Below are 57671 nucleotides of genomic sequence, written 5' to 3'. Positions count from 1 at the left end.
ATTGGCCTTGGTGGCAGCCTCCGGCTTGCGGTGGCTGCCATGGTGCTCGCTGGAGGCGGAAGCGTGGGTGGTCTTCAGGGAATCATCGCCGCCGGTATCCCAGCGCACGGCCTGGAAGCCACCAGTATTGAAGGCGGAGGCACCAGAAGTCTTGCCGGAGGTACGCTGCGCGCGGGTCTTTTCGCTAATGATGTCATTAAGCGGGTTGGACTCGGCGTGCGCCGCGGACGGCTGGTTACCCAAGCGGCCGGCGATGGCATCGGTGGACGGGGCGCCGGAAGAGGACTGGGTGAAGTCCACATTGCCCTCCTCAGAGCCAGGGCGAGCAGCGGCCGCAGTCTGGGCCTCGAGCTGCATGATGCGGCGCGCCTCGGCGTGCAGAGCGGCCGGTTCATAGGTGAAGTTCTGGCCGGAAAGATCCTCGATCTGCTTGCGGATGGAAGCCAGCTCGGTGCGGATTTCATCCAGCAGTTCCTGATCCGGCAGCGGCTGGCCATCGGCTGTGCGGGCTTGCTTGAGCTCGGCGCGGTGAGCGCGCTCCTGCAGCTCCAGCTTGGTTACGGACTCCTCAGCCTGGCGGCGATAGCGCATGACCAAGAAGAAGCCGAGCACGGCGGCCCACAGGGCAGCAATGAGGGCAATCTTGAGCGCGGCGGCAGAGCCGGAAATCAGCATGACGATGCTGGCCACCACGGCCAGCACCACGAGGACGATAAGGCCGATCTGGCCCAAGTCCGGCTTGGTCGTCTTGGCGGAAGTATTGCTAGAAGAAGAGCGAGGCTCAGTCATGCTCACTAATGTACCGTTTGAACCCCATCTGGTGGGGGCGGGGTCTCGCAGTGTCGCTCTAGCCGTAGGCCAGCGGCGGCCATCGCGAGGCCGCCGAGCGCGGAGGCAATGACCCCCACGAGGTCATCGGAAGCCGCCGCGAGCGTACTGGCGTTGGGTATGACGTAGACGGCAATGCCGGCATAGATGCCGCCCACGATGGAACCCGTCCATGCCGAGGCCTTTCCTACCAGCATGAACTGCGTGATGGTCATGGGGTTGAGCTGCGAATTATCCAGGCCAATGCCATGCTCATCCTCGGTGGCTTGGTCCACTTTCCAGGTCAGCACCAGGCAGATAACGGCCATAAGCCATAGCGTGGCCGAGACCGTTACCGGGATTTGCAGCATGGAGCCATAAAAGCGCGTGGTGAGGATGGCCGCCGCGGCGGCAAAGAAGACCCCGGTGCCGATGAGGGCACCCAGCGAGGTCCGTGTCATAGCTCCTCCATCATGCCCAGCCGGCGAATCTCGGCGCGCTCTTTCGGGTCGAGTGCTGCTACCCGCTTGGCGACGCCCTCCCCACTCAACCTAGCACCACCATCGGCCGCCAACCACGGAATCAGCACGAAGGCACGCTCGTGGGCATAAGGATGCGGGACGATAAGCTCTGGGTCGTCGGAGGTATAGCCCTCGATATCAATGATGTCTACATCCAGCGTGCGCGGGCCCCAGTGGCGCACGCGGACACGCTCGGCGGCCTCTTCAAGCTTCTGCCCGCGGCGCAGGAGTTCCTTCGGAGTCTCCTCGACGTCCACGATGAGCACCGCGTTGAGGAATTCGTCTTGGTCCGTCACGCCCCACGGCGGGGTGGCATAGACGGGCGAAGCGGCAACGATCTCGCTGGCAAACTCGTCGAATACCGTGCGCAAAAGCTCCACGCGGTCATCCATATTGGAGCCGATGGAGAGCACCGCGCGCATTAGAGGGTCCTCGCGTGCTTGCGGGAGCGGCGGGCGACCACGGCGACGTCGGCAAAAGTGCGTGGAATCGGCGCCTGCGGCTTGTGCAGGGTGACCTCCACAGCATGCAGGCCTTCGAAGGTCTCCATGATGGTATCGGCCACCTCGCTGGCGACGGTCTCGATAAGGTCGCGGGCGGGGCCTTCGATGATTGTTGCGGCGACGTCGGCAAGCTCGGCGTAATTGATGGTCTTGGTCAGATCATCGGTGGCGGCGGCCTCGGCGAACTCGGACCAACAGGTAATGTCCACGATGAAGGGCTGACCGGTGCGCTTTTCTTCTTCGAAAACGCCATGGTAGCCAAAGCATTCTAGGCCGGTGAGCTCGATGCGGTCTGCCATGTTTTACTCCTCAGGGTTGCGCGGTAGGGCGGTGGATTTCATGGTGCCATTGCCATCGGCGCCATTGCTATAGCTGCCGGTCGCCCTGGCGCCGCCCGCGTAACCGTTGCCGGCGTTCCAAGCCGCGGCCACATCGACGGCGTCGCGCGAGACGGCGACCTCGTGCACGCGCACGCCCCACGCGCCCATCTGGGCGGAAATGGCGGTTACGGCCGCAGTTGCGGGATCGGCCAGCAGCGGGCTGGATTCCACGCCACGGTCCTCCCGGATAGCGGCAAGGAAGCGCTTGCGCGAGGCTCCCACCAGCATGGGGAATTCGGCGTCGAGAAACTCCGGCAGGGCCTTGAGCAGCGCCCAGTTATCCTGCGGGGTTTTGGCAAAGCCCAAGCCCGGATCGAGCACGATATTATCGCGGCGCACGCCGGCGGCCAGCGCATTATTCGCCAGGCGCTCGAGGGTCTCATGCACATCGCGCACCACATCGCCGCCGTGGTCGGCGCTACCGGCCGCGGAGCCAAAGGCGCCTTCCTGCAGCGTGCGCCAGTGCATCAGGCACACGGGCACGCCGGCCTCGGCCATCGCGCGATACATCTCCGGATCAGCCAGGCCACCGGAGACGTCATTGATCATGTCCACACCGGCCGCTGCCGCCGAGCGGGCCACCGAGGCCCGCATCGTATCCACGGAAGTGCGGATGCCCAGCTCGCTCAGCGCCTTAATGACGGGAACCACGCGGCGCTTTTCCACATCCGCTTCTACCCGCACCGCACCCGGCCGGGTGGACTCACCACCGACGTCAATCATGTCCGCGCCCTGCGCCACGAGTTCGCGGGCGTGGTTGATGGCGGCATCGACGTCCAACCACTTACCGCCATCGGAGAAGGAATCCTCCGTGACGTTGACGATGCCCATCACCAGCGTGCGTTGGGCAATGGTCAGATCCGATACCGAGGTTGCCTGCTGCATGGCGTGCTCCTTCTCGCTTTCGTGGTAACCGGGGGACTTAGCTGCGAATCAGGCTGAGCACCTCCGCGCGGGAGGCGGCATTATTTTTGAAGCCGCCGCGCACCGCGGAGGTGGTCGTCGTCGCCCCCGGCTTGCGGATGCCGCGCATGGCCATGCACAAGTGCTCGCACTCAATGACCACGATGACGGACTGCGCACCGAGGACCTCCACCAAGGCGTCCGCTACCTGCTGGGTAAGGCGCTCTTGGACTTGGGGGCGCTTAGCGTACATATCCGCCAAGCGGGCGAGCTTACTCAAACCGGTGACGTGGCCGTCTTTGCCCGGGATGTAGCCAATATGCGCCACGCCGTAGAACGGCACCAAGTGGTGCTCGCAGGTGGAATAGATGGGGATATCGCGCACCAGAACTAATTCTTGGTGGTCCTCGGCGAAGGTTTTGTGCAGGACCTCGGTGGGGTCCTCGTGCAGGCCGGCGAAGACCTCGCGGTAGGCGCGGGCCACGCGGGCCGGGGTTTCGCGCAAGCCCTCGCGGTCAGGGTCCTCCCCTACCGCAAGGAGCAGCTCACGCACCGCTGCCTCCGCTCGGTCTTGGTCGAAGGCGGCGCGAGCGGGAATGTGATTATCAGGCATTAGTTATCTTCTTGCTTATCGTCCTCGCGCGCATAGGGGTTCTTGCGGCGATCCTTCTCGTCCCAGCCAGGGGTAAACCACTGACGGGTCTCGGCATCAGCCTCCGCGCCGGCGTCCGGCTTGTGGTGCTTGCCACCGCCGGTAGCGGGGCGTGCGGCAGGACGGGCGGTTGGCTCGGAAGCCGGAGCAGACTGAGCGTCGCGAGCCTGCTGGGCAGGCTGGTCCGGCGCGGAGTCCTCGGAATCCTTTGCGGCTGCGGGTCCGTTGCCCAGCTCGCGGGCGGTGTCCGGGTCGACGTAATCTCCGGCGTGCTGGCCAAAGTTGAAGCCCACCTCACCCTTCGGCTCTTCGCCGGCGAGGCGGCGCTCGCGGGCGGCCCGGGAGGCATCGAGAAGCGTCATGCGCTTAGGCAGCTCCTCGCCGCGCTCCTTCGCCAGCTCAACCGGGGTCTTCACTGGGGCGTAGCCAATCTGGCGTGGGAAACGATCGTCCTCACCTGGGAAGACATCGAAGGCCTCGCGCGGTTCGATGCCGTCGAATATGCGCTCCAGGTCAGGGCGGCGCAGGGTTTCCTTCTCCAGCAGGGCCGCGGCCAGCTTGTCCAGGTAGTGACGGTTATTGCGCAAGATGTCATAGGCCTGCTCGTGCGCGCGCTCGAGCAGGTAGCGCATCTGCTCATCAATCTTGGAGGCAACCTCATCGGAGTAATCGATGGAGCCACCGCCACCCATCTGGCTGAAGGGATCGCCCTGCTCCTTGCCGTACTTCACGGTGCCCAGGTCCGGGGAGAAGCCATACTCGGTGAGCATGGAACGAGCGATCTTAGTGGCGTTTTCAATATCGGAAGACGCACCAGTGGTCGGCGCTCCGAAGACCAGCTCTTCGGCAGCGCGGCCACCCATGGCAAAGACCAAGCGGGAGAAGAGCTCGTCGCGGGTGTACATGCCCTTGTCGTCTTCCTGGGAGGTCATGGCGTGGCCGCCGGTACGGCCGCGGGCCAGGATGGTGACCTTGTACACGCGCTCAATATCCTTGAGTGCCCACGCAGAAAGCGTGTGTCCGCCCTCGTGATAAGCGGTCACCTTCTTCTCGTGCTCGGAGATGATCTTGCCCTGGCGGCGCGGGCCGCCCACGACGCGGTCGGTGGCCTCTTCCAAGGCATCATAGGTAATGACGTTGCCGCCGATGCGGGCGGTAAGCAAAGCGGCCTCGTTGAGTACATTGGCCAGATCCGCACCGGACATGCCGGCGGTGCGCTTGGCCAGCTGCGCTACGTCAACCTCTTCTGCCAGCGGCTTATTCTTTGCATGCACGCGCAGGATCTCCTCGCGGCCGGCAAGATCCGGGTTGGTGACCGGAATCTGGCGGTCGAAGCGGCCCGGGCGCAGCAGCGCCGGATCGAGGATATCCGGGCGGTTGGTGGCGGCGATGAGGATAACGCCTTCGCGGTCACCAAAGCCGTCCATCTCTACCAGGAGCTGGTTGAGGGTCTGCTCGCGCTCATCGTGGCCGCCGCCGGTACCGGAACCGCGCTGGCGGCCCACGGCGTCAATCTCGTCGACGAAGATAATGCAGGGGCTATTTTCCTTCGCCTGCTTGAACAAGTCGCGCACACGGGAGGCACCCACACCAACGAACATCTCCACAAAGTCAGAACCGGAGATGGAATAGAACGGCACGCCGGCCTCGCCAGCCACGGCGCGGGCAAGCAAGGTCTTACCGGTACCCGGAGGGCCGTAGAGCAGCACGCCGCGCGGGATCTTGGCGCCTAGGTCGTGGTAGCGGGTGGGGTCTTCCAGGAAGTCCTTGATCTCCTGCAGCTCGTCCACGGCCTCATCCGCGCCGGCCACGTCCTCAAAGGTATTGGTCGGCATATCCTTGGTCAGTTCCTTGGCCTTGGAACCGCCGATGCCAAACATGCCACCAGCGCCCTGCTGCATGCGGGACATGAGCCAGAAGAGCACGCCAAAGAGGATGATCATCGGCAGCAGCATGCTGAGCATGGAGCCCAAGAAGGATTCCTGCGTGACATTGGTCTGGTATTTCTCAGCGCCGGAATCCTTGACGGCGTTAAAGACCTGCTCGGAGGCGCGGGCCGGGTACTTGGCCACGATTTCCTGCACGCCGTCGCGCTCGTCTACCGTGATTTCATCCTTGAGCTTGATGCGCAGGCGCTGCTCGCGGTCATCGATTTCCACCTCATTGACGTTTTTGTCTTTGAGCTGGGTCAGCGCAACGGAGGTATCCGCTTGCACGTAGCCGCGGGCATCGTTGCTAAAGAAGGTAAAGGCGTACAGCGCGATAAGGATGAGGGCCGCAATCCCGCCGTAGCGAAGAATCTTATTGTTTTTCATTACTGCGCGATTTTAGTTGGTGGTATAGACATCGGGGTGGAGGGTGCCCACGTAGGGGAGATCGCGGTAGCGTTCCGCATAGTCCAAGCCATAGCCGATGACGAATTCATTCGGGATATCAAAGCCCACATCCAGCAGATCAATATCAGCCTTGACTACTTCCGGCTTGCGCAGCAGGGTGACCACATTCAGCGAAGCAGGGCTGCGGCCTTCCAGGTTGCGGATGAGCCACGACAGGGTGAGGCCGGAATCGATGATGTCTTCCACGATGAGCACGTTGCGCCCCGCAATATCGCGGTCCAAATCCTTCAAAATGCGCACCACGCCGGAAGAGGAGGTGGAGGCGCCGTAGGAGGATACGGCCATAAACTCCAGCTCGGAGGGGATGGATAGCTTGCGCGCAAAGTCCGTGAGGAAGAATGCGGCGCCCTTGAGCACGCAGACCAACAGCAGGTCGTGCTCAGAGTCGGCATACTTTTCCGAGACCAGATCCGCGAGTTCTTGGACGCGGTTTTGCAGTTCCTCTTCTCCAATGAGGATTGCTTCTACATCGTCACCGTAGCGGTTTGCGGGAACGGCGAAGTCTTTCTTGTCGTGCACGTGTGCGCTCCTTTAATGACCAGACAATAGTGCCAGTTTGCCACCTATACGGGCTACTTCCAACCTCTGCCCCACCTGCCCCGTCGATCGCACGGCCACCGGGCCCTGCCCGTGCCAGTGGGTGCACAGCTTGCCGACGTCCCCCACTGCCCTCCTTGTTACCTCTACCCCCTCGCTGACCAGCCACGCCGCGATAGCCCGCCGGCGCCGCGGCTCCGCCATCGCCGCCAGCTCAGCGCAGTCCGTGGTGGGTAGGGTGCGCAGGGCGGCGTCGTCAAGCGCGGCGTCGCTTGCCGCTTGCGCCAGCGCTGGCACCGCATCCCCACCGATGATGCGGCTCAACTGCGGAATGACCTCGCGGCGCAGCGCCACGCGGCGGAAATGGGTGTCCGCGTTCTGTGGGTCCTGCCACGTCGAAAGGCCCAACTCCGCGCAAGCGCCTTCGGTATCGGCGCGGCGCACGTTCAGCAGCGGCCGCACCACGCGGGCGCCTTCCACCTCGCTGCGCTCGTTCATGCCGGTCACCCGCCCGCGCAGCGCGCCGAGCAGCAGCGTTTCCGCCTGGTCATCGGCCGTATGCGCCACGGCCACCTCTAAACCTTCGTCTGCGCACGCGGCGGCCAGTGCTCGATACCGCGCCGCCCGCGCGGCCGCCTCCATCGACTCCGCCCCCGCCGCAGCGCCCGCACCCGCCTCAACGCTAAGCACCTGCGCCCGCGCGCCTAGCTTTCGCGCCTGCTCGGCCGCGCGCTCGGCCTGCGCCCGCGATCCATCCTGCAACCCGTGGTCCACACACAGCGCGAGCACGTCGTGCCCTTCCGCCACGAGCGCCGCCATGAGAGCCAGCGAATCCGCGCCCCCGGAAAGCCCCACCGCCACTGCGTGGTCAAGATCGGCGGTGCGCACGCCGCGCCGACACGCCAGAAAGTGCGGCGAAACCCGCGGCCAAAAGGGCTTATTAGAACTCATGCAGTGCAGAAGCCAATGCGTCTTGAGCCTTGCGGGCGGCCAAGATATCACCGTCATTCACAAGGAAGGCAAAGGCATACACGCGCCCGGAATTACCCTGCGCGGTGCCGGCCAAGGCCGAGACCCCAGTCAGCGTGCCTGTCTTGGCGCGCACATAGCCCTTGGCCGCGGAATCGCCGTAGCGTTCGTACAGCTTGCCATCGCCGCCGGCCACCGGCAGGTAGGACACCAGCGGGCGCAGACGCGGATCCTTGACCGCGCCATTGATGAGCTGCGTCAACAACCCGGCGGTGAGTCGATTGTCTACCGAGAGCCCGGAATTATCCTTAATATCGACGCCCTCGACGTCGAATCCTTGCTCCCGCAGCACCTCGAGCGTGGCCTGCGTATCGCCTTCAAAGCTGGCTTCTTTGCCACGGGCCATCGCCAGCTCACGCGCAATGGCCTCGGCCATGACGTTATCCGAGTGGCGCACCATTTCTCGGGCGCGGTCCGCTAGCGGCGGCGAATCCACGCTCGCCACCTCCTGCGCGTTCTCCGCCACAGAGCCCATGCCTACCTTGCCCGCGCCGAGGCGATCGCCTAGCTGCTTAGCGACGTCCAAAGCAGGCTCATGACTCCTCGGCACGTCCCCCGTCGTCGCGCCCAGGCGACCGCCGTAGAGCATGGCCGGTTCCATCGGCGCGACGAAGCCGCCGTCCACGTCCTCCGGATCCCAACCCGGGGCCTGCGCCTCGCCGGACCACACAGAAGTATCGATGTAGACACCATCGACCTGCTCGACGTTCTTCGAAATCTGCTCGGCCAAATCATCGAGCTGTTCGTGCGTCATCCACACATCGCCCGCGGCCTTGATGACCACGTTCCTTTCGTTCGACCCACGGTAGACCTTGGTGGTGATTCTCTCATTCTCATCCAGCGCCAACGTCGCCGCCGCAGTGGTGAGGACCTTCGTGGACGAGGCCGGGGTAAGCCGCTTATCCGCGTCGCGCTGCCACACTACGTCGCCGGTTTCGGTATCGATCACCTCGCCGCCGAAAGTGGCAAGGTCCTTATTCTTAGCGAGCTCATCCAGCTTCGCCCTCAGCGCATCCAGGTTCGCCTCGCCCGGCTCTGCTGCGCTCAACGGCTCCTTAGGAGCCTGCACCGCCTGTGCTTCTCCGTGCGAGAGATCGCCGTATTCGCGCTGGAGGGTAACGCCCAGCGCAGCCGTACCTCCGACCGCTGCCGCTACCACGAGCGCGGTCGCTGACCACCAAACATGCTTTGCTTTCATTGCCTTTAACCCTAGCGCGAATCCGCAACGCGCTAGACTATGGGCAGTAATTGATACCCAATCCCCCATGGAGGACATCGCTGTGAGCGTTGAAGTAACCATTGAAATCCCGAAGGGCTCCCGCAACAAGTACGAGGTTGACCACGAGTCCGGCAAGGTCTACCTCGACCGTTACCTGTTCACCCCGATGGCTTACCCGGCTGACTACGGCTTCATCGACCACACCCTGGGCGAGGACGGCGACCCGCTCGACGCCCTGGTCATCCTGCCGGAGCCAGTCTTCCCGGGCGTAGTCGTTGAGGCCCGCATCGTCGGCGTCTTCAAGATGACCGACGAGGCCGGCCGCGATGACAAGCTGCTCGCCGTCATCGATGACCCGCGCTGGGAGCGCTACCAGGACATCGACGATGTGGAGCAGCACATCAAGGACGAAATCGAGCACTTCTTCGTCCACTACAAGGACCTGGAGCCGAACAAGGAAGTCACCGGCTCCGGCTGGGGCGACAAGGCCGAAGCAGAGAAGATCCTCGACGAGGCAAAGGCTCGCTTCAAGTAAGCGTTCTGCGCGCGGGCCCCGCGGGTCTGAGCCCGCGGGCTCCCCTTAGGGCGTTTCGATCAAATAGCACTGCGAAAGCGGCTTTTTTCAAGGCCGTATTTGATCGAAACGCCCCCTTTTTGTCTTTTTCACACCAGCAAGGCCCTCCCCGCGACACAATCCCGTCCCCGCAGTACAATTCGATCACATAGTAGGCCGAAACCACCGGCCTCGGGGGCCTAAATGATCGAAATGAACGCCTAGGGGTGGGCGCATGAGAATCTTCACCACGCGCACGGCCGCGCGCCGCGCTATCGACAACCAAGCCGTGAAAATCTGCCACGGACTCTATACCGAAGGCAAGCCCTCGCCGCGCGAACTCGCGGAAATCGTCTCCCGCCGCTGGCCCGATTCGGCGCTCGACGGCTACTCCTGCGCCCACCACTACCTCGGCCACGCCTTAACCTTCCCACTGCATTTCCTACGCGCGGGAACGATGGCCTCCAGCCCCTACTTCCGCAGCCGCCGCGCCCGTCCGAAGGCGCTGGGCCAGCTCAATGGCATTAACGTGTGCAATCCACTGCAGGCCACAGAAATAATGGCGGGGGAAGACGCCGTCGCGTTCCTCGAAGCCTACTTTGCCGGCCGGTACGGCGCTTCTCAGATGGAGGGCCACATGCTCGACTTCCAGCGCTTTCCGCAGCACACCCGGCGCGTACTGGAAAACACCATCCTCGGCGCTGATAGCGTGCCGGAGCGCAACCTCACCCGCGCGCTTCGGCCCCATGTCACCGTGCACAACAACAGACACATTGGACCTTACCGCTGGGACTTACTCTTGAAGGAGCACAAGCTGGCCATCGAGGTCGACGGTTACGCCTACCACCAAGGCGAGAACCGGCAACGATTCGAAATTGACCGCCAGAAGCTTAACGACGCCGTCCAAAGAGGCTACAAACCCCTCCACTTCACCGCCGCCACAATCGAGCACCACCTCGACATAGCTGTTGGCCAAATCCTCGCGATAGTCCACGGTAAAGGCGACACTGTGCAGCCACCGTGGCAGTGGCACCACTACTGGCGGTTCCAGCATTAGCACAAGGCCACCGGTCGGCCGATCCACAAGCGCGCTAGTAACTAAGGTGAATGGCATGAAGAACGTTCAACCAACTGAAGTACCAGAAGGCGCTCAGCTCATTGATGTCCGCGAGAATGACGAGTGGGCGGTGGAGCGCGCAAAGGGCGCGACCCATATCCCAATGAGCGAGATTACGGGTCGCATCCAGGAAATCGATCCGGACAAGGATATCTACGTCATTTGCCACGCGGGCGGTCGCAGCATGCAGGTCTGCCAGTATCTGGAGCATGCGCTGGGCTGGGACACCATCAATGTGGAGGGCGGCACGGATAATTGGAAGGCTTCCGGGCTTCCCATCGAAACGGATTAATTGGCCTTAACCAATCTTTTGGGATTATGATGATGGTATGGCTTCCACGAATAATTCTGTAATCCCAACTGCCCTACTCGAATCCCCGTCGTTCCAGTTGGAGCGCCTCCGCCGCCGCACCCGCGATGGCGTCGAGGCCGCCCTGCAGACCAAGCAGACGACGCTGCGCGAGTACTGGGTCCTTACCTGCCTGGTGGACGCGGATGCCGCGTCGCAGTCCTACCTCTCCGAGACCCTGGCCATTGATGCTTCTGACATGGTGCGTCTTATCGACGCCCTCGAGGACCGCGGCTGGGCCAAGCGCGAGCGCGACCCGAAGGATCGCCGCCGCCAGATCGTCGCGTCTACCAAGAAGGGCGCAAAGGTCCACAAGGACTTGGCGGAGCTTGTTTCCGCCGCCGAGGACGAGGCTTTGGATGAGTCCACCAATAAGCAGCTCAAGCACCTGCGCAAGTTGGCCAAATCCATCATTGCCGCGGACGAAGAAGAGGCATAAATGGCAGGACCCGAATCACGTGTCCCGCAGCAGTACCTTCTAGGTAGCGCGGCTCCGCGGCCGCGCACGCTGTGGGACATCATCACGGCCACCGCGGAAATGCATCCAGACGCCGCCGCGCTTGACGACGGCGAGATCATCACCTACTCCGAACTCATCCACGAGGTCGAACTGTGGGCCACCGAGCTGCACGCCAATGGTGTGCGCCGGGGCGATCGCATCGGCATTCGGATGACCTCCGGCAAGCGCGAGCTCTACCTCGCCATTTTGGCGACCCTGGCGGCGGGCGCGGCCTACGTGCCTGTCGACGCCGATGATCCAGACGAGCGCGCCGAGATGGTCTTCGGCGAGGCCGATATCGATGGCGTTTTTACTGATGAAGGCTTCCGCTTCCTGCGCGATTCCGCGCGCCCGGACGCCCCGGCCGAGGAGTCCAATGCCCCGCTCCCAGAAGACACCGCGTGGATCATCTTCACCTCCGGTTCTACCGGCAAACCGAAGGGCGTGGCCGTGAGCCACCGTTCCGCGGCCGCCTTCGTGGATGCCGAGGCCAGCCTCTTTTTGGTAAACCACCCGCACGGGCCACTCGGCCCGGAGGATCGTGTGCTCGCCGGGCTGTCCGTCGCCTTCGATGCCTCCTGCGAGGAAATGTGGCTGGCCTGGGGCCACGGTGGCTGCTTGGTCCCGGCGCCGCGATCCCTGGTGCGCTCCGGCATGGATTTGGGCCCTTGGCTCATCCGCCGCGATATCACCGTCGTGTCCACCGTGCCTACCCTGGCGGGCCTGTGGCCGGCCGAGGCGCTGGATAATATCCGCCTGCTTATCGTCGGCGGCGAGGCCTGCTCGCAGGAACTGGTAGACCGCCTGGCCACCGAGGACCGCGAGATGTGGAATACCTACGGCCCCACCGAGGCCACCGTCGTCGCCTGTGCGCAGCAAATGCTGCCCGGACGGCCGGTGTCCATTGGCTTGCCGTTGAATGGGTGGGACCTGGTGGTCGTCGATAAGCAGGGCATGCCTGTGGAAATGGGCGGCGTCGGCGAGCTGGTGATTGGCGGCGTGGGACTGGCGTCCTACCTGGATCCGGCCAAGGACGCGGAAAAGTACGCGCCGCTGGAGTCGATGGGCTGGCAGCGTGCGTATCGCACCGGTGACCACGTGCGCCTGGAGGAAGACGGACTGTACTTCGTCGGCCGCGTAGATGACCAGGTGAAGATTGGTGGGCGCCGCATTGAGCTCGGCGAGGTCGAAGCGAACGTCGCAGCGCTGGATAACGTCTATAACTCGGCCGTGGCCGTGCAAAAGACCCCGGGCGGCGAGTCCGTCCTGGTGGGCTATGTTTCCCTCGAGGATGAGGCCAAGGGCTTCGATCACGAGGCCGCGCACGCCCGCCTGGCCGATACCATGCCGGCCGCGCTCGTCCCGCGCATCTGTGTGATGGAAGAGCTGCCGGTGCGTACCTCCGGCAAGGTGGATAAGAAGGCCCTGCCATGGCCACTGCCTGGAGTGGGCGTGGAATCGACCACGCTGACCGAGACTGAGAAGTGGCTCGCGGAACTGTGGGTAGAAACACTCGGCGTATCCGTGGAGGACGAGAACGCCGATTTCTTCTCTCTCGGCGGCACCTCATTGGCGGCCGCAACCCTCGTGGGGCATATCAGGGAGCGCTACCCCAACGTGGCGGTGCGCGACCTCTACGACCACCCGCGCTTGGGTTCGCTGGCCGAGCTCATCGCCGGTGCCGAACCGCGCCCCGCGGCTGCTGACGTCCCCATGCGCGAGGTCACCAAGGTCGGCTTCGGCACCCGCCTCGCCCAGACACTGATTCAGATCCCCGTCATGACGCTGGCCGCCTCCAGCTGGCTGGCCTGGCTCATGTTGGGTTCCACCGTGGCGGCATCGTTGGGCTTCGAGTGGGCCGCGGCCTATCCGTGGTGGCTGGTCATTGCCATGCTCATCGTCTTTGTCACCCCAATCGGCCGCATCCCCATCGGCGGCTACGGCGCGCGTCTTATTACGGCCGGCATCAAGTCGGGCGATTACCCGCGCGGCGGTTCGACGCACCTGCGCATCTGGGCGGCCGAGCGCTGGGCTAATGCCTCCGGCGCGAGCTCCCTGGCCGGTGCCACACGCGTGAATAACTACGCCCGCGCGCTCGGCGTCAAGGTCAAGCGCGGCGTGGATCTGCACTCCCTGCCGCCGGTGACCGGCCTGCTCACGCTGGGCAAGCACGCCGCCATCGAGCCCGAAGTGGACCTTTCCGGTTATTGGCTGGACGGCGATATCCTGCATGTGGGCGCCATCGACGTCAAGGAAGGCGCTCGCGTGGGCGCGCGCTCCACGCTGCTGCTTGGCACCGTGGTGGGCAAGTATGCCCACGTGGAGGCCGGTTCCACCGTCACTGGCCGCAAGAAGATCAAGGACGGCCAGCGCTGGTCGGGCTCACCTGCCAAGAAGGTGGGCCGCTCCAAGCATCGCTTCCCGTCCCATACGCCAAAGCGCCGGCCGTGGTGGGTGGCTATCTATGACGCCACTTCCGTCCTCCTCGCCATCCAGCCGGTTGTTGCGCTGGCGATAGGCGCGGCCATCGTCTTGGCCCTTGTGCATTCCACAGGCGGCGATAGCTTCGTCGGTGCGGTTTTCTTCGCGCCCGTCGGCGCACTGGCGGCCTTTGCCACCTATATGCTGCAGACCTGGCTGGGCGTACGCATTCTCTCGCTCGGCATTAGGCCGGGCGTGGCACCCGTGCGCTCGGTCACGGGCTGGCGCCTGTGGGCCATCGAGCGCCTCATGGACGAGGCTCGCACCAAGCTCTTTCCGCTCTATGCCTCCCAGCTGACTCCAGCATGGCTGCGCTCGCTCGGCGCGGAGATTGGCACCAACGTGGAAATCTCCACCGCGGTCATGATCCCCAAGCTCACCGAGGTCAAAGAGGGTGCCTTCCTGGCCGATGACACCATGATCGGCGGCTACGAGCTCGGCGGCGGTTGGATGCGCACCGGCGAGACCAAGGTGGGCAAGCGCTCCTTCGTGGGCAACTCCGGCATCACCGCACCCGGCCGCAAGCTATCCAAGAACTCGCTGGTTGCCGTTCTTTCTTCTACCCCGAAGAAGACGAAGGCCGGCGCCAACTGGTGGGGTGCGCCACCAGAGCGCATGCGCCGCGTGACCGTGGAGGTGGACTCCCCCGCTAACTCGGGTGAGGCGCTGACCTATAACCCGGGCTTTGCCGTCAAGGCCGCCCGCGGCGTGGTGGAAACCATGCGCCTTTTGGCACCGATGTTTTCCGCCATGCTGCTCGCCGCGACCCTTAGCATGTACTACACGCTTCTCGACGCCCTCGGCTTCCCCCTCACCTGGCTCCTCTCCGGCCTCGTGCTCATGGGCATGGGTGCCGTAGCCATGGCCATTACCGTCGCGGTGAAGTGGATTTGCGTGGGCAAGCACCGCGCGGCTGACCACCCGCTGTGGTCCGCTTTTGTCTGGCTCAATGAGCTGCAGGATACCTTCGTGGAGGTCGTCGCCGCGCCGTGGTTCTTCCAGCACACCTACGGCTCCGGCGAGATCAACCTGGGGCTGCGCGCCCTCGGCGTGGAAATCGGCCGCGGTGCGTGGATCGATTCCTACTGGTTCCCGGAAACGGACCTCATCCGCGTCGGTGCGGCCGCCACCGTGGGCCCCGGCACGGTGGTGCAAACCCACCTTTTCCAGGACCGCGTGATGAGCCTGGATACCGTCACCGTCGAAGCCGGATCTACACTGGCCTCCCATTCGGTGGCGCTGCCTGCCTCACTGATTGGCAAGGCCTCCACCGTAGGCCCCGGCTCGCTGGTTATGCGCGGCGACCGCGTTCCCACCAACGCCGTATGGCAGGGCAACCCCATCGAGCCGTGGAAGCGATAGGCCACCGGCAGGCACCTTCGCCCTACCGCGCGAAGTCCTGATACTTAATCATTTCGCCGGACTTGAAGTCCCAGGCCTCCACTCGGACGCGGTCAGCAAAGACCTTGACCCGCAGTCCGGTGGAGGCTTCTTCCTTTTCTTTGACGATTTTCTCGTCATTATCGCCATCCGGCAGGTACTCATTGAGGATGGCACCGGTATTGACTACCGGGAAGCCGGTGCGGCCGGCCTCGCCCGTGCCGTCGTAGCGGCGGGTTCCCCACCAGTTATTCTGGCGCAGCGAAGAGTGACTGTGGCTGCTAAACCACACGATGTTGTTGTACTTATTGACCACGTTGGATAGCGCTTCAAGGTCTTCGAAATCATTCTGGTACCACGCCGAATGGGACATCGATACCGTCTGTGGCAGCAGCGGATGGCTAAAGACCAGCGCCGGCGTGCCCTTAGCATCCCAATAGGCCAGGCGCTCATCTAACCAATCGAGCTGCTCTTTGCTGATGCGCTGGAACGGCTCCTTGCCGTGGCGCAGGATATCGGAATAGAACTCGGTATTCACCGAAATCAGTGGCACCCCGTCAACTACCTCTTCCTTCCACGGCTTATCCTGGCCGGAGTATTTGAGGAAGCGCTCGAGGTAGGTCTTAGATCCTTCCTTGCCATACATTTCGTGGTTGCCGATGGTCCATAATTCCTTGCCCGAATCGTGCGGCACCTCGCTGTGCGCGGCCAGGAAATCATCCCACTGCTGCTGCGAGCCATTGTCTACCAGGTCGCCGTTGAGCACCAGCGCCCCGGCCTTGTCCTCCATGCCATTCAACTGGCGGACGGCGTCTTTGTAGTCTTGGGGGTCGCCTTGGACGTCGGAAAGCACGTCCACGGTAGCCTGCGGCGAGCCTTTGAGCTCACCCAGCGGCTTGACGACGCCCACGTTGTCCACCGCCCACCACCAGTCATCATTGCCATTGTTGTAGCTGAAGCTGACCTGCATGGTCTTCGCGCCGACCGGCACGTCCACGCCGATGGACTCGTGCTTGGAGAATACGTCTTTGTCATAGGCTGCGATTTCCTGTGCTTCCCCACCATCGAAGGCGACCTTCACCGTCGCGTTCTGTCCTTCCTTGCCCTGGCGGTAATGCTGATCGAATTCCACATTCACTCGGTCCTGCCCCGCCACCGAGATGGCCGGGCTCTTCAGTCCGGCGGTCATAGAATCGCCCTCGGCCAAACGCTGCTGCTTGTTGTCAATGATGGCGAAGGTGTCATGCGCCTGGGTGAAGTAGTGGCGCATATCGGTTCCGGCCGCCCAGGTCCAATGCCGCATATCGCCAAAGGTCCAGCCCTTCCAGCGGGCCTCGCCCGAGTCCACGCCCTGCACGTCGGTCTTCCACCCCTCCGGCGCGTGGTGGGTAAACCATGCCGGGGTATCCACCCCGTCGAAGCTTTCCTGCCACAGCACCCGCGATTCTGTGCCTTCCCCCGGCTGCACATCGTCTCCCGCCGAGGACCCCTCGGACGAGCCCTGGGAGGACCCCCAGGAAGAGCTCGATGAGGAACTCAGCGAGGAGCCCAACGACGAACCCAAAGAAGAACTAAAGGAGGAACCAGAAAGCGAGGACTGGGCCGCCGCAACGGGCGCGCCCACCATTCCGGTGAGCGCCAGGACAGATGAGAAAGCACAGAGTTTATTTTTCATAATTCAATTTCTATCCGTCCTGGGCAACGACGCGGTTACATATACGTAAACTCTTGGCAAGCACTACATGCCTGCCAAGAGTCCTCACTTTGAGGTCCGCGTGAATTTAGGCGTGGCGGTCGAGCCAGTCCACGACGGTATCGAGAGCCTGATCGGCAGCAGGCTCATTAAAGACCTCATGCTTCTGCCCCTCCCAAGTCACATACTCCACATCCTTGGAGGAAATGGAGTTGTACCAATCCTGGGAGAAGTACGGCGGAACGATGCCGTCCTTGGTGCCGTGCATGATGAGCGTCGGTGCGGTGAAGAGGTCCGCATTGACGGCGTCGTAGTTCGCAATCGCCGCCAACTGCAGGGCAGTTCCAGCGCTGGTCTTCTGCGCAATGAGCGGGCTAGAGGCATACTCGTCCTTCACCGCTTGGTTAGTGGAGATGCCATCCGTAAATGGATTAGACAGCTGAATGTCCTTGCTCCACTCCGGCGATTGTGCGCCAATTTCGGTGCGGTGCGGAATCAGGTTCTGCGCATAGTGCGCATTAAAGCTGGTGAGTTGGGCCAGCGGCAAGCGCTCAAAGATGGTGGGATCCAGCTTCTTCTGGGTCTCCGAAATATCATCCGGGGTGATATTCTTTCCGGCCACGTTCTTGCCAGAGAGGTTCAGCGGCGCGCCGCCGCCGTTGGTGATGATGCCATCCACCTTGCCCGGCTCACGGATGCCATAGGCCTCCACGGTCAGCGAGCCCATCGAGTGGCCCAGCAGGAAGGTCTTTACTCCCTGGTTTTCCTCCTTGGCCATGTCCACCACATGATCAAAATCATCCAGAATGTACTGGAAATTATCGCTGTGCCCCAGAGGAACGCTGCCGCCAGCGGACTTGCCGTGCCCACGGTGGTCTACGCGGTAGACGTTGTAACCTGCATCGAGCAAGCGCTTAGCGACGTAATCGTAACGCCCCGAGTGCTCAGATACACCGTGCGCCAAAACCACCGCACCGCGTGGGTTGGCCACCTTCTGCTTGCGGTAGTAGATCTTGACGCCCTCGCCATGAGCGCTGTCGAAGTAGCCTTCCTCATCGGATACCTGTTTTTCCGAGACAGTTGGGCGCCCCAATACATCTGGTTTCTGGTCTGCCGCGGGCGCAGGCGCCGGAACTTCCTGGGCGATTGCCCCTGCCGTGAGCGTGCCAGATACCGCAACTGGTGCCGCCAGTACTGCTGCCGCTGTCAGGCAAGCGGTTAAATGCTTCTTCATCATCACCGTCTCCTCTTGGTGTTGTAGCTCATAATCATTTCCCAGATGAGATTGAGATAACAGTGATGCTAAATATTCTAAGACGGAGACCACAAATAGTTTTCGACAATGCTACCTACGTTTCCGTAACATAACCGCACGGAAATAGCCCTTTAAAACCCCAAATTTCCGCGAAACTATTCCTCCCCATTTACCCCCTTTTGGTACCCCTAAAACAAAAAGCGGGAAACCCGGACTTACCGAGTTTCCCGCCTAATGTGCGGCTAATTTAGCTCAAGCCTAGTCACCAATCTGGTCGCGACCACGCTTGACGATGTTCTCATCGACCTCGCCCACCAGCTCGTGGTCCTTGTTCGTGTACTCGAACTTGGATAGGACATAGCGCATGGCGTTAATACGGGCACGCTTTTTGTCGTTGGACTTAATGGTGATCCACGGCGACTCTTCCGTATCCGTGTAGCGGAACTGCTCTTCCTTCGCACGGGTGTAGTCATCCCACTTATCTAGCGAAGCCAAGTCCATCGGGGATAGCTTCCACTGGCGCACCGGGTCGATCTGGCGAATGGCGAAGCGGGTGCGCTGCTCCTTACGGGTAACCGAGAACCACAACTTGGTCAGGGAGATACCCGAGCCCAGAATCATATTCTCCAGCATCGGAACCTCGCGGAGGAACTCCGCGTGCTGGCTTTCGGTACAAAAGCCCATCACGCGCTCCACACCGGAGCGGTTGTACCAAGAGCGGTCAAAAAAGACGATTTCGCCACCGGCTGGGAAGTGTTCAATATAGCGCTGGAAATACCACGAGGTGGACTCACGCGGCGACGGCTTCTCCAATGCCACGGTGCGAGCACCACGCGGGTTCAGGTGCTCATTAAAGCGCTTGATGGTGCCACCCTTGCCGGCCGCATCGCGACCCTCAAAGATAATGATGTGGCGCTGGCCAGTTTCCTTGGTCCAGTTCTGCCACTTCAGCAACTCAATCTGCAGCGCGCGCTTAACGGACTCGTACTCATCGCGAGTCATACGTTCATCGTAGGGGTAATTTTCACGCCAAGTCTGAACCGGGGAACCATCAGGCATGATCAGCGAAGGATCATCCTCGTCGGTTCCATCGACGACGTAGCCGTCAGTTTTTGCCAGGTCAATCTCGGGAAGGTCGTCGTCTTTAATATCAGCCATGCATTAAGTGTAACCCGAATGTGGGCATCTAGCGCGCTAAATTTTCGCAGTTACCCCTGCCCCAAATGAACAACAAAACAGCAAGAAGGCCTACCGAAACGGTAGGCCTTCTTGCTTCAGTGAGCGTTAAAGCTCAGAACTGAAGGATGTTCTTATGCGAACATGCCGATCAGCTTGGAAGCACCCTTAGCTACTTCAACCAGCGGGGAGGCAACCTTGAAGAGCTCGTCGAAGACGTACTTAATCGGCTCGAAGATGCCCTCGGAGGAAGCAGCGAACTGGGAAATGAAGTCAGACATTTTGTCTCCTTAAGACTTGTTTAGGAAATGAAATTACTTGGAGGAAAGGAAATCAGCGTAGGAAGAGAGGTTCTCGTTGATGCCCTTGATCGGTGCCATCTCGCCACCCAGGAACAGGTGACCGAAGTCCTGCAGGCCGCCAAGAACCTTTGCCCAGCCTTCCCAGGTGTTAACGAAGTTGTCCAGGTGAGTCTGTACGAGGGAGAGATCCATGTTTGAACTCCTAAAATAGATCCGAAGCTTTTCGCCGCGGAGGGGTTTGCAGTTTGCAGACACCCTCAGTGGGCGTCACAAGTAATATTTTGGCACAAGTTCAATCTAAAGCAAGTCAAGTTTGCATAGGTGTCTTCACATCTAGGCCGATTTGATAAGAAAAGAGCTATATCCTATAGGGGGTATTGGAAATTTCTTACCCAATGGCACAATCCCCTGAACTGCATTTTTTCGTTGACAGATCGTTAATTGGGTTAAATAAAATTTAACCCCGTAACGCTTCGGGGTGTAGCGAACGATAGTTATGCCCGTAAACTAGCCTTCTCAAGCGAGAAAATTTTTCTAATCCAGTCCGTTAAAATTACCCCTATACGGGGTCAGTGGGGCGCATGGTTCGCGTGTTAAGTCCCGTGGCGCTGAATTGTAAGCCTGTATGGCCAATGAATCGGGCATTGTGAGTTGAACATGTGCACCGATTAGAAAACCACAGTGACAAGCAGATTCAGCGATTGGCTCGCGAATTAGTGGTGCGCTCATATCGTATCTGCGCAGCAAAGTGGTGCAGACACGCCGAAGCGCCCCGTCTCATGCGCTCTAAAGCACAGAAGCGGGGCGCTCAAAAGGGGCTAGAAGGCCGCTAGGAGCCTTGCCCGAGCCCGTCTCCTAGACCTATCGGGGATTGTACTTAGAAGCCCATGCCACCCATGGCATCAGCATCCGGCATGCCATTGTTGGCACCAGCCGGCTCAGGCTTGTCGGCGACGACAGCCTCGGTGGTCAGGAACAGAGCTGCAATGGAAGCAGCGTTCTGCAGAGCGGAGCGGGTGACCTTAACCGGGTCATTGATGCCAGCCTCCATGAGGTTGACGTACTCACCGGTAGCAGCGTTCAGGCCCTCGCCTGCCGGCAGGGAGGCAACCTTGTCTGCCACAACGCCCGGCTCCAGGCCCGCGTTGTGTGCAATCTGCTTCAGCGGTGCAGACAGGGCCTCGCGGACGATCTTGACGCCGGTAGCTTCGTCGCCCTTAAGGTCATCCAGGGAATCCAGAACGGAAGCGGCCTGCAGCAGTGCTACGCCGCCGCCGGCAACGATGCCCTCTTCCACGGCAGCCTTTGCGTTGCGAACTGCGTCCTCGATGCGGTGCTTGCGCTCCTTGAGCTCAACCTCGGTAGCGGCACCGACCTTGAGGACAGCAACGCCGCCGGAGAGCTTAGCCAGGCGCTCCTGCAGCTTCTCGCGGTCGTAATCGGAGTCAGAGCTTTCGATCTCGGCACGGATCTGCTTGATGCGGCCGTCGATCTGCTCCTGGGAACCAGCACCCTGAACGATGGTGGTCTCGTCCTTGGTGACGACAACCTTGCGCGCCTGGCCCAGGTACTCGAGCTCGGCGGTCTCGAGGGAGAGGCCGACCTCCTCGGAGATGACCTGGCCGCCGGTGAGGATGGCCATGTCCTGCAGGGTGGCCTTGCGGCGGTCGCCGAAGCCCGGGGCCTTAACCGCAACGGACTTGAAGGTGCCGCGGATCTTGTTCACCACGAGGGTGGACAGGGCCTCGCCCTCAACGTCCTCAGCGATGATGAGCAGCGGCTTGCCGGACTGCATAACCTTCTCCAGCAGCGGAACCAGGTCCTTGATGTTGGAGATCTTGGAGGAGACCAGCAGGATGTACGGATCCTCCAGGACTGCCTCCTGACGCTCCATATCGGTAGCGAAGTAGCCGGAGATGTAGCCCTTATCAAAGCGCATACCCTCAGTTACCTCGAGGTCAACACCGAAGGTATTGGACTCTTCCACGGTGATAACGGAGTCCTTGTTTACGGAGCCGTTGCCCACGGTGTACATAGCCTCGGCGATCTTCTCGCCGATGGCCGGGTCAGCAGCGGAAATGCCAGCGGTGGTAGCGATCTGCTCCTGGGTTTCTACTTCCTTGGCGGAAGACAGCAGGGAGTCCACAACCTTCTTGGTTGCGGTCTCGATGCCGCGCTTGATGCCCATTGGGTTGGAACCTGCGGCTACGTTGCGCAGACCCTCGCGTACGAGAGCCTGTGCCAGCACGGTTGCGGTGGTGGTGCCGTCGCCTGCGACGTCGTCAGTCTTCTTGGCAACTTCCTTGACCAGCTCGGCGCCGATCTTCTCGTAAGCATCCTCGAGCTCGATTTCGCGAGCGATGGAAACACCGTCATTGGTAATGGTCGGGGCGCCCCAGGACTTTTCCAGGACGACGTTGCGGCCCTTGGGGCCGAGGGTGACCTTGACGGCGTCGGCAAGCGTGTTTAGGCCGCGCTCGAGGCCGCGGCGGGCCTCTTCATCAAAAGCGATAATCTTTGCCATTGTGTTTGTGCTCCTTGGTTTATTGAGGACGACACTCACGTCTTTCTCGCTGCGGACGCCCGCGACGGCATGGCTGGTGAGTGTGAACCAACCTCAACCACAACGATGTAGATTTATCTAGCACTCATACTGTGCGAGTGCTAACGACCATTCTGGCACTCTCCCACCGCGACTGCAAGAAAAAATGGCGCCCCCGCGAAGGGACGCCATTATATAAGGAATGGATCAGGAACTAGGAGCTCTTCACCGTGCGCTTGGTCCAGCGGTAGATGAACGTCAGCGCGACAATAAAGAGAATCACGCCGACGATGGTGGCAGCCGTGCCGCCCTCGAAGATTTCCAGCGGGCTATCGCCACCGGCAGCGGCGATGATGCCGGCGTTGACCACGCCGAACAGGGACTCACCCACGATGAGACCGGTGGCCAGGAGGGTACCCATACGCTTGGCAAACTCCGGGTGGGATTGCTTCGCAGCCCACTTGTCATAGAAGGTGCCCAAGATGGCACCGATGGGGATGACGATGGTCAGGGCGGCTGGTAGGTACATGCCCATGCCGGCGGCCAGTGGGGACAGCGAGTACTTATCGGTGAACTTGCGCAGGAGCTCGTCAATGATAATAAGGACAGCGCCAATGGCCATCCCGATAAAGATGAGGTTCCAATCCAACGAGCTATCGAAGATGCCGGAAGCAACGGAGGACATCAGGGCGGCCTGCGGGGCGGCCAAGGCGTCTTCGCCGGCGCCTTCCATACCTTGGAAGCCGAAGCCATTGAGCATGACCTGCAGAATCGGCGGGATAACGAGGGAGCCGAAGACCACGCCGATGATGAGCGCTACCTGCTGCTTCCACGGAGTAGCGCCGACGAGCTGACCGGTCTTGAGGTCCTGCAGGTTGTCGTTAGAAATGGTGGCAATACCAAAGACGATGGCCGCGGTGAAGAGCGTGTAGGCCACCAAAGACAAAGGATCCGCAGTGGTGCCGCGGGTGACGGCCGCAATGAGCAGCGAGGCAGCGAGCACGGCGATAATGCCGATGGAGGAAATTGGCGAGTTAGACGCACCAATCAGGCCGGCCATGTAGCCGCACACGGAGGCGATAATCAGGCCTACCAACAGGGTAAAGAGGACGGAGACGGTAATGAGCACGGCCATGTGGTCGTGAATATCAGTACCGCGCACAAAGTCCCACAACAGCAACGCGATAGGCACCATGAACGCCACGATGGTGGTGGCGACATAGGGGAAGGGAATATCGCGCTCGGTGACGTCCACGGCGGAACCGGACTTGCGCGCACGCGAGGAGGCCAGGGACTGCCGGATGCCCACAGCAATGGGAGCGGCGATCTTCAGCAGGGTCCAAATGGCGGCAATGGCCATGGTGCCCACGCCGATGAAGCGGATGTCATCGGAAAAGGTGGTATCGACGACGTCGGCAAGCGCGGTGGCGCCCGTAATATCGCCGGTGGTGAAAATGGGCAGCAAAATGAAGTAGGAAATCACTACGCCAACCAGCATGGCAATGCCTACCGGCAGGCCCACCAAGTGGCCCACGCCGATAAGCGCGGTGGACAGGCTGGTGCCCAGGGTGGTCGCGCCGGCGCCGAGCTTGAAATAAGCGGTGACCTCGGAGGCGGCGGCCTTCATTGCGGCCAGCAGCGCCATGACGGCCGAGGTAATGCCGCCGGCGACGATGACGCGCAAACCCTTGGCATTTTCTTCGTGGCTGGTGCCGGAAGCACTTTCATCGCCCACCTTGAGGACCTCGGCCGCGGCCACGCCCTCCGGGTAGGGCAGATCGGAGCCGGTGACCAAAGCGCGGCGCAGCGGGATGGAATACATCACGCCCAGCACGCCGCCGATGATGCACACGCCGGCCGTCTGCAGGAAGCCAAAGCCCTGCCAGTACCCCACCATCACCAGGCCCGGGAGGACGAAGATGATGGCGGACAGGGTGCCCGCAGCAGAGGCAATGGTCTGCACAATGTTGTTTTCTTTAATGTTGTGGCCCTTGAACCGGCGCAGCACCGCCATGGAAATCACGGCGGCCGGGATGGAGGTAGCAAAGGTCAAGCCCACCTTCAGGCCTAAGTACACATTGGCAGCGGTGAAGATGAGGGTAATCAGGCCACCGATAATGATGCCGCGCAGAGTCAGCTCGGGCAGGGAGGCCTTGGAACCTGCGGCGGATGATGCGTTCGCCATGCCAGGTCCTTTCTATTCTCGGCTATGAAAGTTTCTCGTTTCACCCTGCGTAGCAAACCGCGGCCTGCCACGTCCGTTTCTGTCTGTTTGGCGCCGGTTCCTTCCCGGAATAGGGTCCGAACGGACAGAATCCGCACAGGGTGGAATGAAAAAATTTTAGTTCACCACCCCAGCGTTTTCCTATTCCGGTTGCTCTATAGCTTGGGGCGGGCGGGTACCGTAGAGAACATGACTGCACTTAATGAAAGCATTCGCAACGATCGCGAGACCATTTTCCGCCAGCTCAGCGAGCTCGTGGCCTTTAACTCCGTCCATGACGAGGAAGGCCTGGAGGACCAGACCAAGGGCGCAAGCCAGTGGGTTAAGTCCGCACTGGAAGAGGCCGGAGTGAGCGTGGAAACCATCACCACGGCCGATGGCTCCACCGCCATCTTGGGTGAGTGCAAGGGCGATGAAGGCGCCAAGACGGTGCTGCTCTACTCCCACTATGACGTGGTGCCGGCCGGCAACCGCGAGGCTTGGGAATCCGATCCGTTCACCCTTACCGAGCGCGAGGCTGCCGATGGCTCCACCCGCTGGTATGGCCGCGGCGCCGCCGATTGCAAGGGCAATGTGGCCATGCACCTGGCCGCCCTGCGCGCGGTGGACAATAACGGCGGCACCAAGGTGAACCTGAAGTACCTCATCGAGGGCTCCGAGGAGCGCGGCGGCGAGGGTTTGTCCCAGCTCATCAAGGACCGCCCGGAGCTTTTTGCTTCCGACGCCATCCTCATCGCCGATGCGGGCAACGCCGCTGTGGGCCAGCCGACCTTGACCACGTCCCTGCGCGGCGGCGCGCAGATTGGCGTGCAGGTCGATACCTTGGCCTCCGCCGTGCACTCCGGCCAGTTTGGCGGCGCGGCACCGGATGCCGCCAAGGCGCTGATGCGCGCCATTGACTCCCTGTCCGATGAGTACGGCCGCACCGTTATCGACGGCGTGGATACCACCGCCGAGTGGTCCGGCCAGGAGTACCCGGCCGAAGCCTTCCGCGCCGATGCGCAGCTGCTGGAGGGCACCAAGATCATGGGCGAAGACGACCCGGCCGGTGCCACCCCAGTGGCCAATATGGTCTGGTCCCGCCCGGCCATTACCGTGACCGGCTTTACCTCCACCCCTGTGTCTGAGGCTGTCAACGCCGTGCCCGCCACTGCTTCCGCCCAGCTCAACTTGCGCGTTCCGGCCGGTGCCGATGCCGCCGCGATTGCCGACGCCGTCTGCGATCACCTGCGTTCCCACACCCCTTGGGGCGCACAGGTCAAGGCCGAGGTGCTGGAATCCAACGCTGGCTTTGCCACCGATCCGGAAAAGCCAGCCGCTGCCCTGCTGGGCGAGTGCCTGTCTGAGGCTTATGGCAAGGAAACGGCCGCACAGGGCATGGGCGGCTCCATTCCGCTGACCACGGAGCTGCAGGAGGCTCACCCCAACGCGGAGATCGCTCTCTACGGCGTGGAGGAGCCAAAGTGCACGATCCACTCCGCCAATGAGTCCGTCGACCCCACCGAGATCGAGAACATCGCCGCCGCGGAAGCACTCTTCTTGCAGCGCTATTCCTAAGGCTTGCGCCCCCCTAGCCCAGCCTGGGCCCTTTCTACCGCCGCGGCACTGCGGCGTACCCTGCTCCTTGGGGAGCGGGGTTTCTTTATGCCGCAAAACAGCAGCATATAATACAGTGCCAAAAATAATTCTTTCCAAGCCGTAGAAAAGCCGGTAAAATGGCAAAACGTTGGCCCCGCGCTCGGCCATGTTGCTTGCACTATGCCACCGCGGCATACTCAGCGGCGTGCGGCTCGTGAATGCTCTCGTCTCTCATTAGTTGTGATGCTCGTGGTATTCGCGGCAGCGGGGCAAGAGAACGTGACACAACCAAAAGGAGCGCAGTAACCAACGTGCTAATACTCCTGGGTACTCTCATCGCCGCCACCCTGGTAGCACCGCTGCTCATCATGCGAATGGGTCGCCCGGCATTTGGAATTTTGGCCTTAGTCCCCGGCGCAGGCTTTGTGTGGACGCTCATGCACTTTCTGCGCGGCACCTTCGCAGACGGTGGCGCAGTTAAGCACACTGTGGAATGGATGCCGTCCGCGAACTTAAGTTTTGACCTCCGCTTAGACGGACTAGGCGCGCTATTTAGCCTCATCATCTTGGGCATGGGCGCGTTGGTATTGGTCTACTGCTGGGGCTATTTCGACGGCACGCGGCGCCGCTTGGCCATGTTCGCGGCGCAAATGGTGGGCTTTGCCACCGCCATGTTTGGTCTAGTGGCCGCGGACAATTTCCTACTTATGTACGTGTTCTGGGAGATTACCTCCCTGCTGTCTTACCTCTTGGTTAGCTACTATGCGGAACGAGCCTCCTCCCGCCGCGCGGCACAGCAGGCACTGATGGTCACCGCTCTGGGCGGGCTAACCATGCTCATGGGCATTATCTTGCTCGGACGGCAAACTGGGGCGTGGACCTTTAGTGATATCTCCGCCTATGAGAACTTTGCACAGACGCCCTATGTCACGGTGGCCATCGTGCTCATCTTGGCGGGCGCACTGACAAAGTCTGCAATTGCACCGGCGCACTTTTGGCTCCCCGGCGCGATGGCGGCACCGACTCCAGTCTCCGCTTATCTCCACTCCGCCGCGATGGTTAAGGCCGGCATCTACCTAATCGGGCGCCTGGCGCCCTCAATGTATGAGGTGGCCACCTGGCACGTGGTGGTTATCTCCCTAGGCGTATTTACCATGCTGCTCGGCGGCTGGATGGCGCTCAAGCAGCGCGATCTGAAGCTGATTTTGGCTTATGGCACCGTCTCCCAGCTAGGGTTTATCACCTCCATCATGGCCGTAGGCTCGCGGGAAGCCATGCAGGCCGGTCTCGCGCTGACCTTTGCACACTCGCTATTTAAGGCGGCGCTTTTTATGGTCGTCGGCGCTATCGATCACTGCTCAGGCACAAGGGATATCACCAAGCTATCCGGATTGGGGCGCAAAGAACCATTCCTCTTCGGCATTGCGATCATTTCCGGGTTCTCCATGGCCGGCGTCCCACCTCTATTTGGCTTCGTGGCCAAAGAAGCCGTGCTGGAAGCCACCATGCACGAGGAGCTCTTGGTCGGCATGCCACGCAATATGATGCTTGTGGCCTATGTCCTCGGTTCTATCCTCACGATGGCCTATACGCTGCGCTTTTTGTGGGGTGCCTTTGCCACCAAGAAGGAGGTCAATGGAACGGAACCGGCAGAGGCCGTCGCCAAGATGCATCCCGTAACTATGGGATTATGGCTCTCTCCTGCCCTGCTCACTGCCCTAACCGTGGCACTTGGTGTGTTCCCCAAGCCCCTATCGGCCGCCTTTGACCAGCATCTCGACTCCACCTTCGCCCCGAAGGAGCATAGCGAACTAGCCCTGTGGCATGGACTTACGGTGGCACTCGGCCTCTCCGCACTCATTATCATGGGCGGTATTATTATGCACTGGCAACGCCAGGTCCTGGTCAAGTGGCAATTCGCCTATCCTGCGCTGGGCAATGCGGATGATGCCTATGATTCGGTCATCGCTCTTTTGCGCCAGCTCTCGCTGCGCACGACGGCAACCACGCAGCGCGGCTCCCTGCAGGTGAACTTGACGGTTATCTTTGCCACATTGATGCTGCTGCCACTGGCTATGATCATCAAGGGCGATCTCACCGATATCCGCATGATTGTGGCGGAAAATCCTTGGCAGATCGTCGCCGCCTTCATCATCATGGTGGCCGCCGTAGCCGCCACGGTCACCGATAATCGTTTATCAGCCGTGATCATCGTCGGGGTGACTGGCTATACCCTCGCCTTCATCTTCGCTCTGCACGGTGCGCCGGACTTGGCGCTGACGCAGCTGCTGACTGAGACCATCGTGATGGTTCTTTTCATGCTGGTTCTGCGCCGCATGCCGGCCTCCACCGAGTGGAAGCAGGACCCCAAGATGGGGCGCCTGCGCGCGTGGCTTTCCGTGGGCACGGGCCTTACCGTCACCGTGGTGGCGATGTTTGCTATTAACGCACGTCAGTCTAAGCCCATCTCCGAGTTCATGCCGGATCTGGCCAAAGAGATTGGACACGGCGCCAATGCTGTCAACGTCTTGCTAGTGGACTTGCGTGCCTGGGATACCTTTGGCGAAATCACGGTGATCATCATCGCCGCACTGGGCGTGGTTTCTCTGATTTATCGCACCCAATCCTTCGGCCGCGAAAGCCGCCGTCCCACCCTGCGGGTTACCGGCCGGCGGTGGCTGGCCGCCGGGGTGGAATCAGAGCAAGCGCTCAACCGCTCGCTGATGATCGATGTCTCCACGCGCGTGCTCTTTCCGTCCATGGTCGCACTGTCCTTCTACTTCTTCTTCGCCGGCCACAATGCCCCTGGCGGCGGCTTTGCCGGCGGCCTCGTCGCAGCGCTAGCGCTCATCTTGCGCTACCTGGCTGGTGGGCGCGCGGAGCTAGAAGAAACCCTGCCTATCGATGCCGGCCGCACCATGGGCACCGGTCTCTTGCTGTCCGCACTGGCCACGGTGACCCCGATGTTCTTTGGGCACCCGCCGCTTACCAGCGGATACACCTCGCCGGAGATTCCGCTCATCGGCAAGGTTTCACTGCCTTCAGCGTTGGTCTTTGACGCAGGTGTCTACCTCATCGTCGTGGGGCTCACGCTCTACATCCTGAATTCCTTGGGCGCCAAACTGGATGAGGAAGAGGATATGCGTAAACAACGCGCCCGCGACCGCGCTCGCTCGCTGGCCCGGCAGCAACGCCAACGCACCGCCAAGCAAAAGGCGCAACGGGCCCAGCGCAAGGAAAAGAAACAAGCCGCTACAGCAAGCACAACCGCCACCACAGGGAAGGAGAAATAAATGGAAGCCAACCTCTTCCTCCTCTTGGCCGCCGGTGTGCTCGTAGCCGCAGGCGTCTACCTACTCCTGGACCGCGCCATGACCAAAATGCTGCTTGGACTGTTGCTTTTGGGCAATGGCGCCAACCTCTTCTTGCTGCAGTCCGGCGGTTCGGCCGGTTCCCCGCCTATCGATGGCCGCGAGTCGGAGCCTTACGGCGCCGAGATTGCGGATCCACTGGCGCAGGCAATGATTCTGACCGCCATCGTCATTTCCATGGCGTTGACGGCTTTCATCCTCACCTTGGCATACCGGCAGTACCGCTACCGTACAGACGATGTCATTGAAGATGACGCGGAAGATACCGCAATTGCCGCCAAGGCCGCACGTCCCGGCAATGCGGCCGCCAGCCCGGACCACGATGCATCCAATGATCCTGCTACGGGCCGCGCCACCAAGCAAGGCGATAACTTCGGCCCTGCATCCTTCGAGGAACCAGTAAAGGGGGCCCGCGATGAGTGAAACCGTCCAGCCGCTTGTCGATGCCCTCTTTCCCTACATCGGATACCTCATTCCGCTGCCGATTATCATCCCCGCAGTGGCCGCGGCCCTCGCATTGATTTTTGGCCGCATTCCCAATGCGCAGCGCCAGATCGTGTTTTTCTCGCTGCTCATTACCGCGGTGGTTAATGCCGTCCTCATCCTCATTGCGGATTTTGAAGGCATCCAAACCCTGCAGATAGGAGGTTGGGATGCCCCGGTGGGCATCACGCTCGTGGCGGATCGCCTATCTGCGGTCATGCTCTTTACTTCCTCCGTAGTGCTGTTTTCTGTCATTTGGTACGCCATTTCCCAGGGCGTGCGCGATGGCACCAAGGACGAGCCGGTGGCCGTATTCCTGCCCACCTACATGCTGCTGACCATGGGCGTTAATATCTCCTTTTTGGCCGGCGATCTCTTCAACCTCTACGTGGGATTCGAGGTCTTCCTCGTGGCGTCCTATGTGCTGTTGACCCTAGGCGCCTCAGCCGGTCGAGTTCGCGCCGGCGTGGGCTACGTGATGGTGTCCATGGCTTCGTCAATGATCTTCTTGCTCGCGCTGGGGTATGTGTATTCCTCCGTAGGCACGATGAACATGGCACAGATCGGCCAGCGCATGCAGGATCTCCCGGAAGGCACCCGCACCGCGATCTTTGCCACGCTGCTCGTTGCCTTTGGCATTAAGGCGGCCGTCGTTCCGCTGGACGCTTGGCTGCCGGACTCGTATCCCACGGCGCCTTCACTAGTCACTGCGGTTTTTGCCGGCCTTCTGACCAAGGTGGGTGTCTACGCCATCATCCGCGCCCGCACTTCCATTTTCACTGCCGGCGGCCTCGATACCGTGCTCATGTGGGTGGCCCTAGCCACGATGCTGGTGGGAATTTTGGGCGCCATCGCACAGTCCGATATTAAGCGCCTTTTGTCCTTTACACTGGTCAGCCACATTGGCTACATGATCTTCGGCGTTTCGCTCGGTACCGCGCAAGGGCTTTCCGGCGCCATCTTCTACGCCGTGCACCACATTTTGGTGCAAACCGCGCTATTTTTGGTGGTCGGACTGGTCGAGCGCCAGGCCGGAACGTCTTCGCTGCGCCGTTTAGGCTCGCTAATGTATTCTGCCCCGCTCATCGGAATCTTGTATTTCATCCCTGCCATTAACCTGGGCGGCATCCCGCCGTTCTCCGGTTTCCTGGGCAAGGTCATCCTGCTGCAAGCCGGTGCGAATGAAGGCTCCTGGATGGCATGGGTGCTCATCGTCGGTGCGGTGGTTACCTCGCTGCTCACCCTCTACGTCATGATGTTGGTGTGGGCCAAGGGCTTTCAACGCGACCGCGCCGATGCCCCAGAGGGCAACGTGGCGCTCGCCCGCCCGGCCCCGCTTTCCGATATCACCGATGAGGTGGAATTTTCTTCTCGCCAGGATGTAGGCAGGGTGCCCTTTGGCATGATCGCCTCTACGACCCTGCTGGTGGCAGCGTCTACCTCGATTACCTTCTTGGCCGGACCGATTTCCGGTATCACCTCACGCGCGGCCGAATCCGCGCAGGATACGTCCATTTACCAGTACGCGGTACTGGGCGACCGCGCGGATGACCCCACCCGCCACCTCAACCAGAAGGAGCGCTACACCGGCGGCGCTGATTCCTATAAGAATCGCCGCAACCCTTCCCCGGAGGTGGAGCCGCCGGATTCAGCGGGTTTGGATGCCCGCACCGACCCGGAAGCCGGTGGGCGCGATGCGCATTCCACCGACGTAAAGTCCCCGGATGCCGCCAAGAGGAAGGATATTAGCGATGACTAACACGCGCTTTTCCGGCCTGCGCCACCGCTTCCGCCCGTGGTTCATCGTCTGGCTGGTAGTCATGTGGTGCATGCTCATGGGCGAGGTCACCGTGGGCAACCTCGTGGCCGGGCTGATCATCGGCGTCGTCATTGTCTTTGCCCTGCCGCTGCCGGCCATGCCTATCGCCGGCATTGACGTCTCTTGGGGCAAGCTCATTGCCTTCATGATCCGCTGGTTCTGGGAGTTGTTCTACGCCTCGCTCAAGGTGGGATGGTTGGCCGTGCGCCCGCAGCCGGTGCCCATGACCGCCATCTTGGAGCTGCCCATGCGCTTGGATAATGAGTTCGTACTCTCCCTGGCCGTAACACTGTATAACCTGCAACCAGGCGGCACGGTGACCGATATTGACATTGCAAACCGCATGATTACCGTCCATATCTTGGATGCCCACGATGAGGAACAAATCCAGCGCGAAATCAATGCTGTGGCCCGTTTGGAGGCCTCATTCATCGAAATCTTTGAAAGGAGCCACCCCTAATGGATCCCCAGATCTATAACGCAATTTTGCTGGTGGCCGCCGCGCTGCTGGTGGTCTCCTTCCTCATCACCCTCTGGCGCATTGTCACCGGCCCCAATTCGCTGGACCGCTTGGTGGGCATGGATGGCTTTACCGCGATGTTCCAGTGCGCGCTGGCTACCTATATGTGCTGGTCGCTTAACACGACCGTGGTCTCAGCCATGCTGGTCATTGCGCTGCTGGGATTCATCTCCACCGTATCCGTCACCAGGTTTAGGAAGAGGGATAGCCAATGAGCTGGTCCTTTATTGCAGATGTACTCTCGCTCATCCTCATTATTGGCGGCAGCGTCCTTACCTTGGCCGCGGCCATCGGCGTCGCCCGGTTCAAGGACACGATGTCGCGCGTACACGCGGTGAGCAAGCCACAGACCACCGGTCTCATCCTCACCATTCTGGGCGCGTTTATCCGCATCACGGGCGCGGAATCCTTCAGCGTAGCCGAGCGCGGGGATTTAGGAATACTCGTTTTGCTGGTACTGTTTGCCATGTTCACTAGCCCGGTAACCGCGCAGCGCACCTCGCGTATCGCACGCCGTGAGGGTCTGTACGGCACCGAGGAAACCATGTCCCGCAACGACCGACCCGCCGCGAAGTCGCTGCGCCGCAAGTAGGAGACGCTTTTCACCGTGAAAAAGCTTTATGGGCTTCCCACTATGGTGACTGTGCTCGCCGCTCTTATCGGCGTCATCGTTTACCGCTTCAGTATCTTCGACGGCAATAGCGCCTTTGTGTGGCGCGTTCCCCTGGATCTGAAGATTTATTGGCTCGCCGGCGGCGAGGTGGCCCAAGGCGCGGATCTCTACGATAACGCCTATATCGGCGACCTGCCTTTTACCTATCCGCCCTTTTCCGGCACTCTTTTCACGTGGCTTTCCAGGCTTGCCGACGCCCCCTTAATCCTCCTCTGGCAGGGCGGCACCGCCCTCGCCTTGTTCACGGTTATTATGCTGGTCCTGCGCGAGCGCGGCCTCAAGCTCTCCCCGGCAATGTGGCTGCTGGGCCTTTTGCTGCTGGGCTGCACCCCGGCGAATGAGCCGGTGCACGGCACCTTATTCTTTGGCCAGATCAACATCTTTTTGATGCTGCTGGTGGCCTTGGACATCCTCCCACGCAAGCGCGCTTTGCCGGGCATCGGAATTGGTTTGGCCGCCGGTATGAAGCTCACCCCGGCCTATATGGGTCTGGTCTTGCTCTTCCAGAAGCGCTGGTGGCAAGCGATCATCGCCATCCTTACCTTCGCGGTGACCGTTGCCATTGGTTTCGTGACCATTCCGGATGCCGCCGATTTCTGGACCGACGCTATCTTTAAGTCCTCCCGCGTGGGCGAGCACACCAACCCAGGTGCGCAGTCCATTCGCTCGGTGATGGTCCGCGCATGGGGCATCGATGGCGGCTGGATCTGGCTCGCCGCCGTGGTCGTGGTCTTCATTTTGACCTGCCTGGCGCTGCGCACCGCGATGAAGCACCGCAATAATTCCGCCGCACTTGCGCTTGCCGGCATCAGCTCCTGCTTGGTCTCCCCCTTCTCTTGGTATCACCACTGGGTGTGGACGGTGCCGCTGGCCGTCGTCGTGCTGGTTGCCGTCAACCAGGGCCTGGGCAAGCGCCTGCCCGGCATCCTCGGCGCACAGGTCGCTGGCTTCGTATCGGTGCTGGCGATGTGTGCGGTAACCATGCCGTTTATCTCCGCCCCCGTGTGGCTATCTGCTGCTAGCCGCTCGCTCAACCACTGGGATCTGCAGCCGTGGGGAATGTTGGCTTTTACCGGCGCCGGCGTCCTCTTTATCGCCTTCTACGCGGTGTGGGGTTTTATCCCTGGCACCCAGCCGGAAGAGGAAGCGCCCGCCCCAGGCCGCCACCACTTACCTGCGCAGCCCGCTGGCGCAAAGCCCGCTGGTGCGCAACCTGCTTCCGCGGAGGCCGGGGCGCTCCCGGCGCGCTCGTTTAATACGGCAGCTACGAGCCGGAGGGGCCAGGGTCATCCACGGGCAGCGCAACCCGTCAGCGATGAAACGGCAGAAATGCCCGCGGTAGGGCCGGAAACGCGCGCCTTCCCGGCGGCTCAGGACATCACCGATATCCCCGATACCCCGGCCTACGGTCGCCACTCGCGCTCCGAGGACTAGCCCCGGGCCAACCTTCCTGTCGCTTTAGAGCGGGCGGAAGGTATGCAACTCGCGGCAGGTCTCCTCGACCACCTCGCGCCAGCTGCCGGTCTCTTTGAAGAGACGGCGCTGCCGCTCATAGCCGGCACCGCCTTCGATAATTTCGTGGATGAGTTTTAGCTCGTTGACGCATCCCAGCTCGCGCGCAATGGGGCTAAGCTCATCCACCATCTCCACTAGCTCGTCCTTAACCCAAGCCTCATCGGTCTCACGGGAGGTAATCACCAGCGCATCCATGCCATAGCGGGCACCGCGCCACTTATTTTCTGCCACGTGCCAGGGCTGCAGGGTGGGAAGGGGTTCCGCGGCGTCGATAAGCCGGTCATAGTACACCACCAAGCAATGGGTCAACGCCACGATGGCGGAGAGCTCGCGCAGGTTGGACGTCGCATCAGAGACGCGCACCTCCACCGTGCCCCACTTGGCGGCCGGTCGAATATCAAAGTGCATGGAACCGGTGTGGTTAATAACGCCGGAAATCGCTTGGTCGCGCATATAGGCCTGCCACTCGGCCCAATCGCGGAATTGATACGGCATGCCTGCGGTGGGCAGCTGCTGGTACAGCATGGTGCGGTTGGAGGCATAGCCGGTATCTAGGCCCTCCCACCCAGGCGAGCACGCAGAAATGGCCAGCAGGTGGGGGTACTTAGTCATCAATGCATTGATGATGGGCCATACGCGGTCCTCATGGCTAATGCCCACGTGCACATGCGTGCCCCATAGCAGCATCTGCTTGCCCCAGTACTGGGTGCGCGCGATAATTTCCTGATAGCTGGGCTTATCCGAAAGTGGGTTCTCGCGGAAATCCGTAAACGGGTGGCCGCCAGAGGCCCAGACATCTACACCCAGCTTATCGGCGGCTTCTTCCACCGCGTTCAGGGAATTTTGCAGGTCAGCGATTACTTCCGGAACGGTGTGGCAAATGCCTGTAACTAGCTCCACCGTATTTTGGAGAAATTCCTTTTCCAGATGGATATCGGGATAGGTCGCATTGGCCAGATCGATAAGTTCCGCACCGCGCGGGACAAGGTCGCGCGTTTCGCGGTCCACGAGCGCTACCTCCCATTCCACGCCTAGCGTTGGTTCGGGAGAGCGGGCGAATTGTTCTGCCGGGATCTTCACCCATTCAGCTTAACGGCTGACAGGTATTAAGACGTGAATTTTATTTAACCTACTTTTACCGGCGGCCTTGCAGGTGCGGAAAAGTTCAGATCACAAAAGTCCAAGGCATTCGGCCGAAGATCTATGGTGCTTGCTCTTCGGCCGGATGGCCTTGGACTTTAAGTCAGGTGCGCGGATTGCTTAGGCCTGCGGAACCGCCAGGGCGACGACGACGGCGCCGTCATCGGTTGCTTCCTTAGGCAAATCGCGGTTCATCGGGGCGACATCGGCCTGGTAGCGGGCGGCTACCTCCTTGGCCAGCGCCTCAGCAGAGGCGTCGCCCTCGGGGAAGAAGACGGTGGTCTTCGGGACGGTAAGGACGTCGCCAGGCAGGTTGCCTACGTAGCCAACCTTGAAGCCGCCGCCCTTGAGGGAATCGGCTTCCTTCTTGGCCTTGTCTACCTCGCCGGAGTTATTAAGCACGCTGACCTTAATGTCATTGCGGTCGCGCGCGGCGGAGTGGGCGTTGTCCTCGCCTGCGGCTTCATTCTCAGCTGCGGCACGCTCGTCAGCGTCACCGGAAGCGGTTGCATCACGCGGCTTATCGCCCTCCCCTGCTGGGGCGGGGGCAGGAGCGCCGGGTCGATCGGATGCCTCTGGGGCACCCGGAGCGCGGGAGCCTGCGGCGTCGGGGCCAGCAGAGCCTTCGGGCGCGGCACCGATGGTGGAACCGGTGGAGTTTTCTTGCTTGCTCTCGGAGGCCACGGTGGAGTCATCGTCACCCGAGGTCATGGAGTACAAAGCCCAAAGGCCGAGCATGACGGCCACCGCGATGAGGACCATCGCCAGGCCGCGCAGCGGGAGGCCACCCTTTTTAGCATGCGCACCGCCACCAGCGGGGCGCTGCTTAGCAGCACTGGAAGCGGAGGCGCCGGCAGCAGAGCCGGCGCGGGTTTCGTCGGATACCTTGTCGGTCGAATTTTCCGGATTCACATTAGTCACATACGCAACACTAGTACTCAGAATTAACTATCCGGGGTATTTCCCCGCGCGGCGCGCCGCGTGTCTTCTCGCTCCTCTCGCAGGCGACGCAGCCGTGCAACCAGGAGGGGATGGGATTGGGCGGCCGCGGGGGCGTCGAGAAGCAGGTTAAGGCGCTGGTGGTAGCGCACCGGGGAGATATCCAGCTGCGCACGAATAGCCTCTTCTTTGCGGCCGATGCTGCGCGGCGCGGTTTCCTCGAAGTCCAAAATGGCGGCGTCTAGGTCAGACAAGGGGTTCATGCCTAAACTGTAAGGCATGACTATTCGCCCCATCGTTATCCACGGCGAGACCGTGCTTCACGAACCCACCCAACCGGTGGAAGAATCCGAGATTTCCACCCCGGAAATGCAGCAGCTCATCGCGGACATGTATGAAACCATGGATGCCGCCAATGGCGTAGGCTTGGCCGCTAACCAGGTAGGAATTGGCAAGCGCCTCTTTGTCTACCACTGCCCCGATACGGATGGCCCCAATGGCACCGAGCTGCCGTCCGAAAAGGCAGGCATGCGCAAGGGCTGCGTTATTAACCCCGTGCTGGAGACCTCCGAGATTCCAGAGACCATGCCTGCCGATGACGGCTCCGATGACGAAGGCTGCCTCTCCGTTCCTGGCGAGGGCTTTCCCACCGGCCGCGCCGACTGGGCGCGCGTGACCGGCAAGGACGAAAACGGCAACAACATCTCCGTCGAAGGCTATGGTTTCTTCGCCCGCTGCCTGCAGCACGAGACCGGCCACCTCGATGGCTTCCTCTACACCGATACCCTCATTGGCCGCTATAAGCGCCAAGCCAAAAAGGCCATCAAGCGCCACGGTTGGACCGAGCCGGGGTACTCCTGGGTACCGGGCGAGGACGCCGATCCCTTCGGCCACGACGACTAATGTCACGTATTTTCCGCTCCGATGCCGTCCAGGTGGGCGAGCGCGTGGTGGCCCGGCGCGATTTCGGCGATGTACATAGCGATGTCATCGGGCATGTGCTCAGCCTCAATCCGCTGGTCATTCGCCCACAAGAGGTCGGCGGTTACCCTTCCGACCTAGATGCGGTGGAGATTCCGCCGGAGCAGCTGAAGATCATCAAACGGCTCTCCCCGCGCATGGTCCGCAACTCCGATATCCGCGCCGTGGAGGTTGCCGCGGCCGCGGCTTCCCCCGGCACAGACCACGCCTGGACCAGCGACGGTTCCTGGCTGTTGCGCGCGAGCGACGGGGTTTCCGGCCGCTCCAACTCGGCCGTTCCCCTGGGCCCTTCCGCGGGCTTCACTCCGGTGCCACTGGAGGAGATTAAGGCCTTCTACGCCCGCCACAACCTCCCGGTGCGCCTGGTGGTTCCAGAGCGCATTGGCAAGCCGGCCGAACGCCTGCTCGCCGATCCCGCCTGGGAGACCGAGCCGGAGGTCCTCGCCATGGTCCTGCGGGATCTGCCCACGCTTGCCGACGCCCCCTCTACCTCCCCCACCTTCCACATCGCCGCCCAGCCCGATGACGAGTGGCTGGCGATGTATCAATCGCGCACCGATGCCCTTCCTGCCGAGGCGGTGCAGAGCCTTGGCTCTCACGTCGAGGGAACGCTCGGCTTCGGCCGCCTAGTCCTCGATGGCGAGACCGTCGCCATTGCCCGCGGCATCCTGAGCGAATCTGGCGATGGCACCACGTGGCTGGGGCTTTCTTCCATCGAAGTGGCCAAGGACTTCCGGCGTCGCGGATACGGCACGCTCATGCTCCAGCACCTGCTGCACTGGGGGCGCAATAACGGCGCCGAGCACGCCTACCTCACCGTGCCGGCTTCCAATACCGCAGGAGTGCGGCTGGCTGAGAAGCTCGGCTTCATCGAGCAACACCGCCGCATCTACGCCTGCCTGCGCAACTAAGCTCCGCGCTGCAGACTTCCGGTCTGAGCGGTGAGCCTTATGGGACTGCCCGCTGACCTCGCTGCAGCGGGCAGGTACTGTATGTGGCATGCGCATCGCCACGTGGAATATTAACTCCGTCCGCACCCGCATACAGCGGGCGCTGGACCTTATCTCCAAGCACGACATCGATGTTTTGTGCCTGCAGGAAACTAAGGTGAAAGACGATAAGTTTCCACGCGAGGCCTTCGAGGACGCGGGCCTACACGTCACGTGCCACGGGCTCAACCAGTGGAACGGCGTGGCCATCGTGTCCAAGGAAGAGCCGGAGGAGGTCTTGGTCGGCTTTCCGGGCCAGCCCGGCTTTGCCAAAGATCCGGAAAAACCACAAGACCGTGAGGCCCGAGCGCTAGGGGCCCGCATCCGTGGCGTAGAAATTTGGTCCCTCTACGTGCCCAACGGCCGCGAGATCACGGACCGCCACTATGACTACAAGCTGGACTTTCTCTATCACCTGGCACACTATGCGGAAAATAATGCGCAGTCTAAGCTTCTTTTGACCGGTGATTTCAATATTGCTCCGCGCGATGAAGACGTATGGGACATCGAAGCCTTCCGCGGGAAGACGCATGTCACCGAGCCAGAACGCGCCGCATTCCAGATGCTGGAAGAGGCCGGGCTCGAAGAAGTTACCCGCCGGTTCACAGAGGATCAGCGCTATACCTACTTCGATTACAAGGGTATGCGCTTCCAAAAGAACGAAGGCATGCGCATCGATTTCCAGTTGGCTTCAGCCCCACTTGCTCAACACGTAACCGGCGCACAGGTAGACTTGCTTGAGCGTGCCGGCGATAAAACTTCCGATCACTGCCCGCTTCTCGCAGATTACGATCTGCCCGATTTCGATTCCGTGAAATAGATGTCTTGGTCGCTTGATCTCAGTTTTTGGCAGCTCGTATTCCTGATCCTGGATTACGGGATCAAGATCGTTGCCGTCGGCTTCGTGCCCGAGGGCCGCCGGCCTTCCAGTTCCACCGCGTGGCTGCTGGCAATTCTGGTACTGCCGTTTATCGGCCTGCCGCTGTTTTTGCTCATGGGCTCGCCGTATATCAACCGGCGCCGCCACCGCATCCAGCAAGAAGCCAATGAGCAGATTGAAAACGTCACGGCCCGCACCCCGGATCACCCACAAGGGATCCTTTCGCCCGAAATTGAATCGGTCATCAGACTCAACCGCGAGCTAACCGGATTCCCGGCGTTGGTGGGCCACAACCTTGGCCTGCACGCGGATTATGACGAATCCATTCGCGCCATCGCAGCCGCCATTGACCGCGCCGAGAAGTACGTGTCCATCGAGATCTACATCCAGTCCTGGGATGAGGTCACGGACGTATTCTTCGAGTCGCTGCGCAGGGCTACCGCCCGCGGCGTAAAGGTGCGCTTGCTCTTGGATCAGATCGGCAGTTTTAAGTACAAGGGCTATTTCAAGCTGGGCAAGCAGCTAACAGAGATAGGCGTGGACTGGCATCTCATGCTGCCTATTCAGATACACAAGGGCCGTTTCCGGCGTCCGGACCTGCGCAACCACCGCAAGCTGGTGATCATCGATGGCAAGGTGGGATTTATCGGCTCGCTGAACATGATTAAGCGCCAGTACAAAACCAAGGACCGCTACTGGATTGACTACATGGTGGAGCTCTCCGGGCCAATTGTAACTTCTATGTCTGCAGTCTTCGCCGTAGATTGGTACCTGGAGGCAGGCGAGAATCTTCCGCTAGATGAGCTGCCCTACGACGACGCCCAGACTGCCGACGCCAACCACCTCCAAATAATCCCCTCCGGGCCGGGTTATACCACTGAGCCAAACCTGCGCATGTTCAACTCCTTGGTGCACCACGCCAAGGACCGGCTAGTTTTGTGCTCGCCCTACTTCGTCCCGGATGAATCCCTGCTGGAGGCGGTGACCACCGCGTGCTACCGCGGGGTGGATGTGGAGCTTTATGTATCGGCAAAAGCGGACCAGTTTATGGTCAACCACGCCCAGTCCTCCTACTACCAGGCCCTACTAGAGGCGGGCGTACACATCTACCAATTCCCCTACCCCTTTGTGCTGCACTCCAAGTTCATCATTACCGACCCGGACGATCCCGGCCGCGACCCGTTGTGCATGTTCGGCTCCTCCAATATGGACCCGCGCTCGTTCGGCCTGAACTATGAATCCACCATGTTGGTGGCCAAGGGCGACCTCATTGACCAATTCAACCAGCTCGTAGCCAATTACCGCACGGTGTGCCACGAGCTAACTTTGGAGGAGTGGAATGAGCGCGGCTTTATCCGCCGCTACGTGGATAATGTCATGCGCCTTACCTCCGCGCTGCAGTAGAGCAAACACGAACCATCACGACTGCAGCGAAGACAGCCTGGCAACAAGAAACCGCCCCGGCGGGCAGCGAATGAACTGCCGGCCGGAGCGGTGAAGCGTTATATGGGTGGGTGTTTAGGCGTCGCGCTTTTGCAGCAAGAGGACACCGAGGACCCACAGGATAACGGCCCAGGCAATAAATACCAGGCAGAATCCCCAGTTTTCCTTCCACGGAGCATCAACCGGTTCCATTTCCAGCAGCCACGACTGGAAAGACTTAAACGGCATGTAGTTGACCAGCTTGCTGCCGACCTTGGGGATGGTGGCCACGAGATTGTCCACGCCGAGGAAGAGGATGAGGCCGATAGCCACAGCACCAGCCGTCGAGCGCAGCAGCAGGCCTAGGCCTTGCGAGAAGAGGACGAGCAGCGCGGCAGCCAGCGGGTACTTCCACAGCTGCTTTTGGCCCATTTCATCGTCCCAAGGGTGGAATTCCGCGGCTACCTCATCGTGGGCAAAAAGCTCGGTCAGTAGGTAGGCGCCCGCCACGGCGATAAAGGTCAGCGCGGCCGCAATAACCGCGTACATGAGCAGCTTGACCAAGGCCACCGACCAGCGGCGCGGGGTAGCCATAAACGTGATGGTCTGCGTGCCATAGCGGTACTCGGTGGTCACGATCATGATGGCTTGGATCATGAGCACGGGCAGGCCGAGGAACAATAGGAAGGACACCGCGCCATCCGAGGTGATAATCCCCATCCCCATCGCTGCCTCTTCAGGGGTTTCTGCCGGCTTAGTCAAACGAGCATTGAGGATGGCCCAACCCCAGGCAAAGAAGAGGAAGATGAAGGTGGTCCACCAGAAGGAGCGGGTGGTGTGCAGCTTAGTCCATTCGGACTTCAAGGTATTCAGCATGGCGAATTAAACCTCCTGCTGGGTGGGTCGAGCGAACGGAGTGGCGGCGCCAGCGGTTCCGGGGGTAGGCGCGCCGGTGGAGCCGTGGTACTGGACGGCGTCGCCAGTAAGCTCCATAAAGGCATCCTCCAAGGAGGCGCGCTTGAGGCTGAGCTCATTAAGCGGCACCCCGGTGGAGTAGGCCAGCTGGCCCACGAAGTCCGTGGTCTGGTTGGAAATCACCAGGCGGGGGCGGCCTTCCTCGTCGGTGGACTCGGTAAAGGCGATTCCCTCTGCGCGCAGTGCGGAGCTAAAGGCATCGAGATGGTCGGAGCGAACCAGCACGGAGGACTGCGAGTGGTCCTTCACAAAGTCATAGGTGGGCTGGTCAGCCACTAGGCGGCCCTTACCAATGACCACCAGGTGATCGGCGGTCTGAGACATCTCCGAGAGCAGGTGGGAGGAAATCAAAATGGTGCGGCCTTCATCGGCTAGGGCGCGCACGAGCTGGCGGACCCAGCGAATGCCCTCCGGGTCGAGGCCGTTGACCGGCTCATCCAAGATGAGGATGCCGGGGTCACCGAGCAGCGCGCCGGCCAGGCCCAGGCGCTGGCCCATGCCGAGGGAGAAGCCGCCGACCTTCTTACCGGCGACGTCGGAAAGCCCTACCAGCCCCAAGACCTCGTCAACGCGGGAAGTAGAAATGCCGTTGGACTGCGCGATCCATTTCAGGTGGTTGGCGGCGCTGCGGTTGCGGTGCACCGCTTTGGCATCAAGCAAGGCTCCTACCTCACGCAGGGGATCCTTCAGCTCGTGGTAGCGCTTGCCGTTGATGCGCGCCCTGCCGGCCGTCGGCGTATCCAAGCCCAGGATCATGCGCATGGTGGTGGATTTGCCCGCGCCATTGGGACCCAGGAACCCGGTGACCATGCCGGGTTTTACCTGAAAGGTGAGATCATCAACGGCGCGGACAGACTTATATTGTTTAGTCAGTCCTTCTACTTCGATCATGGCACTAGCGTGCCATAAATCCGGCAACTTTACCTGTTCAATGCCTCCACGCTCTCCCGCAGGGTGGGAAAAGCGTGACGGAAGGCGGCCAGAAGGGGGAGGCTTTCTACCTCCTCAAAAGGCACCCAGCGCAGCTCATAGGACTCTTCATTAGCTGTAGTAGGAAGCGGTGCGCCGGTGCGCGTGCGTGCTAGGACGGTGGTGTAGGTCCACTCCCCCGGCAGATCCCCCGCCGCGGGATAGGGCCCGGCCGTTACTCGCGCGTCGAGCACCTCTACGTCCTGGGGTGCAATCGCGCATTCTTCATGGGTTTCACGCAGAGCAGCCTGGGTGGGCGTCTCCGTAAAATCGCGGGCGCCACCCGGAATCCCCCAGGTATCGCCGTGATTGGTCCACGCGGCGCGGTGCTGGAGGAGCACCTTCCGCCCGGCGACAAGGAAGAGGCCGGCGGCACCAAATTTTCCCCAGACGCGAATGCCGCCGGGGCCTGCCGCCCAGCCGTCTCCACTGTGAGGGTTATGCATGCTGCCTATCCTAGCCACACACGCGGGTATATGGTGGCGCCCAGCACACTGCGGGCGCTATTCTATGTGAATGACCGAGCAGGCAGTCCGGGCAGAAAGCGTGCACGACGAGCACGCTCACCCGAGCGATCACTGGCTCGATGAGGTTACCGCGCCCACCGGCCCGGCCTTCAGCGGGCTCAGCAGCCGCGCCATGGAATGGTTCTCGGGCCCGGCGCGCCTGCTGCGCCGCTTCTACTACTTCGCCTCCACCACCCCAGGCAAGCTTTTTACGGTCACGCTCATTCTCACCGTAGCCCTGGGCGCCGCCGGCTTATCGATGTCCCAATCTTCCGCCGCCCGCCATTCCGACTTGGACGAGCTGCTGACCACCACCGAGCCGATGTCAAACGCGGCGCACCACCTTTATAGTTCGCTCTCGGTGGCCGATACCGTGGCAACCACCGGCTTCGTGCAGGCCGGTGTGGAATCAGAGCACAACCGCGATAGATATAACGAAGCCATTGATGCCGCTTCGGTGGCAGCCACCGAATCCGTGCTGGGTACCACGCAAGAAGACGGCCGTGTGCGCGAGCTGGTGACCTTTATCCAACGCGAGCTCCCCGTCTATACCGCAATGGTGGAAAAGGCCCGCGCCAACCACCGGGCGGGCAATGCGGTGGCCAATTCCTATATGTCCAATGCCTCGGCGCTGATGCGCGAGCGTATCCTCCCGGCTGCCTCCGAGCTGTTCCAGATGACCACCGCCAAGGTAAACCAGCAACAGCAAAAGCTCACCTCCCCGCAGTGGGTGCCGCTCTCCGGCCTCTTGGCGGCGCTCTTCTTCCTCGCCGTGGCCCAATGGTGGCTGTGGCGCCAGACCCGCCGGCGTTTTAACCGCGGCTTCTTAACTGCCAGCGTGCTGCTTTTCTTGGCCATCTCCTGGGTGGCACTATCCAACCTCGCCACCTGGTCCACCGGCCACCAGGGCTTTGAGACGGCCTCGCGCCCGTGGGATTCGCTCACGGCCTCGCGGATTGAGGCGCAGCAGGCGCGTACCTCTGAGACCCTGGCGCTGGTGCTGCGCTCCTCCGAGGAGGATTCGATGGTGCGCTTTTCCAGCTCTATCAACTCCATTGAAAGGGCCCTCGAGGATTATGAGGAAGCGCTCAATGATGAGGACGTGGAGGTCACCGACCCAGAACTCATTCACAGCGCCCGGGCGGCCGCCGAGCAGTGGCGCGGTACCCACGACAAACTCATGGGTGCGCTCAAGGACGGCGACTATGATGAGGCCATCTACCAGGCCACGGCCACCGAGCCCAGGAATGGCGAGATGACCGCGGCGCGTTCCTTTGATGAGCTCGACGCGGAGCTTTCGGATCTCATCGGTCAGGCGCGCATCGCCATGCGCAGCTACTTGGAGCGCGGCCTGACCGCCATGACTGCGGTGTCCTCGGCCGTGTTCCTGCTGACCTTGTGCGCCATTATTGCCGTGTGGTTGGGCATCCGTCCTCGACTGCAGGAGTACCTCTAATGCGCCGCACACGCCTTGCCCTCGCTACCCTTGCCTGCATCTGCACCGCGCTGCCGCTAGCCTCGTGCGATGTTCGCTCCACCCCGCCGCTGGAGGCGCCCGCCGAGCACGCCCTCGATTCAAAGCCGGGCCCGCCGCTGCCGGAAGGAGCAGAAATTGAAAAGGCGGGATCTACCCCAGCTCACCGTGCCTCTGATGAGGAAATCAGGGGCAGCTACCGCCCGGATGATAGGAAGGCGAAGGAGCGGGTGCCGGACATCGTCAAGCGCGGCCGTCTCATCGTGGGCGTGGACCGTTCCAATAACTTGCTGAGCTACCGCGATGCCGCCACCGGTGACGTGCGCGGCTTCGAGGTGGAGATTGCCCGCGAGATTGCCCGCGATATCTTTGGTGATCCCAACAAGGTGGACTTCCGCTTCGTGGAATCCTCCGACCGCGTCGATACCCTCAATACTGGCGCGGTGGACATGATTGTGCGCACCATGACCATTAGCCCGGAACGCGAGCGCGACGTGGCCTTTTCCATTCCCTATATGAGCACCCAAACCCGCATGCTGGTGCTCACCAATTCCGGCATGAAGTCCGTGGAGGACGCCGCCGGTAAGACCCTATGCGGTGTGGGCGCGTCCACCGCGCTGGAAACTATCCGCGAGCACGCCCCCAAGTCCGATATCTTGGTTACCCGTTCCTGGGGCGATTGCCTGATGGCCCTACAACTCAACCAGGCCGATGGCATCGTCGTCGATGATGCCTTGCTCTCCGGCATGGCCGCCCAAGACTCCTATACCTCCATCGTGGGCGAGCCGCTAGAGACCGAGAACTACGGCGTGGCCGTGCGCCGCCCCAGCAAGCAGCAGGACACCCGCCCGCTGCTGCGCCAAATAAATTCCACGCTCGAACGCATCCGCCGCGACGGCACTTGGTCTTCCATTTTTGAGGAGTGGCTCGGCGCCTACCTGGAAGAGCCCACCCTGCCGGCCGGCAAGTACATCGAGGAGGACGCTAAGCCATGAGCCATAACCCGAATTTCAGCGATGACGAGCTCGAGTACATCGAGCCGGAGAACCTCGATACCCAGCGCGCCTTCCGCCAGCCCACCAATGCCGCCAATTCCGCGCAGGAGCCGGATGCGCTGGACGATGCCCCCTTGGATGATGGCCCCACCACCGCCGCCGTGGCTTTCGACCCCTTTGCGGACGAAGACGAAGAGGGCACTGCGGCCGTGACCTTCGACCCCTTCGCCGCCGAGGATGAGCCCGGCGATGATGCCGGCACTTCCGCGGTTGCCTTCGATCCCTTCGCGGACGAAGACGAGGACGGCGATGGTTCCATCGACCCAGACCACATCTCCAGCCTTCTGGCGGATCTGGATAATATCCGCGCCCAACGCGAACAGCAGCGCGTCCAAAAATCCCAAGAGGACTCCTCGCAGCGCTCGCGCCGCCGCGCGCTCGATACCTTCCGCGAACGCCGCGGCACCCACCGCGCCGAGCGCCGCGTGGCCGATGGCATGGTGCGCCTGCCGTTTATCACCCCGGCCGAGCCGACCGATGCGCTCATTGATCCCACCGAGGAATCTTCAGGCAAGAAGATCCCGCCACCACAGCTACAGCCCGGTGACATGGTGGCCGGACAGTACGAAATCTTGGGCGTTATCGCCCACGGCGGCATGGGCTGGATTTACCTGGCCAATGATCACTTTGTCTCCGGAAGAGTGGTTGTCCTCAAAGGCATGCAAGCCCAAAAATCGGCCGATGAAACCGCCGCTGCGGTGGCAGAACGCGAATTCCTCGCCGATATTACCCACCCTGGCATCGTCAAGATTTTCAATTTCATCGATGACGCCCGGGTGCCCGGCGGCTTTATTGTCATGGAGTATGTCGGCGGGCCGTCGCTAAGAAGCAGGCGCAAAAAGCAGCCGGATAAGCTCCTGCCGGTCGATATCGCCATTGCCTATATCTTGGAAGTCCTGCCCGCGCTGGAATACCTGCATTCGCGCGGGGTGGTCTATAACGACTTAAAGCCCGATAACATCATCGTCACCGAGGACCAGGTCAAGCTCATTGACCTGGGCGCGGTCTCCGGCATTGGCGCGTTTGGCTATATCTACGGCACCAAGGGCTACCAAGCCCCGGAAGTGGCCACCGAGGGCCCTTCCATCGCCAGCGATATTTACACCATCGGCCGCACCCTGGCTTCGCTCTGCCTCAAGCTGCCCACCGAGGACGGCGTCTACCTGCCCGGCATCCCCACCCCCACCGAAGAACCAGAGCTGCGCCGCTTTCTGTCGCTCTACCGCCTGCTACAGCGCGCCACGGACCCGGATCCAAAGCGTCGCTTTACCTCCATCAAGGAGCTGCGCACCCAGCTCTATGGCGTGCTGCGCGAGGTCATTGCCATCCGCGACGGCCTACAGTACCCATCCCAGCATTCGCTTTTCTCGCCGCAACGTACCACCTTTGGCACCAAGCACCTGGTTTTCCGCACGGATCAGCTTATCGACGGCATCGATCGCACCGTCCAAATCACCGCTCCCGAGGTCGTCTCCGCCCTGCCTACCCCGCTGCTAGACCGCGATGACGTGGGCGCCGGCCTGTTGCAGGGCGCTTCCTATGCGGAGCCACAGGAGGCCCTGGAGACCCTCCGCCAGGCCATGCAGACCCCCGAGTACGAGCACTCTGCCGAAATCCCGCTAGGCGTGGTGCGCTCCATGATTGACCTTGGCTATACCGGCCAGGCCCGCCAGTGGCTTAGCTCCATCGAAGACCGCCTCGGCCGCGACTGGCGTTTCCAGTGGTACGCCGGCATTACCGAGCTGCTTCACGACGACTACCGTGACGCTCAAAAGTACTTCTCCACCGTCCTCGACCTCCTGCCGGGCGAGGCAGCCCCCAAGCTCGCCATCGCCGCCATCAACGAACTCATCCTGCAGCAGCTGGACTATAGCGATACCTCGCTTATTGACCCCACCGTGGCGCGGGCCTGCTCCAATATGCATTCCACGCTGGCCGATCTCCCTAACTCCGCCTTTGAGGGCCAGCCGGAAATCTGGAACCACGTCACCCAGGATCCGGCCGCACTGCGCTTTAACTCCATGCGCCTCTACGGCATTGTGTGGTCCACCAACCCCACCACCGTCTCCTCTTCTTTTGGCCTCGCCCGCCAGCTGCGCTCCGAGGGCCAGGTGGAGGTAGCTGTCGTGGTCCTTGACAAGGTCCCCAATGCCTCGCGCCACTACCGCATGGCCCGCTTGACGACGATCCTCCAGCTCATCGTCCACGATCTCTCCGAGTCCCGCATCCGCCGCGCCGCCCGACGCCTCGAAGAGGTCCCCACCAACGAGCCGCGCTTCCTCCAGATCAAGATCGCCGTCATCTCCGCCGGCCTGAATTTCCTGCGCAATGCTGATCTCTCGCGCGCCGCCTCCCCCAACGACCTCTTCGAATACGCCTTTACCCAGCGTGGCCTGCGCACCGGCCTCTCCGAGACACTCCGCGCCCTCGCGCGCCAAGCACCGTTTAGCCGCCACCGCTACGCGCTCGTTGACCTTGCCAACCAGGTCCGCCCGGTCACCACCTTCTAATCGCTACATAGGCTCGTACAGCCGCCCCCACAAGCAGCACATCATCTAAGCCTTTTGCGCTACATAAATCAGACGACACGTTTGAAAGTTTTAGAACGAAGCATTTCGACTGCCCTCGGTGTTCCCGATAACGCTAATGCCGTTAGGACATCCTCCACGCTTCGCGGTGGCTTTTGAAAAGTGGCAGCCGCGTCCTCAATCGATTGCTGCACAATCGCGGACGAGGAAGCGATTAACTCGCACAAGAACTCATCGGCGCTCTGCCGCCTAATGCCAAGACCATCAAGAATAGAACAAGGAAAGTCTTTTACATTTTCAGTGATGATACTTTGAGCACCACAACTAATTGCTGCCGCTAGGACATGCCTGTCATTCGGATCTGGTAGCCATAGATCATGGATTAATTCCTCGTATCCAGTCACAAGACAGTCCTCAACCGCTAAACACATCAATCTACGGGTGCGGCATAACTTTTTAGGGTCTAAATCAGGGCGATTGCGCTGCAAGTTAAAAAAGACTTCATCTAGGATTCGCTCCGTCCATCGGGCACGGAATACACCGCTACCAGCTACCCTTATCAGGACATCACGGAGCATGCTCGGGTAGAGCACATTGGCGTCATAAACTACCGTCAACAGCCCCACTAATATAGCTCCAGGTCCTCCGATAAGGCTGTTAATTCAGCTACGGCACGGCGCTGACGGACATCTCTTTCATTCTTGTATTTCTGCAGATCCGCAAGACTCACGCGCCGATGGGAACCAACTTTGTAGCCGGGAAGGCTCCCTTCATCAATGAGCTTTACAACGTGTGGCCGCGAAACATTGAGAAAGTCTGCTGCCTGTTGCGTGGTGAATTCGGATTCCTCGGGCACTACGCGGACCGATTTCCCTGCCGCTTCAATGACGAGAACTTTCTGCAGGGTTTCAGCGATTTCTCGCGGAATTGCGATTATTTGCTCGGTTCCTTGCACGAATATATCCACTGGTGCCGGTGAATCTTTTGCCTCCAACACAGAATTGAGCCTTAATAAAGCCTCTTCCGCTGGGCTGGTATCCCGAGTTGCCCCGCCATTTTGTAAGTCCTTCATACCCTCACCTTACAAAATAAACGAAATAAACGAAACAGTTGCTGTACTAGGTTCAGAGACAAAAACGAGGCGTGCGATCCCTTGCGGACCGCACGCCCCTTATTCATATTCCAGCCGCTAGCTAGACGTGAGAATCTTTACTTGTAGAGGCCAGCCTCACGCGCCATAGCGGCGATTTCGGCAGACTTCTGGGCGATAGCCAGCTCCTCGTTGGTCGGCACAACGAAGACCTTGACCGGGGAATCCTCGGTGGAGATCATGCGCGGCTGGTCGGAGCGGACCAGGTTGCGCTCCTTATCAAAGTGGATGCCGTACATATCCAGGTTGTACAGGGAATCCTGGCGCACCTCGGTATCGTTTTCACCCACACCGGCGGTAAAGGTGATAGCGTCAACGCGGCCCAGGGAAATCATGTAGGAACCGATGAAGCGGCGCAGCTGGTGAATGTAGATGTTATAAGCCAGCCAAGCGTCCTGGTCTTCGTTGTCGATGCGCTCGCGCAACGTACGGAAGTCATTGACACCGGAGATGCCCTTGACACCGGACTGCTTATTGAGCAGGGTGTCAATCTCATCCACGCTCATGCCCGCCTCGCGGACGAGGTGGAAAATGATGCCCGGGTCAATGTCACCGGAACGAGTACCCATAGCCAGGCCTGCCAACGGGGTCAGGCCCATCGAGGTATCGATGGCGCGGCCATTGCGGATGGCCGCAGCAGAAGCACCGTTGCCCAGGTGAAGAGTGATCTGGTGGGTGTGCATTGGGTCGCGACCCAAAAGGGCCGGCACCTGCTGGGAGACGAACTCGTGAGAGGTGCCGTGGAAGCCGTAGCGACGGATATCGTACTTGGATGCCACCTCATTGTTGATGGCATATAGCGCAGCTGCCGGCGGCAGGGTGTTGAAGAACGCGGTATCGAAGACGGCAACGTGCGGAATATCCGGCAGCATCTTGCGGGCCACGCGGATGCCGTCCAGGTTGGCCGGGTTGTGCAGCGGAGCCAGCGGGATGAGGTCTTCAATCATGGACTCAATCTGGTCCACGATGAGCTGTGGCTCGGAGAAGAGGCGGCCGCCGTGAACAACACGGTGACCAACGGCGATAACATCCACGTCGGTCGGGCCAACGTTGTGCTCGCTCATGATGGCAAAAGCGCGCTCGAGGCCGAAGGAGTGAGTAGGGATTTCCAGCTCTTCCTTGTACTTCTCACCACCGGTCTTGACGGTGACGGCGCCGAGGGGCTCGCCAACCTGCTCGACCAGACCAGAAACCAGCGGGGTATCCGTGGCGCTGGATTCGGGATCGACCAGCTGGAATTTAACGGAGGAAGAACCTGAGTTAAGGACCAGAACGTATGACATTTATTTCTCTCCAGCCTGAATAGCGGTGATTGCAACGGTGTTGATGATGTCCGGAACGGTCGCGCCACGCGACAGATCGTTTACCGGCTTGTTCAGGCCCTGCAGGATCGGGCCCACGGCGAGTGCGCCGCCGGTGCGCTGTGCCGTCTTGTAGCCGATATTGCCGGCCTCCAAATCCGGGAAGACGAAGACGTTTGCCTTGCCGGCCACCTCAGAATTCGGCATCTTCTTAGCCGCAACGCCTGGGTCGCAGGCGGCATCGAACTGCAGCGGGCCATCCACCTTGACGGAGGAATCCAGCTGCTTGGCGGCCTCCACGGCGGCCACGGCGCGCTCAACGTCCGGGCCAGAACCGGAAGTGCCGGAGGAGTAGGACAGCATGGCCACGCGCGGGTCGATGCCGAACTGGGAGGCAGTCTGTGCGGAAACGATGGCGATCTCGCCCAGCTGCTCGGCGGTGGGGTTCGGGTTGACGGCACAGTCACCGAAGGCCCACAGGCGGCCGCGCATGACCATCAAGAAGATGGAGGAGACCACAGAAGCGTTCGGCTTGGTCTTGATGATCTGGAAGGAAGGCTTGATGGTGTGGGCGGTGGTGTGGGCAGCGCCGGAGACCATGCCATCGGCCAAGCCCTTGTGCACCATCATGGTGGCGAAGTAGGAGATGTCCTTCATCGTTTCGCGAGCCTGCTCGAGGGTGACGCCCTTCTTCTTGCGCAGCTCGGCAAAGTCGGCGGCAAACTCCTCTGCCAGCGGGGACTCGAGGTGGTTGATGATCTCGGCACCGGCCAGGTCGAGCTTGAGCTCTTCGGCGCGGGCCTTGATATCGGCCTCGTTGCCCAGGATGGTCAGCTTGGCAACCTTATCGCGCAGCACCACGTGTGCGGCCTCGAGGATGCGGTCATCGTCGCCCTCTGGCAGAACGATGTGCGAACCGGCGGCGCGGGCCTGGTCAATAAGCTGCTTCTGGAAGAGGTCTGCGGACATGACCGGGGAGACGTCGCCAAGCGCAGCAAGTGCGCCCGGAACTGCTGCGAGATCGGTGAAGATGCCAGCAACGGTGGCCCCCAAGGATTCCGCATTGTGCTGGGCAAGCTCACCGGTGCGCTGCGGGGCACCGGAAATGATGGCCAGCGGCAGGCCAAGGGCGGCAGCTACTTCGGCATCGAAGGCGATATCGCCGGTGCCCTGCGCCACGATGTTCTCAGCGGCGGGAGCCTCAGCAAGTACGGCGGCGACGGTGGCATCGAAGTCTTCGAGGCGGATGAGCTCCGCGCCTAGGTCTTTAGCCAAGGCGGGCACATCGAGGCCATCGAAGCCACGGCCGATAGCGCTAATAACTGCGGAATGGGATGCAGACATGCAATTTACCTTTCATTCACGGTCACTTGAACACAATTAACGCGCCTCATAACTTCATGTCAGTTATCACAGTTATCAGCGCGCGGTGACTACTCCACTGTACGCGATTTACCCCCTCCTATGCCCCATCGTGACCGCCCTAAACTGGGGTTAGTAATGCTGTGGTTTTTATCGCATAGTGACCGCGTAGAATATGCAGCACAACGAAAGAAAGGACACCCTAAGCACATGACTAACCCAGTGCGCGTCGCCGTGGTCGGCTCCGGCCCGGCAGGCATTTACGCCTCTGACCTTCTAGTGAAATCCGACCTCGATGTGCAGATCGATCTTTTTGAAAAGATGCCGACGCCGTTCGGTTTGATCCGCTACGGCGTGGCACCGGATCACCCGCGTATTAAGGGCATCGTGCAGTCCCTGCACAACGTTATGGAAAAGGAAGAGATCCGCTTCCTGGGCAATATCGAGGTGGGCAAGGACATCACCGTCGAGGAGATGCGCGAATATTACGACGCCATCATCTTCGCCACCGGTGCTACCGCCGATAAGCGCATGGGCATCCCGGGCGAGGACCTCAAGGGCAACCATGGCGCCGGCGAATTCGTGGGCTTTTATGACGGCAACCCCAATTTCGAACGCGATTGGGATCTCTCTGCAGAATCTGTCGCCGTCGTTGGTGTGGGCAATGTCTCCCTCGATGTCTCCCGCATCCTGGCTAAGACCGCGGACGAGCTGCTCGTTACCGAGATCCCGGATAACGTCTACGCAGCACTGAAGAAAAACCGCGCCAAGGAGGTCCACGTCTTCGGCCGCCGCGGCCCGGCACAGGCTAAGTACACGCCGAAGGAGCTCAAGGAGCTAGACGAGTCCCCGACCATCGAGGTCATCGTCAACCCTGAGGACATCGAGTATTGCGCCGCCTCCGAAGAGGCCCGCCGCGCCGCCAAGTCCACCGACCTGGTGTGCCAGACGCTGGAGTCCTACGCCATGCGCGAGCCGGGCGATGCCCCACACAAGCTCTACATCCACTTCTTTGAGTCCCCGGTAGAGGTGCTGGGTGAGGACGGCCACGTCACCGCGATCAAGACCGAGCGCACTGAGCTCAACGGTGATGGCACCGTAACCGGTACCGGCAAGTACACCGAGTGGCCGGTCCAAGCCGTCTACCGCGCCGTGGGCTACTACCCTCAGTCCGTCGACGGCGTGCCTTTCGACGAGACCAAGGCCACCATGCCCAACGACGGCGGCCATGTGCTGGCCAATGTCGATGGCGAAAAGTTGCCTGGCCTCTACACCACCGGTTGGATTAAGCGCGGCCCGGTGGGCCTGATTGGCAATACCAAGTCCGATGCCAAGGACACCACCACCATGCTCATCGCCGATTACAAGGCCGGCGACTTGGAGCCTGCCACCAAGCGCGATCCGCAGGACATCCTAGACTTCCTGGCCTCCCGCGATATCGCCGTGACCACCTGGGAAGGCTGGCACCGCCTGGATGCCGCTGAGCGTGCCGCCGGCGAGGCACACGGCCGCGAGCGCATCAAGATCGTCGAGTGGGACGAAATGGTCAAGCACGCCGGTCCGCAGGCCTAGCCCATGCCGCATTTCATTTCCGCCGCGCCCTTGGGGCAGCTGGCGGCCTTGAATGTCCACCAGCTCTACAAGCTACGGGTGGATGTCTTTGTGCACGAGCAGCGCTGCCCGTACGCCGAGATTGACGCCACCGACGCCGACCCCCAGACCGTGCACCTACTGGCCTGGGACGCGGACACCCACGAGCTGCTCGGCACGGCCCGCGTCTTTCCGGCTGCGCCTGCCGACGACACCGCGCTTTCCGACGTCCCGACCACCGGCGCACAAATCGGCCGCTTCGCGCTCGCGCCGGCCGCACGCGGCACGGGACTCGGCCGCGAGCTACTCCAGGCGGCCATAGACCTTGGCGAGCGCATGCGCCCAGGCCAGCCGCTCTATCTGGAGGCGCAGGCCGGCCTCGTGGACTATTACGCCGGCTTTGGCTTTACTCCGGTAGGCGAGCTATTCGACGACGAAGGAGTTCCCCACCAGCCGATGCTGCGCCCCGCCAGCTAGCCGCTTGGACAGCTGGCCTGCTACTAGTCGGCGTCGTCCACGCCGGAGGCGAGCTTCGGATCGAGCTCCACGCCGCCCTCGTACTCCACGACCTCAATATCGGGAACATTCTCGGTTTCTGGATCGATGCCGCGGGCGCCGCCTTGCGCTAGCAGGCCCGGCGTGGAGGTCACCTCGACCTTGTGCGCCGCTAGTGCTGCGCGGTCGCGCGCCTCCTCCGCGCTTTCCGCGGTGGCAGACACCAAGCCCATGCGACGGCCCTTGTAAGCCCCAGGCTTACCAAAGAGTTTGACGTCCGTCTCCGCGTAGTTGAGGGCCGCGGCGACGCCGGTATAGGCCACCTCCCCCAACTCCTCGTCCGCGTGGATGACCACGCTGGCACCCGGGGTGACCAGGGTGGCGTCGATGGGGTAGCCCAAAATCGCGCGCGCATGCAGGTCAAACTCGGAAAAGCGCTGCGTGTAGGCGGTAAGCATCGCCGTATCCGCGGGGCGGGGGGACACGGAGGAGAAGTACACGTCATCGCCCGCAACGAAGAGCTCCACGCAGTACACGCCGCGCCCGCCCAACTCATTAGAGATGCGCGCGGCCACCGAGCGTGCGTTTTCCAGCGCGATCTCGCTCATGCCGGTAGGCTGCCACTCCTCTACGAGGTCACCGCGCTCATGGCGGTGACCGATAGGCTCGCTAAACCACGTGGCCAACTTGCCCGTGGCCGGATCGATGGACCGGATGGCCAATAGGGTGACTTCCAAGTCAAAATCTACGAAACGCTCGGCCACTACGCGCTGCGAATCGGAGGACACGCGCCGCACGGTCTCCCATGCGGTGCGCACATCCTCTTCATCACGAGCAATCATGTGGCCCTTGCCGGAAGTGGACACATCCGGCTTAATAATGCACGGAAATCCCAGCTCCCCCACCGCTTCTTCCAACTCCTCCACGGAGCTAGCAAAGCGGTATGCCGAAACCGGCAGCCCGATATTCTCCGCCACCTCGCGCACACACTGGCGGTCCTGCGTCATGGCGCAGGCGCGGGCGGAAGGGACCACGATGGCGTCACTTTGCGCTTCCACCTCTTCCAAAGCTTCTACCGCAACGGTTTCTACCTCTGGGACCACAAAGTGCGGCCGAATCTCCTGCGCTAGCTGCAGGATGCGGCCGGCGTCCTTAATATCGGCGACGTAGCTAAACTGCGCCACCTGGTGCGCCGGCGCGCCCGCATACGAGTCCACCGCATGGACCTCAAGGCCCAGGTTCTGGAAGGACATGGCCAGCTGCTTGCCCAGCTCGCCCGAGCCCAGCAGCAATACCTTGGTGGCATTGCTGGTCAGCGGCGTGCCAATATGACCGGCGATCTCGCCTGGATTATCCATGAAAATGCTCCTTCTAAGCCGCAGGCAGCGGCGGCTACTGGCTTAGATTATTTCATATTTAGGCCCCAACCCCACCACCTACATGCCAGGTGAGCCGTTTATGCAAAGGTGCCCTGTGGGCAATTCCACAGGGCACCTGAAACATTTCCGCCTAGGCTGCAGGAGCCTCAGCCGGAGCCTCCCCTGCCGGCTGCTCGGCGGGCTGCTCTGGCTCGCCTACCGGCTCCGCCACGGTAATGATGTTGTCCTCATAGCCCAGCGCGCCGCCAACAAACTGGCCGCCGCAGGTAATGAGAACCAAGCGGTTCTCGCCTTCCTTATCGTTAACCACGTCCGGGAATCCGGAGCCCTTAGGCAGGCGGTACGGCGCCTCAGTTACGCGGAAGGTGCGCTCCTGGCCGTCGATGACCACGGTAAATTCCTGGTCCTTCTTCAGCTTGGTGAACTTCTCCGCATAACCGGTGCCCTGGCCCTGGTAGTTAATGTGGCCGGTAATCACACTCGAGCCCACATTGCCCGGCTCACCCGGTACAGCGGAAGCGGAGTACCAGCCCACCCGGGTGACGTCGTGTGGCGGCAGCAGCACGCCCTGGTCCGTGACCTGTACGGGGTCTACAGCCGCGTACTCGCCATCAATCCCTACGGACATTCCCTCGAAGCCCTTGAACTCACCAGGCGCGGCCTCATACTCGTGTTCCTGCTGGCCCGAATCATCCACGAAAGCATCAGACTTCGGTCCAGATTCCTCGGGTGCGCTCTCACTGGCTACCGTTTCCGGCGCCGAGCCGGCCTCATCCTCATCATCGCGCGCCAGGTACAGCACTACCTGCAACAAGACCAACGCCACGACAATGATGGCCGCGATAATGGCGATCAGCTTGCCACGGCCCATGCCCCGCTTGCCGACGCCCCCTTCTTCCCCACTCGCCGGATACTGCGAAGCGCCGTTTTCCTCCGGCTGCTCTGGCTCCCTGTGCTTTCCCATAGCTAGCTTCCTTCACTTCCTCGATTTGCCTACCCTGTGCAGGTTATATGCAAATCCCCTCCAGCGTGTGCAATCACACCCTGGAGGGGATTTTTGGTGTTTAAGTCTCAGCCCCGGCGGGGCGGCCCGTGGGCCACCTCACCGATGCTTATGGACTACTTGATGTAATCCTGCATACCCGGCTCAAGCTCGGTTGCGCCGGACGGTACGGACTTAATCTCAACGCGGTCAGCGTTGGATGGCAGTGCGTTACCAGTCTCTTCAGGTTGCTGACCCTGGACATCGTTGCCGTGGCCGTGTCCATTGTCAGAGTTGCCGTCCTTAGGAGCGTCCTGGCCCTTGACCTCGTGACCATTGCCGCCATTGTGGTTGCCGGTGTTGTCACCGTGGCCGCCGTTGTGGCTGCTGGTGTTGTCACCGTGGCCACCGTTGTGGTTGCCATGATCCTTGTGGTCGAAGTGATCCTTGATGATCTTGCCCAAGCCAATGCCCGGAATCAGGATGAGCCACCACTTATTGTCCTTAGAAGAACCGTTGGAAGAACCGTTAGAGGAACCGCCTGGGGTGTCCTTCGGAACAGTCTGATCCTTATCGTTGATGTCCTTGTGCTCAGCAATGTGGTTTGGCTTCTCCGGAGTAGTACCCGGAGTCTCCTCGCCCTTGTCATTGACCTCAGTGGAGGTGAGCTCCTCAAAGGCCACCGCAGCCTCGACAGGCTCCGTTACATCATCATTGACGGTGATGGTGACAGGCTCCATGCCCTTGGACTTCTCCGGAGTGAAGGTAGCTTCACCGGTACCCAGAACAGACTTGCCGTCTTCCTTGTTGATGAGCTCAGCCTTCAGGGTGTATTCCTTACCCGGAACCAGACCCTCGTAGGTGACTTCATCAACAATCTTGGCACCAGCAACCACAACGTGGGAGCCGTTCGCGAAGTCAGCATTCGTGGTAATCCACGGCTCACCCGGCTTGTGCTCGCCAGGCGTCGGCTCACCTGGCTTAGTGGTCTCACCAGTCGGCTCACCCGGCTTAGTGGTCTCACCAGTCGGCTCACCCGGCTTAGTGGTCTCACCAGTCGGCTCACCCGGCTTAGTG

General features: G+C 61.2%; 52 protein-coding genes (1 of these 52 running past the window's edge). 22 read left to right on the top strand and 30 right to left on the bottom strand.

The features are described from left to right. The 10 genes in view from BKN05_RS03485 to dacB are tightly spaced (at most 37 nt apart) and all read right to left on the bottom strand, a layout consistent with a single transcriptional unit that may run on beyond the window. Positions 1-789: the 5' portion of a DUF6779 domain-containing protein gene (locus BKN05_RS03485; RefSeq protein WP_049377904.1), read on the bottom strand. Its footprint begins 255 nt before the window's first position; only the first 789 of its 1044 coding nucleotides appear in the window; it begins with the start codon at positions 787-789; its stop codon lies beyond the left edge, outside the window. 5 nt (positions 790-794) lie between these two features. Further along, the gene (locus BKN05_RS03480) at positions 795-1268 is read right to left on the bottom strand and encodes a DUF3180 domain-containing protein (RefSeq protein ID WP_049377905.1); all 474 of its coding nucleotides are present in this window, start codon (positions 1266-1268) and stop codon (positions 795-797) included. Next, on the bottom strand, positions 1265-1750 hold the full coding sequence (gene folK / locus BKN05_RS03475) for a 2-amino-4-hydroxy-6-hydroxymethyldihydropteridine diphosphokinase (RefSeq protein ID WP_049377906.1): 486 nt from the start codon (positions 1748-1750) through the stop codon (positions 1265-1267). Before folK ends, BKN05_RS03480 begins: the two co-directional genes overlap by 4 nt. Then, complete coding sequence (gene folB / locus BKN05_RS03470) at positions 1750-2130, bottom strand: dihydroneopterin aldolase (protein ID WP_225746403.1); 381 nt, start codon at positions 2128-2130, stop codon at positions 1750-1752. The genes folK and folB overlap by 1 nt, the downstream gene beginning before the upstream one ends. Before the next feature lie 3 nt (positions 2131-2133). After that, positions 2134-3096 (bottom strand): dihydropteroate synthase, encoded by a 963-nt coding sequence (folP, locus tag BKN05_RS03465; protein WP_286687972.1) that lies wholly within the window; start codon positions 3094-3096, stop codon positions 2134-2136. A gap of 37 nt (positions 3097-3133) precedes the next feature. Beyond that, positions 3134-3727, bottom strand: coding sequence for a GTP cyclohydrolase I FolE (gene folE, locus BKN05_RS03460; protein WP_005325658.1), 594 nt, complete (start codon positions 3725-3727; stop codon positions 3134-3136). Then, positions 3727-6081 (bottom strand): ATP-dependent zinc metalloprotease FtsH, encoded by a 2355-nt coding sequence (ftsH, locus tag BKN05_RS03455; protein WP_225746401.1) that lies wholly within the window; start codon positions 6079-6081, stop codon positions 3727-3729. The genes folE and ftsH overlap by 1 nt, the downstream gene beginning before the upstream one ends. A 12-nt stretch (positions 6082-6093) precedes the next feature. Then, the gene (gene hpt / locus BKN05_RS03450; RefSeq protein WP_049377910.1) at positions 6094-6681 is read right to left on the bottom strand and encodes a hypoxanthine phosphoribosyltransferase; all 588 of its coding nucleotides are present in this window, start codon (positions 6679-6681) and stop codon (positions 6094-6096) included. 12 nt (positions 6682-6693) lie between these two features. Beyond that, a complete protein-coding gene (tilS, locus tag BKN05_RS03445; protein WP_049377911.1) occupies positions 6694-7650 on the bottom strand; it encodes a tRNA lysidine(34) synthetase TilS in 957 nt (318 codons plus the stop codon). After that, positions 7640-8926 (bottom strand): D-alanyl-D-alanine carboxypeptidase/D-alanyl-D-alanine endopeptidase, encoded by a 1287-nt coding sequence (gene dacB / locus BKN05_RS03440; RefSeq protein WP_049377912.1) that lies wholly within the window; start codon positions 8924-8926, stop codon positions 7640-7642. Before dacB ends, tilS begins: the two co-directional genes overlap by 11 nt. 82 nt (positions 8927-9008) lie before the next feature. On the opposite strand from dacB, the gene BKN05_RS03435 reads away from it, so the two are divergent. From BKN05_RS03435 to BKN05_RS03415, 5 genes are all read left to right on the top strand, one after another. Continuing rightward, positions 9009-9482 (top strand): inorganic diphosphatase, encoded by a 474-nt coding sequence (locus BKN05_RS03435; RefSeq protein WP_049377948.1) that lies wholly within the window; start codon positions 9009-9011, stop codon positions 9480-9482. A gap of 253 nt (positions 9483-9735) precedes the next feature. Beyond that, positions 9736-10557, top strand: a complete 822-nt coding sequence (locus BKN05_RS03430; protein WP_049377913.1) for an endonuclease domain-containing protein — start codon at positions 9736-9738, stop codon at positions 10555-10557. A 55-nt stretch (positions 10558-10612) separates the two neighbouring features. Continuing rightward, entirely contained in the window at positions 10613-10909 is a 297-nt protein-coding gene (locus tag BKN05_RS03425; protein WP_239236070.1) for a rhodanese-like domain-containing protein, read from the top strand. A 37-nt stretch (positions 10910-10946) separates the two neighbouring features. Next, the gene (locus BKN05_RS03420; protein WP_198492088.1) at positions 10947-11405 is read left to right on the top strand and encodes a MarR family winged helix-turn-helix transcriptional regulator; all 459 of its coding nucleotides are present in this window, start codon (positions 10947-10949) and stop codon (positions 11403-11405) included. Further along, positions 11406-15308: a Pls/PosA family non-ribosomal peptide synthetase gene (locus BKN05_RS03415; RefSeq protein ID WP_286687971.1), complete on the top strand. Its 3903-nt coding sequence runs from the start codon at positions 11406-11408 to the stop codon at positions 15306-15308. Positions 15309-15330: 22 nt separating this feature from the next. Here BKN05_RS03415 and BKN05_RS03410 read toward each other — a convergent pair whose 3' ends face one another. The 7 genes from BKN05_RS03410 to BKN05_RS03380 all read right to left on the bottom strand — a co-directional run bounded on the left by BKN05_RS03410 (position 15331) and on the right by BKN05_RS03380 (position 24479). After that, positions 15331-17001: a metallophosphoesterase family protein gene (locus BKN05_RS03410; protein WP_286687970.1), complete on the bottom strand. Its 1671-nt coding sequence runs from the start codon at positions 16999-17001 to the stop codon at positions 15331-15333. A 106-nt stretch (positions 17002-17107) separates the two neighbouring features. Then, complete coding sequence (locus tag BKN05_RS03405; RefSeq protein ID WP_286687969.1) at positions 17108-18256, bottom strand: alpha/beta hydrolase; 1149 nt, start codon at positions 18254-18256, stop codon at positions 17108-17110. 276 nt (positions 18257-18532) lie between these two features. Further along, entirely contained in the window at positions 18533-19432 is a 900-nt protein-coding gene (ppk2, locus tag BKN05_RS03400; protein WP_023019951.1) for a polyphosphate kinase 2, read from the bottom strand. Positions 19433-19584: 152 nt separating this feature from the next. Then, the gene (locus BKN05_RS03395) at positions 19585-19731 is read right to left on the bottom strand and encodes a hypothetical protein (RefSeq protein ID WP_286687968.1); all 147 of its coding nucleotides are present in this window, start codon (positions 19729-19731) and stop codon (positions 19585-19587) included. Between the two features lie 33 nt (positions 19732-19764). Beyond that, positions 19765-19944: a hypothetical protein gene (locus tag BKN05_RS03390; RefSeq protein ID WP_286687967.1), complete on the bottom strand. Its 180-nt coding sequence runs from the start codon at positions 19942-19944 to the stop codon at positions 19765-19767. 685 nt (positions 19945-20629) lie between these two features. After that, on the bottom strand, positions 20630-22276 hold the full coding sequence (gene groL / locus BKN05_RS03385) for a chaperonin GroEL (RefSeq protein ID WP_086588229.1): 1647 nt from the start codon (positions 22274-22276) through the stop codon (positions 20630-20632). Positions 22277-22508: 232 nt separating this feature from the next. After that, the gene (locus BKN05_RS03380) at positions 22509-24479 is read right to left on the bottom strand and encodes an OPT family oligopeptide transporter (RefSeq protein WP_286687966.1); all 1971 of its coding nucleotides are present in this window, start codon (positions 24477-24479) and stop codon (positions 22509-22511) included. A gap of 228 nt (positions 24480-24707) precedes the next feature. Between BKN05_RS03380 and BKN05_RS03375 the strand changes: the two genes are divergently transcribed. From BKN05_RS03375 to BKN05_RS03340, 8 genes are all read left to right on the top strand, one after another. After that, complete coding sequence (locus BKN05_RS03375) at positions 24708-26075, top strand: dipeptidase (protein ID WP_286687965.1); 1368 nt, start codon at positions 24708-24710, stop codon at positions 26073-26075. Positions 26076-26407: 332 nt separating this feature from the next. Then, positions 26408-29389 carry a Na+/H+ antiporter subunit A gene (locus BKN05_RS03370; protein WP_286687964.1) on the top strand — a complete coding sequence of 994 codons (2982 nt, stop codon included), beginning with the start codon at positions 26408-26410 and terminating at the stop codon, positions 29387-29389. Beyond that, positions 29390-29890 (top strand): Na(+)/H(+) antiporter subunit C, encoded by a 501-nt coding sequence (locus BKN05_RS03365; RefSeq protein ID WP_284787248.1) that lies wholly within the window; start codon positions 29390-29392, stop codon positions 29888-29890. After that, complete coding sequence (locus BKN05_RS03360; protein WP_286687963.1) at positions 29883-31709, top strand: Na+/H+ antiporter subunit D; 1827 nt, start codon at positions 29883-29885, stop codon at positions 31707-31709. Before BKN05_RS03365 ends, BKN05_RS03360 begins: the two co-directional genes overlap by 8 nt. Continuing rightward, positions 31702-32229, top strand: a complete 528-nt coding sequence (locus BKN05_RS03355) for a Na+/H+ antiporter subunit E (RefSeq protein WP_286687962.1) — start codon at positions 31702-31704, stop codon at positions 32227-32229. Before BKN05_RS03360 ends, BKN05_RS03355 begins: the two co-directional genes overlap by 8 nt. Further along, a complete protein-coding gene (locus BKN05_RS03350) occupies positions 32229-32504 on the top strand; it encodes a monovalent cation/H+ antiporter complex subunit F (protein ID WP_250408944.1) in 276 nt (91 codons plus the stop codon). Before BKN05_RS03355 ends, BKN05_RS03350 begins: the two co-directional genes overlap by 1 nt. Next, a complete protein-coding gene (locus tag BKN05_RS03345; RefSeq protein WP_150850887.1) occupies positions 32501-32881 on the top strand; it encodes a monovalent cation/H(+) antiporter subunit G in 381 nt (126 codons plus the stop codon). Before BKN05_RS03350 ends, BKN05_RS03345 begins: the two co-directional genes overlap by 4 nt. 15 nt (positions 32882-32896) lie before the next feature. Continuing rightward, the gene (locus BKN05_RS03340; protein ID WP_286687961.1) at positions 32897-34396 is read left to right on the top strand and encodes a glycosyltransferase 87 family protein; all 1500 of its coding nucleotides are present in this window, start codon (positions 32897-32899) and stop codon (positions 34394-34396) included. Positions 34397-34420: 24 nt separating this feature from the next. On the opposite strand, the gene BKN05_RS03335 is transcribed toward BKN05_RS03340, so the two are convergent. The 3 genes from BKN05_RS03335 to BKN05_RS03325 form a co-directional block, all read right to left on the bottom strand. Then, entirely contained in the window at positions 34421-35557 is a 1137-nt protein-coding gene (locus tag BKN05_RS03335) for a glutamate--cysteine ligase (RefSeq protein ID WP_286687960.1), read from the bottom strand. A gap of 180 nt (positions 35558-35737) precedes the next feature. After that, positions 35738-36538, bottom strand: coding sequence for a LytR C-terminal domain-containing protein (locus BKN05_RS03330; protein WP_286687959.1), 801 nt, complete (start codon positions 36536-36538; stop codon positions 35738-35740). A 23-nt stretch (positions 36539-36561) separates the two neighbouring features. Beyond that, positions 36562-36837: a DUF3263 domain-containing protein gene (locus BKN05_RS03325; RefSeq protein WP_005325609.1), complete on the bottom strand. Its 276-nt coding sequence runs from the start codon at positions 36835-36837 to the stop codon at positions 36562-36564. On the opposite strand from BKN05_RS03325, the gene BKN05_RS03320 reads away from it, so the two are divergent. The 4 genes from BKN05_RS03320 to cls all read left to right on the top strand — a co-directional run bounded on the left by BKN05_RS03320 (position 36836) and on the right by cls (position 40810). Next, positions 36836-37459 carry a peptide deformylase gene (locus BKN05_RS03320; protein WP_286687958.1) on the top strand — a complete coding sequence of 208 codons (624 nt, stop codon included), beginning with the start codon at positions 36836-36838 and terminating at the stop codon, positions 37457-37459. The genes BKN05_RS03325 and BKN05_RS03320 overlap by 2 nt on opposite strands. Further along, positions 37459-38448: an N-acetylglutamate synthase, CG3035 family gene (locus BKN05_RS03315; RefSeq protein WP_286687957.1), complete on the top strand. Its 990-nt coding sequence runs from the start codon at positions 37459-37461 to the stop codon at positions 38446-38448. The genes BKN05_RS03320 and BKN05_RS03315 overlap by 1 nt, the downstream gene beginning before the upstream one ends. 88 nt (positions 38449-38536) lie before the next feature. Next, entirely contained in the window at positions 38537-39346 is an 810-nt protein-coding gene (locus tag BKN05_RS03310; RefSeq protein WP_286687956.1) for an exodeoxyribonuclease III, read from the top strand. Then, positions 39347-40810, top strand: a complete 1464-nt coding sequence (gene cls, locus BKN05_RS03305) for a cardiolipin synthase (RefSeq protein ID WP_286687955.1) — start codon at positions 39347-39349, stop codon at positions 40808-40810. 114 nt (positions 40811-40924) lie between these two features. On the opposite strand, the gene BKN05_RS03300 is transcribed toward cls, so the two are convergent. Genes BKN05_RS03300 through BKN05_RS03290 form a run of 3 tightly spaced genes read right to left on the bottom strand, consistent with a single transcriptional unit; the run spans position 40925 to position 43218 of the window. Then, positions 40925-41704, bottom strand: a complete 780-nt coding sequence (locus BKN05_RS03300) for an ABC transporter permease (RefSeq protein WP_198492106.1) — start codon at positions 41702-41704, stop codon at positions 40925-40927. A gap of 6 nt (positions 41705-41710) precedes the next feature. Beyond that, complete coding sequence (locus tag BKN05_RS03295; protein ID WP_286687954.1) at positions 41711-42694, bottom strand: ABC transporter ATP-binding protein; 984 nt, start codon at positions 42692-42694, stop codon at positions 41711-41713. 29 nt (positions 42695-42723) lie between these two features. Continuing rightward, positions 42724-43218, bottom strand: a complete 495-nt coding sequence (locus BKN05_RS03290) for an NUDIX domain-containing protein (RefSeq protein ID WP_005329848.1) — start codon at positions 43216-43218, stop codon at positions 42724-42726. Between the two features lie 70 nt (positions 43219-43288). On the opposite strand from BKN05_RS03290, the gene BKN05_RS03285 reads away from it, so the two are divergent. From BKN05_RS03285 to BKN05_RS03275, 3 genes are read left to right on the top strand one after another with little or no spacing between them, the layout of a single operon-like run. Next, on the top strand, positions 43289-44734 hold the full coding sequence (locus tag BKN05_RS03285; RefSeq protein WP_286687953.1) for a GlnX family signal transduction membrane protein: 1446 nt from the start codon (positions 43289-43291) through the stop codon (positions 44732-44734). Beyond that, on the top strand, positions 44734-45747 hold the full coding sequence (locus BKN05_RS03280; protein ID WP_284814488.1) for a glutamate ABC transporter substrate-binding protein: 1014 nt from the start codon (positions 44734-44736) through the stop codon (positions 45745-45747). Before BKN05_RS03285 ends, BKN05_RS03280 begins: the two co-directional genes overlap by 1 nt. Beyond that, positions 45744-48317, top strand: a complete 2574-nt coding sequence (locus tag BKN05_RS03275; RefSeq protein ID WP_286687952.1) for a serine/threonine protein kinase — start codon at positions 45744-45746, stop codon at positions 48315-48317. Before BKN05_RS03280 ends, BKN05_RS03275 begins: the two co-directional genes overlap by 4 nt. Before the next feature lie 68 nt (positions 48318-48385). Here BKN05_RS03275 and BKN05_RS03270 read toward each other — a convergent pair whose 3' ends face one another. The 4 genes from BKN05_RS03270 to pta form a co-directional block, all read right to left on the bottom strand. Further along, on the bottom strand, positions 48386-48961 hold the full coding sequence (locus BKN05_RS03270; RefSeq protein ID WP_286687951.1) for a PIN domain-containing protein: 576 nt from the start codon (positions 48959-48961) through the stop codon (positions 48386-48388). Next, positions 48961-49407: a helix-turn-helix domain-containing protein gene (locus BKN05_RS03265; protein WP_049377940.1), complete on the bottom strand. Its 447-nt coding sequence runs from the start codon at positions 49405-49407 to the stop codon at positions 48961-48963. The genes BKN05_RS03270 and BKN05_RS03265 overlap by 1 nt, the downstream gene beginning before the upstream one ends. Positions 49408-49544: 137 nt before the next feature. Continuing rightward, positions 49545-50768, bottom strand: a complete 1224-nt coding sequence (locus tag BKN05_RS03260) for an acetate kinase (protein WP_198492114.1) — start codon at positions 50766-50768, stop codon at positions 49545-49547. Next, a complete protein-coding gene (gene pta / locus BKN05_RS03255; protein WP_286687950.1) occupies positions 50769-52130 on the bottom strand; it encodes a phosphate acetyltransferase in 1362 nt (453 codons plus the stop codon). Positions 52131-52358: 228 nt separating this feature from the next. On the opposite strand from pta, the gene BKN05_RS03250 reads away from it, so the two are divergent. Together BKN05_RS03250 and BKN05_RS03245 are read left to right on the top strand one after the other, a co-directional pair. Next, positions 52359-53720 (top strand): FAD-dependent oxidoreductase, encoded by a 1362-nt coding sequence (locus tag BKN05_RS03250; protein WP_286687949.1) that lies wholly within the window; start codon positions 52359-52361, stop codon positions 53718-53720. 3 nt (positions 53721-53723) lie between these two features. Further along, the gene (locus BKN05_RS03245) at positions 53724-54215 is read left to right on the top strand and encodes a GNAT family N-acetyltransferase (protein ID WP_286687948.1); all 492 of its coding nucleotides are present in this window, start codon (positions 53724-53726) and stop codon (positions 54213-54215) included. A 23-nt stretch (positions 54216-54238) separates the two neighbouring features. Here BKN05_RS03245 and purT read toward each other — a convergent pair whose 3' ends face one another. The 3 genes from purT to BKN05_RS03230 form a co-directional block, all read right to left on the bottom strand. Beyond that, complete coding sequence (purT, locus tag BKN05_RS03240) at positions 54239-55591, bottom strand: formate-dependent phosphoribosylglycinamide formyltransferase (RefSeq protein ID WP_286687947.1); 1353 nt, start codon at positions 55589-55591, stop codon at positions 54239-54241. 151 nt (positions 55592-55742) lie between these two features. Continuing rightward, positions 55743-56576: a class F sortase gene (locus BKN05_RS03235; RefSeq protein WP_286687946.1), complete on the bottom strand. Its 834-nt coding sequence runs from the start codon at positions 56574-56576 to the stop codon at positions 55743-55745. Positions 56577-56731: 155 nt separating this feature from the next. Beyond that, positions 56732-57671: VaFE repeat-containing surface-anchored protein (locus tag BKN05_RS03230; RefSeq protein ID WP_286687945.1), on the bottom strand; the 940-nt coding region annotated here is incomplete at its 5' end.

The sequence above is a fragment of the Corynebacterium sp. S5S1 genome (assembly GCF_001913985.1).
Classification (GTDB): Bacteria; Actinomycetota; Actinomycetes; order Mycobacteriales; family Mycobacteriaceae; genus Corynebacterium; species Corynebacterium marquesiae.
The sequence above is the reverse complement of the archived record's forward strand: the minus strand, read 5'-3'. Positions and strand labels throughout refer to the sequence as shown.

What these genes read in the sequence shown, in the direction of transcription:
- BKN05_RS03480 (WP_049377905.1), bottom strand. Translation starts at nt 1,268, where the DNA reads ATGACACGGACCTCGCTGGGTGCCCTCATCGGCACCGGGGTCTTCTTT.
- folK (WP_049377906.1), bottom strand. Translation starts at nt 1,750, where the DNA reads ATGCGCGCGGTGCTCTCCATCGGCTCCAATATGGATGACCGCGTGGAG.
- folB (WP_225746403.1), bottom strand. Translation starts at nt 2,130, where the DNA reads ATGGCAGACCGCATCGAGCTCACCGGCCTAGAATGCTTTGGCTACCAT.
- folP (WP_286687972.1), bottom strand. Translation starts at nt 3,096, where the DNA reads ATGCAGCAGGCAACCTCGGTATCGGATCTGACCATTGCCCAACGCACG.
- folE (WP_005325658.1), bottom strand. Translation starts at nt 3,727, where the DNA reads ATGCCTGATAATCACATTCCCGCTCGCGCCGCCTTCGACCAAGACCGA.
- ftsH (WP_225746401.1), bottom strand. Translation starts at nt 6,081, where the DNA reads ATGAAAAACAATAAGATTCTTCGCTACGGCGGGATTGCGGCCCTCATC.
- tilS (WP_049377911.1), bottom strand. Translation starts at nt 7,650, where the DNA reads ATGAGTTCTAATAAGCCCTTTTGGCCGCGGGTTTCGCCGCACTTTCTG.
- dacB (WP_049377912.1), bottom strand. Translation starts at nt 8,926, where the DNA reads ATGAAAGCAAAGCATGTTTGGTGGTCAGCGACCGCGCTCGTGGTAGCG.
- BKN05_RS03430 (WP_049377913.1), top strand. Translation starts at nt 9,736, where the DNA reads ATGAGAATCTTCACCACGCGCACGGCCGCGCGCCGCGCTATCGACAAC.
- BKN05_RS03425 (WP_239236070.1), top strand. Translation starts at nt 10,613, where the DNA reads ATGAAGAACGTTCAACCAACTGAAGTACCAGAAGGCGCTCAGCTCATT.
- BKN05_RS03420 (WP_198492088.1), top strand. Translation starts at nt 10,947, where the DNA reads ATGGCTTCCACGAATAATTCTGTAATCCCAACTGCCCTACTCGAATCC.
- BKN05_RS03415 (WP_286687971.1), top strand. Translation starts at nt 11,406, where the DNA reads ATGGCAGGACCCGAATCACGTGTCCCGCAGCAGTACCTTCTAGGTAGC.
- BKN05_RS03410 (WP_286687970.1), bottom strand. Translation starts at nt 17,001, where the DNA reads ATGAAAAATAAACTCTGTGCTTTCTCATCTGTCCTGGCGCTCACCGGA.
- BKN05_RS03405 (WP_286687969.1), bottom strand. Translation starts at nt 18,256, where the DNA reads ATGATGAAGAAGCATTTAACCGCTTGCCTGACAGCGGCAGCAGTACTG.
- ppk2 (WP_023019951.1), bottom strand. Translation starts at nt 19,432, where the DNA reads ATGGCTGATATTAAAGACGACGACCTTCCCGAGATTGACCTGGCAAAA.
- BKN05_RS03395 (WP_286687968.1), bottom strand. Translation starts at nt 19,731, where the DNA reads ATGTCTGACTTCATTTCCCAGTTCGCTGCTTCCTCCGAGGGCATCTTC.
- BKN05_RS03390 (WP_286687967.1), bottom strand. Translation starts at nt 19,944, where the DNA reads ATGGATCTCTCCCTCGTACAGACTCACCTGGACAACTTCGTTAACACC.
- groL (WP_086588229.1), bottom strand. Translation starts at nt 22,276, where the DNA reads ATGGCAAAGATTATCGCTTTTGATGAAGAGGCCCGCCGCGGCCTCGAG.
- BKN05_RS03380 (WP_286687966.1), bottom strand. Translation starts at nt 24,479, where the DNA reads ATGGCGAACGCATCATCCGCCGCAGGTTCCAAGGCCTCCCTGCCCGAG.
- BKN05_RS03375 (WP_286687965.1), top strand. Translation starts at nt 24,708, where the DNA reads ATGACTGCACTTAATGAAAGCATTCGCAACGATCGCGAGACCATTTTC.
- BKN05_RS03365 (WP_284787248.1), top strand. Translation starts at nt 29,390, where the DNA reads ATGGAAGCCAACCTCTTCCTCCTCTTGGCCGCCGGTGTGCTCGTAGCC.
- BKN05_RS03360 (WP_286687963.1), top strand. Translation starts at nt 29,883, where the DNA reads ATGAGTGAAACCGTCCAGCCGCTTGTCGATGCCCTCTTTCCCTACATC.
- BKN05_RS03355 (WP_286687962.1), top strand. Translation starts at nt 31,702, where the DNA reads ATGACTAACACGCGCTTTTCCGGCCTGCGCCACCGCTTCCGCCCGTGG.
- BKN05_RS03350 (WP_250408944.1), top strand. Translation starts at nt 32,229, where the DNA reads ATGGATCCCCAGATCTATAACGCAATTTTGCTGGTGGCCGCCGCGCTG.
- BKN05_RS03345 (WP_150850887.1), top strand. Translation starts at nt 32,501, where the DNA reads ATGAGCTGGTCCTTTATTGCAGATGTACTCTCGCTCATCCTCATTATT.
- BKN05_RS03320 (WP_286687958.1), top strand. Translation starts at nt 36,836, where the DNA reads ATGACTATTCGCCCCATCGTTATCCACGGCGAGACCGTGCTTCACGAA.
- BKN05_RS03325 (WP_005325609.1), bottom strand. Translation starts at nt 36,837, where the DNA reads ATGCCTTACAGTTTAGGCATGAACCCCTTGTCTGACCTAGACGCCGCC.
- BKN05_RS03315 (WP_286687957.1), top strand. Translation starts at nt 37,459, where the DNA reads ATGTCACGTATTTTCCGCTCCGATGCCGTCCAGGTGGGCGAGCGCGTG.
- BKN05_RS03310 (WP_286687956.1), top strand. Translation starts at nt 38,537, where the DNA reads ATGCGCATCGCCACGTGGAATATTAACTCCGTCCGCACCCGCATACAG.
- cls (WP_286687955.1), top strand. Translation starts at nt 39,347, where the DNA reads ATGTCTTGGTCGCTTGATCTCAGTTTTTGGCAGCTCGTATTCCTGATC.
- BKN05_RS03300 (WP_198492106.1), bottom strand. Translation starts at nt 41,704, where the DNA reads ATGCTGAATACCTTGAAGTCCGAATGGACTAAGCTGCACACCACCCGC.
- BKN05_RS03295 (WP_286687954.1), bottom strand. Translation starts at nt 42,694, where the DNA reads ATGATCGAAGTAGAAGGACTGACTAAACAATATAAGTCTGTCCGCGCC.
- BKN05_RS03290 (WP_005329848.1), bottom strand. Translation starts at nt 43,218, where the DNA reads ATGCATAACCCTCACAGTGGAGACGGCTGGGCGGCAGGCCCCGGCGGC.
- BKN05_RS03285 (WP_286687953.1), top strand. Translation starts at nt 43,289, where the DNA reads ATGACCGAGCAGGCAGTCCGGGCAGAAAGCGTGCACGACGAGCACGCT.
- BKN05_RS03280 (WP_284814488.1), top strand. Translation starts at nt 44,734, where the DNA reads ATGCGCCGCACACGCCTTGCCCTCGCTACCCTTGCCTGCATCTGCACC.
- BKN05_RS03275 (WP_286687952.1), top strand. Translation starts at nt 45,744, where the DNA reads ATGAGCCATAACCCGAATTTCAGCGATGACGAGCTCGAGTACATCGAG.
- BKN05_RS03265 (WP_049377940.1), bottom strand. Translation starts at nt 49,407, where the DNA reads ATGAAGGACTTACAAAATGGCGGGGCAACTCGGGATACCAGCCCAGCG.
- BKN05_RS03260 (WP_198492114.1), bottom strand. Translation starts at nt 50,768, where the DNA reads ATGTCATACGTTCTGGTCCTTAACTCAGGTTCTTCCTCCGTTAAATTC.
- pta (WP_286687950.1), bottom strand. Translation starts at nt 52,130, where the DNA reads ATGTCTGCATCCCATTCCGCAGTTATTAGCGCTATCGGCCGTGGCTTC.
- BKN05_RS03250 (WP_286687949.1), top strand. Translation starts at nt 52,359, where the DNA reads ATGACTAACCCAGTGCGCGTCGCCGTGGTCGGCTCCGGCCCGGCAGGC.
- BKN05_RS03245 (WP_286687948.1), top strand. Translation starts at nt 53,724, where the DNA reads ATGCCGCATTTCATTTCCGCCGCGCCCTTGGGGCAGCTGGCGGCCTTG.
- purT (WP_286687947.1), bottom strand. Translation starts at nt 55,591, where the DNA reads ATGGATAATCCAGGCGAGATCGCCGGTCATATTGGCACGCCGCTGACC.
- BKN05_RS03235 (WP_286687946.1), bottom strand. Translation starts at nt 56,576, where the DNA reads ATGGGAAAGCACAGGGAGCCAGAGCAGCCGGAGGAAAACGGCGCTTCG.